The organism is Bartonella sp. AA23NXGY (assembly GCF_042197165.1).
Taxonomy (GTDB): Bacteria; Pseudomonadota; Alphaproteobacteria; order Rhizobiales; family Rhizobiaceae; genus Bartonella.
Genome location: NZ_JBHIRO010000007.1, coordinates 1 through 57,671, shown reverse-complemented (window position 1 = coordinate 57,671; position 57,671 = coordinate 1). Strand labels below are relative to the sequence as shown.

General features: G+C 37.4%; 49 protein-coding genes (1 of these 49 running past the window's edge). 14 read left to right on the top strand and 35 right to left on the bottom strand.

Annotation, left to right across the window (positions count from 1 at the left end):
* Both argJ and ACFINY_RS05195 read right to left on the bottom strand, forming a co-directional pair.
* Positions 1-1,166 carry the 5' portion of a bifunctional glutamate N-acetyltransferase/amino-acid acetyltransferase ArgJ gene (gene argJ / locus ACFINY_RS05200; RefSeq protein ID WP_375613298.1) on the bottom strand. It extends 67 nt beyond the left edge of the window, so the window shows 1,166 of its 1,233 coding nt (coding positions 1-1,166); it begins with the start codon at positions 1,164-1,166; the stop codon falls past the left edge of the window.
* A 129-nt stretch (positions 1,167-1,295) separates the two neighbouring features.
* Positions 1,296-2,249: a peptidylprolyl isomerase gene (locus ACFINY_RS05195; RefSeq protein WP_375611828.1), complete on the bottom strand. Its 954-nt coding sequence runs from the start codon at positions 2,247-2,249 to the stop codon at positions 1,296-1,298.
* Positions 2,250-2,684: 435 nt separating this feature from the next.
* On the opposite strand from ACFINY_RS05195, the gene secA reads away from it, so the two are divergent.
* From secA to prmC, 4 genes are all read left to right on the top strand, one after another.
* Positions 2,685-5,402: a preprotein translocase subunit SecA gene (gene secA / locus ACFINY_RS05190; protein ID WP_375700907.1), complete on the top strand. Its 2,718-nt coding sequence runs from the start codon at positions 2,685-2,687 to the stop codon at positions 5,400-5,402.
* The gene (locus ACFINY_RS05185) at positions 5,341-5,832 is read left to right on the top strand and encodes a Fur family transcriptional regulator (protein WP_375611830.1); all 492 of its coding nucleotides are present in this window, start codon (positions 5,341-5,343) and stop codon (positions 5,830-5,832) included. The genes secA and ACFINY_RS05185 overlap by 62 nt, the downstream gene beginning before the upstream one ends.
* 221 nt (positions 5,833-6,053) lie before the next feature.
* A complete protein-coding gene (prfA, locus tag ACFINY_RS05180) occupies positions 6,054-7,130 on the top strand; it encodes a peptide chain release factor 1 (protein WP_375700906.1) in 1,077 nt (358 codons plus the stop codon).
* A complete protein-coding gene (gene prmC, locus ACFINY_RS05175; protein WP_375611832.1) occupies positions 7,127-7,993 on the top strand; it encodes a peptide chain release factor N(5)-glutamine methyltransferase in 867 nt (288 codons plus the stop codon). Before prfA ends, prmC begins: the two co-directional genes overlap by 4 nt.
* Here the strand turns inward: prmC and nrdF are convergent.
* The 4 genes from nrdF to nrdH are packed head-to-tail and all read right to left on the bottom strand — an operon-like array spanning position 7,990 to position 11,730.
* The gene (nrdF, locus tag ACFINY_RS05170; protein WP_375611833.1) at positions 7,990-8,964 is read right to left on the bottom strand and encodes a class 1b ribonucleoside-diphosphate reductase subunit beta; all 975 of its coding nucleotides are present in this window, start codon (positions 8,962-8,964) and stop codon (positions 7,990-7,992) included. The two genes, prmC and nrdF, sit on opposite strands and share 4 nt — an antisense overlap.
* Positions 8,965-8,975: 11 nt before the next feature.
* A complete protein-coding gene (nrdE, locus tag ACFINY_RS05165; RefSeq protein ID WP_375611834.1) occupies positions 8,976-11,126 on the bottom strand; it encodes a class 1b ribonucleoside-diphosphate reductase subunit alpha in 2,151 nt (716 codons plus the stop codon).
* Entirely contained in the window at positions 11,108-11,506 is a 399-nt protein-coding gene (gene nrdI, locus ACFINY_RS05160) for a class Ib ribonucleoside-diphosphate reductase assembly flavoprotein NrdI (protein ID WP_375611835.1), read from the bottom strand. Before nrdI ends, nrdE begins: the two co-directional genes overlap by 19 nt.
* On the bottom strand, positions 11,506-11,730 hold the full coding sequence (nrdH, locus tag ACFINY_RS05155; protein WP_005774163.1) for a glutaredoxin-like protein NrdH: 225 nt from the start codon (positions 11,728-11,730) through the stop codon (positions 11,506-11,508). Before nrdH ends, nrdI begins: the two co-directional genes overlap by 1 nt.
* A 680-nt stretch (positions 11,731-12,410) precedes the next feature.
* On the opposite strand from nrdH, the gene ACFINY_RS05150 reads away from it, so the two are divergent.
* Genes ACFINY_RS05150 through ACFINY_RS05140 form a run of 3 tightly spaced genes read left to right on the top strand, consistent with a single transcriptional unit; the run spans position 12,411 to position 14,964 of the window.
* Entirely contained in the window at positions 12,411-13,163 is a 753-nt protein-coding gene (locus ACFINY_RS05150) for an ABC transporter ATP-binding protein (RefSeq protein WP_375611836.1), read from the top strand.
* Between the two features lie 3 nt (positions 13,164-13,166).
* Positions 13,167-14,036, top strand: coding sequence for a metal ABC transporter permease (locus ACFINY_RS05145; protein WP_375611837.1), 870 nt, complete (start codon positions 13,167-13,169; stop codon positions 14,034-14,036).
* Between the two features lie 10 nt (positions 14,037-14,046).
* The gene (locus ACFINY_RS05140; RefSeq protein WP_375611838.1) at positions 14,047-14,964 is read left to right on the top strand and encodes a metal ABC transporter solute-binding protein, Zn/Mn family; all 918 of its coding nucleotides are present in this window, start codon (positions 14,047-14,049) and stop codon (positions 14,962-14,964) included.
* A 607-nt stretch (positions 14,965-15,571) separates the two neighbouring features.
* Here the strand turns inward: ACFINY_RS05140 and ACFINY_RS05135 are convergent.
* From ACFINY_RS05135 to ACFINY_RS05105, 7 genes are all read right to left on the bottom strand, one after another.
* Positions 15,572-16,618, bottom strand: a complete 1,047-nt coding sequence (locus ACFINY_RS05135) for a sn-glycerol-3-phosphate import ATP-binding protein UgpC (protein ID WP_375611839.1) — start codon at positions 16,616-16,618, stop codon at positions 15,572-15,574.
* A 2-nt stretch (positions 16,619-16,620) separates the two neighbouring features.
* Positions 16,621-17,472, bottom strand: a complete 852-nt coding sequence (gene ugpE / locus ACFINY_RS05130) for a sn-glycerol-3-phosphate ABC transporter permease UgpE (protein ID WP_375611840.1) — start codon at positions 17,470-17,472, stop codon at positions 16,621-16,623.
* A 10-nt stretch (positions 17,473-17,482) separates the two neighbouring features.
* The gene (ugpA, locus tag ACFINY_RS05125) at positions 17,483-18,367 is read right to left on the bottom strand and encodes a sn-glycerol-3-phosphate ABC transporter permease UgpA (RefSeq protein WP_375611841.1); all 885 of its coding nucleotides are present in this window, start codon (positions 18,365-18,367) and stop codon (positions 17,483-17,485) included.
* A 95-nt stretch (positions 18,368-18,462) separates the two neighbouring features.
* The gene (gene ugpB / locus ACFINY_RS05120; RefSeq protein ID WP_375611842.1) at positions 18,463-19,797 is read right to left on the bottom strand and encodes a sn-glycerol-3-phosphate ABC transporter substrate-binding protein UgpB; all 1,335 of its coding nucleotides are present in this window, start codon (positions 19,795-19,797) and stop codon (positions 18,463-18,465) included.
* A gap of 965 nt (positions 19,798-20,762) precedes the next feature.
* Positions 20,763-21,485 carry a glycerophosphodiester phosphodiesterase gene (locus ACFINY_RS05115; protein WP_375611843.1) on the bottom strand — a complete coding sequence of 241 codons (723 nt, stop codon included), beginning with the start codon at positions 21,483-21,485 and terminating at the stop codon, positions 20,763-20,765.
* A gap of 169 nt (positions 21,486-21,654) precedes the next feature.
* Positions 21,655-23,211 (bottom strand): glutamine-hydrolyzing GMP synthase, encoded by a 1,557-nt coding sequence (gene guaA / locus ACFINY_RS05110; protein ID WP_375611844.1) that lies wholly within the window; start codon positions 23,209-23,211, stop codon positions 21,655-21,657.
* A 132-nt stretch (positions 23,212-23,343) separates the two neighbouring features.
* Positions 23,344-24,630 (bottom strand): RsmB/NOP family class I SAM-dependent RNA methyltransferase, encoded by a 1,287-nt coding sequence (locus ACFINY_RS05105; RefSeq protein ID WP_375611845.1) that lies wholly within the window; start codon positions 24,628-24,630, stop codon positions 23,344-23,346.
* A 467-nt stretch (positions 24,631-25,097) separates the two neighbouring features.
* Here ACFINY_RS05105 and ACFINY_RS05100 point away from each other — a divergent pair, with 467 nt between their 5' ends.
* A complete protein-coding gene (locus ACFINY_RS05100; RefSeq protein ID WP_375611873.1) occupies positions 25,098-25,244 on the top strand; it encodes a hypothetical protein in 147 nt (48 codons plus the stop codon).
* Positions 25,245-25,423: 179 nt separating this feature from the next.
* Here ACFINY_RS05100 and guaB read toward each other — a convergent pair whose 3' ends face one another.
* From guaB to ACFINY_RS05085, 3 genes are all read right to left on the bottom strand, one after another.
* Positions 25,424-26,923, bottom strand: coding sequence for an IMP dehydrogenase (guaB, locus tag ACFINY_RS05095; protein WP_375611846.1), 1,500 nt, complete (start codon positions 26,921-26,923; stop codon positions 25,424-25,426).
* Positions 26,924-27,073: 150 nt separating this feature from the next.
* Positions 27,074-28,645, bottom strand: coding sequence for a phospholipase D family protein (locus ACFINY_RS05090; protein ID WP_375629995.1), 1,572 nt, complete (start codon positions 28,643-28,645; stop codon positions 27,074-27,076).
* Positions 28,646-29,047: 402 nt separating this feature from the next.
* On the bottom strand, positions 29,048-30,433 hold the full coding sequence (locus ACFINY_RS05085) for a sigma-54-dependent transcriptional regulator (protein WP_375611848.1): 1,386 nt from the start codon (positions 30,431-30,433) through the stop codon (positions 29,048-29,050).
* 253 nt (positions 30,434-30,686) lie between these two features.
* Between ACFINY_RS05085 and ACFINY_RS05080 the strand changes: the two genes are divergently transcribed.
* On the top strand, positions 30,687-31,046 hold the full coding sequence (locus tag ACFINY_RS05080) for a hypothetical protein (protein WP_375611849.1): 360 nt from the start codon (positions 30,687-30,689) through the stop codon (positions 31,044-31,046).
* A gap of 277 nt (positions 31,047-31,323) precedes the next feature.
* Here ACFINY_RS05080 and ACFINY_RS05075 read toward each other — a convergent pair whose 3' ends face one another.
* Positions 31,324-32,316: an SIS domain-containing protein gene (locus ACFINY_RS05075; protein ID WP_375611850.1), complete on the bottom strand. Its 993-nt coding sequence runs from the start codon at positions 32,314-32,316 to the stop codon at positions 31,324-31,326.
* Between the two features lie 39 nt (positions 32,317-32,355).
* Complete coding sequence (locus ACFINY_RS05070) at positions 32,356-33,246, bottom strand: UTP--glucose-1-phosphate uridylyltransferase (protein WP_375611851.1); 891 nt, start codon at positions 33,244-33,246, stop codon at positions 32,356-32,358.
* Between the two features lie 265 nt (positions 33,247-33,511).
* On the opposite strand from ACFINY_RS05070, the gene ACFINY_RS05065 reads away from it, so the two are divergent.
* Positions 33,512-34,768: a lytic murein transglycosylase gene (locus ACFINY_RS05065; protein WP_375611852.1), complete on the top strand. Its 1,257-nt coding sequence runs from the start codon at positions 33,512-33,514 to the stop codon at positions 34,766-34,768.
* 14 nt (positions 34,769-34,782) lie between these two features.
* On the top strand, positions 34,783-35,859 hold the full coding sequence (locus tag ACFINY_RS05060; protein WP_375611853.1) for an SGNH family hydrolase: 1,077 nt from the start codon (positions 34,783-34,785) through the stop codon (positions 35,857-35,859).
* A gap of 162 nt (positions 35,860-36,021) precedes the next feature.
* Here ACFINY_RS05060 and ACFINY_RS05055 read toward each other — a convergent pair whose 3' ends face one another.
* A complete protein-coding gene (locus tag ACFINY_RS05055) occupies positions 36,022-38,046 on the bottom strand; it encodes a M3 family metallopeptidase (RefSeq protein ID WP_375611854.1) in 2,025 nt (674 codons plus the stop codon).
* A gap of 549 nt (positions 38,047-38,595) precedes the next feature.
* Here ACFINY_RS05055 and mgtE point away from each other — a divergent pair.
* From mgtE to ppa, 3 genes are all read left to right on the top strand, one after another.
* The gene (gene mgtE, locus ACFINY_RS05050; protein ID WP_375611855.1) at positions 38,596-39,972 is read left to right on the top strand and encodes a magnesium transporter; all 1,377 of its coding nucleotides are present in this window, start codon (positions 38,596-38,598) and stop codon (positions 39,970-39,972) included.
* A 1,259-nt stretch (positions 39,973-41,231) separates the two neighbouring features.
* Positions 41,232-43,058 (top strand): translational GTPase TypA, encoded by a 1,827-nt coding sequence (gene typA / locus ACFINY_RS05045; protein ID WP_375611856.1) that lies wholly within the window; start codon positions 41,232-41,234, stop codon positions 43,056-43,058.
* A gap of 68 nt (positions 43,059-43,126) precedes the next feature.
* Positions 43,127-43,657: an inorganic diphosphatase gene (gene ppa, locus ACFINY_RS05040; RefSeq protein ID WP_375611857.1), complete on the top strand. Its 531-nt coding sequence runs from the start codon at positions 43,127-43,129 to the stop codon at positions 43,655-43,657.
* 53 nt (positions 43,658-43,710) lie between these two features.
* On the opposite strand, the gene ACFINY_RS05035 is transcribed toward ppa, so the two are convergent.
* From ACFINY_RS05035 to ACFINY_RS04960, 16 genes are all read right to left on the bottom strand, one after another.
* Positions 43,711-44,025: a DUF167 domain-containing protein gene (locus ACFINY_RS05035; protein ID WP_375611858.1), complete on the bottom strand. Its 315-nt coding sequence runs from the start codon at positions 44,023-44,025 to the stop codon at positions 43,711-43,713.
* Between the two features lie 22 nt (positions 44,026-44,047).
* Entirely contained in the window at positions 44,048-44,341 is a 294-nt protein-coding gene (locus tag ACFINY_RS05030) for a YggT family protein (protein WP_375611859.1), read from the bottom strand.
* Between the two features lie 326 nt (positions 44,342-44,667).
* The gene (locus ACFINY_RS05025) at positions 44,668-45,228 is read right to left on the bottom strand and encodes an invasion associated locus B family protein (protein ID WP_273790632.1); all 561 of its coding nucleotides are present in this window, start codon (positions 45,226-45,228) and stop codon (positions 44,668-44,670) included.
* A 99-nt stretch (positions 45,229-45,327) separates the two neighbouring features.
* A complete protein-coding gene (locus ACFINY_RS05020; RefSeq protein WP_375611860.1) occupies positions 45,328-45,855 on the bottom strand; it encodes an RNA pyrophosphohydrolase in 528 nt (175 codons plus the stop codon).
* A gap of 39 nt (positions 45,856-45,894) precedes the next feature.
* Entirely contained in the window at positions 45,895-47,205 is a 1,311-nt protein-coding gene (locus ACFINY_RS05015) for a S41 family peptidase (RefSeq protein ID WP_273790634.1), read from the bottom strand.
* Positions 47,195-48,439 carry a murein hydrolase activator EnvC family protein gene (locus ACFINY_RS05010; RefSeq protein WP_375611872.1) on the bottom strand — a complete coding sequence of 415 codons (1,245 nt, stop codon included), beginning with the start codon at positions 48,437-48,439 and terminating at the stop codon, positions 47,195-47,197. The genes ACFINY_RS05015 and ACFINY_RS05010 overlap by 11 nt, the downstream gene beginning before the upstream one ends.
* Positions 48,440-48,572: 133 nt before the next feature.
* A complete protein-coding gene (gene rlmH / locus ACFINY_RS05005; RefSeq protein WP_375700905.1) occupies positions 48,573-49,055 on the bottom strand; it encodes a 23S rRNA (pseudouridine(1915)-N(3))-methyltransferase RlmH in 483 nt (160 codons plus the stop codon).
* Between the two features lies 1 nt (position 49,056).
* A complete protein-coding gene (gene rsfS / locus ACFINY_RS05000; RefSeq protein ID WP_375610572.1) occupies positions 49,057-49,443 on the bottom strand; it encodes a ribosome silencing factor in 387 nt (128 codons plus the stop codon).
* Between the two features lie 111 nt (positions 49,444-49,554).
* The gene (locus ACFINY_RS04995) at positions 49,555-50,148 is read right to left on the bottom strand and encodes a nicotinate-nucleotide adenylyltransferase (protein WP_375611862.1); all 594 of its coding nucleotides are present in this window, start codon (positions 50,146-50,148) and stop codon (positions 49,555-49,557) included.
* Positions 50,149-50,177: 29 nt separating this feature from the next.
* Entirely contained in the window at positions 50,178-51,434 is a 1,257-nt protein-coding gene (locus tag ACFINY_RS04990; protein WP_375611863.1) for a glutamate-5-semialdehyde dehydrogenase, read from the bottom strand.
* Between the two features lie 45 nt (positions 51,435-51,479).
* Positions 51,480-52,619 (bottom strand): glutamate 5-kinase, encoded by a 1,140-nt coding sequence (gene proB / locus ACFINY_RS04985; protein WP_375700904.1) that lies wholly within the window; start codon positions 52,617-52,619, stop codon positions 51,480-51,482.
* A 1-nt stretch (position 52,620) separates the two neighbouring features.
* Positions 52,621-53,646, bottom strand: coding sequence for a GTPase ObgE (gene obgE, locus ACFINY_RS04980; protein ID WP_375650917.1), 1,026 nt, complete (start codon positions 53,644-53,646; stop codon positions 52,621-52,623).
* Between the two features lie 173 nt (positions 53,647-53,819).
* Positions 53,820-54,548, bottom strand: coding sequence for an RlmE family RNA methyltransferase (locus ACFINY_RS04975; protein ID WP_375638350.1), 729 nt, complete (start codon positions 54,546-54,548; stop codon positions 53,820-53,822).
* Between the two features lie 29 nt (positions 54,549-54,577).
* Positions 54,578-55,888 (bottom strand): Ppx/GppA phosphatase family protein, encoded by a 1,311-nt coding sequence (locus ACFINY_RS04970; protein WP_375700903.1) that lies wholly within the window; start codon positions 55,886-55,888, stop codon positions 54,578-54,580.
* A gap of 905 nt (positions 55,889-56,793) precedes the next feature.
* The gene (locus ACFINY_RS04965; protein WP_375611868.1) at positions 56,794-57,399 is read right to left on the bottom strand and encodes an invasion associated locus B family protein; all 606 of its coding nucleotides are present in this window, start codon (positions 57,397-57,399) and stop codon (positions 56,794-56,796) included.
* On the bottom strand, positions 57,396-57,671 hold a 276-nt coding region (locus ACFINY_RS04960; protein ID WP_375606732.1), incomplete at its 5' end, for a YadA-like family protein. The genes ACFINY_RS04965 and ACFINY_RS04960, both read right to left, overlap by 4 nt.

Below are 57,671 nucleotides of genomic sequence, written 5' to 3'. Positions count from 1 at the left end.
GTACTCTTACCCAAACCGATATCAACACGAATCGTGATGTGTTTACCTTGCATATAAGTACCTATTGTCTCTTCACAATACTCAGGATCTCGTACGCCATTCACGGCCACACGATGCTCACCAAACCAAATCGTCAATAGATCACGATCGACTTCAACACCGGCCTTCCCAACTGCCATAACGACCCGCCCCCAATTCGCATCTTCACCGGCAATAGCCGTTTTTACGAGCGGTGAATTTGCAATTGATAAAGCAATAGTTTTAGCTGCATTATTTGTTGTAGCACCCACCACATTAACCTCAATTAAATGACGAGCACCTTCACCATCACAAACAACTTGTAGTGCAAGTTCATGCAGAAGTGCACTCAATTGTTTCACAAAAACCCCATAACGCGGATCAGATTTACTTGTAAGACATGGAAAATGTTCTTTTCCTGTCGCAAACAACATAAGCGTATCTGAAGTTGAGGTATCGCTATCAACAGTAATTGAATTGAAAGAACCCTCAACTGCCTCTGATAACATGGATTGGAGTGCATCCGAAGAAATGGTAGCATCACTAACCACAAATGACAGCATTGTCGCCATATCGGGTGCAATCATACCAGCACCTTTTGCAATTCCATTAATGGTAACACGCTCTCCCCCACAGTCAAAAGTGCGGGTCGCAAGTTTTGGAAATGTGTCCGTTGTCATTATGGCTTTTGCAGCTTCCAACCAATTTCCCTCTTCTGCTGTCTCTGTCATACTTGGTAAAAGATTGACAATACCCGATGCATCCATTGGCTCACCAATAACACCCGTAGAAGCTATAAAAATTTCATCTTCTCTAACCTTTAAAGCGTTCGCTGCTGCACAAATAATTGCATCGGTTGTGTGCTTTCCTTTGCTTCCTGTAAAAGCGTTTGCATTTCCAGAATTCACAACAACACCCCTCGCAACCCCATGAGGAAGCGATGCACGACAATGCTCTACAGGGGAAGATGGACATTTTGAACGGGTAAAAACACCGGCCACACTCACTGGCTTATCGAATATGATGAAAAGAAGATCTGTACGATCTTTATATTTAATCCCAGCTTCAGCTGTTGCTATCCGTACACCAGATAATGGAGAAAGCTCTTGGATCTTTTGAGGCGACAAAGGAGAGATTTTCAAAACCACAATATGCTTTCTATAAAAAAATGAAATGATTGCAGATCAATAACCTCTCATAGAAAACTGCTAGGCTTTTTGAACAAAACTAACCTAGAAAATTATCTATTAAAGAGGCTATCTACTTATTTTTACTAGCTATTCCGTATCTTCTTCATCAGATGTCTCATCGGGAAGTAGCGTCCCATTTTGATGAAGCGATTCCATGATTTTTGTAACATTAGGATCAGGGTATTTCACATCTATCTTGCTACGCAAATCAACAATCAGTTCTTGATAGCGCTTTTTTATCAGCTGTGTCCGCAACATCTCTTTAACATCATCAAATGCAGGCGGTTGTTTTACACGACGATCTTCTAATTTAATAATATGCCAACCAAAAGGACTTTCAACGGGTTGTTTTGTGTATTCGCCAACTTTCAAACCAAATGCGGCATCTTCAAAAGGCTTGACCATTTGACCATGGCTAAAATAACCAAGATCACCCCCAACGGCAGCAGAACCATCTGTTGAACTTTTCTTTGCAATCTCTTCAAAATTTTCGCCTTTATTTAAATGCTTAATGATAGCTTCTGCTTCTTTTCTCGTTTTGACCAAAATATGACGCGCTTTAACCTCATCCTCTTTAGGTAAAGCAGCAACTTCTTGCTTATAAAGAGCTTCCAAATCAGTATCCGATATTTTATCAACAATCGCCTGTTTAAAATAAAGCTGTTGAAGAACATTGTCACGCATGACTGCCATACGTTTATCGTAAGCTTCTGTCTTATCAAGACCTTTGCTTCTTGCTGCTTTTGCGAGGGCCTGCATATCTAAATAAGCTTTTAGAACCATCATACGGCGTTGTTCATCAGGAAAACGTGCTAAATTAGGATTTATTTCAAGCGCTAAATCATCCAATTGGCCTGCTGTAATATTTTTCCCATCAATAACCGCCATAACATGAGAAGGAGAAACGGCTTTTTCAGAAGCTTTCTCTAAAGTCTTTAAATCACTCGACGATGAATTCAAACCTTCTTGAGCACTCACCCCTAAACTTGTACTTGCCAATAAAGTTGATGCTAAAAAAAGCGTGATAAAGTTAAATTTCATAAATATACTCCTTAAAAATGAAGGCAGGTTCAAGATTCCAATTTTCTTTACCATAACACTTTAATCTTTAAACATAGAGAAATAAATTAGTAATTTTATTTAAAAAAAGTATAAAATTATCCTTTTATCTCAGTTTCTCCAATCCTATCTAATGCAGATGAAAAACATGATAATAGAGAAAAATGACATATTGTATCTTAAATTACTTTGTATTGTATCAGTTAAATAGCATACTTAAAGTTGACATAAAGCGCTTAGCCTCTTATCTCTACTTTACAATTAGAGTGAAAAATTGCACACCAGCAAGTATAATGGTACCATCTGCATTTCATGATGTCACTAATGATATCAGATAATTTGAAGAAAATGTAGAGTATGGGGAGAGCGTATGAATTACCCAACAAGAGTGACAACAATTAAAAGAAAGGGCCAGAGATGGTCAGTTTAGGTGTTTTTGCCCGTAAGTTTTTTGGTTCAGCTCATGAGCGACATCTCAAAGCACTCCGCCAAAAAGTTGCACAAATTAATGCTTTGGAAGAACAATTCGTAAAATTAAGTGATGAGCAGCTTTGCCAAAAAACAGATGCCTTTCGTAAACGTCTTAGTGAAGGTGAGAGTGTTGATTTGCTCTTACCAGAAGCTTTCGCGACTGTTCGTGAAGCCGCAAAACGTGTTTATGACATGCGTCCTTTTGACGTGCAACTTATTGGTGGAATGGTCCTTCACGACTGCGGCATAGCTGAAATGCGTACTGGTGAAGGTAAAACATTAATGGCAACTCTACCAATTTATCTCAATGCATTGGAAGGTAAAGGCGTTCATGTTGTGACAGTAAACGATTATCTCGCCAGTCGTGATGCTGAAACAATGGGGAAAATTTTTAGTTTTCTAGGGCTTACAACAGGCGTGATTCTTCATGATCTTGATAGTGATGCCCGCCGAGAGGCCTATGCATGCGACATCACCTATGCCACAAATAATGAACTAGGTTTTGATTATTTGCGTGATAATATGGCCTTCGATCATAGTCAAATGGTCCAACGTGGACATCATTACGCAATTGTTGATGAAGTTGATTCGATTCTTATTGATGAAGCCCGTACCCCCCTTATTATTTCTGGTCCTCTAGAAGATCGTACTGACTTCTATAACCTTATTGATACATTTATTCCTGCCTTAACTCCAGAAGACTATGAAATAGACGAAAAACAAAAAACAACGACCTTTACCGAAGTTGGTACTGAAAAAATTGAAAAAATGCTCGAACAAGCTGGACATCTTAAAGGTGAGAGTCTTTATGACATAGAAAATGTCGCTATCGTTCATCATGTCAATAATGCTCTAAAAGCTCATAAACTGTTTGCTCGCGATAAAGATTATATTGTTCGCAATGATGAAATCGTTATTATTGACGAATTTACAGGGCGAATGATGCCTGGGCGGCGTTATTCTGAAGGACTTCATCAAGCGTTAGAAGCTAAAGAGCATGTTGCTATTCAACCAGAAAACCAGACACTTGCTTCCATCACTTTCCAAAATTACTTCCGTATGTATAGAAAATTATCTGGCATGACTGGAACTGCAACAACAGAAGCCGAAGAATTCAGAAATATTTATGGTCTTGACGTTGTCGAAGTCCCTACAAATTTGCCAATACAACGTATTGATGAAGATGATGAGATTTATCGAACAGCAGAAGAGAAATATCGGGCAATTGTGCGTGATATCCGTCAAGCTCATGAAAAAGAACAGCCTATTCTTGTTGGAACAACCTCTATTGAAAAGTCAGAACAATTGGCAGAGCGTTTGCGAAAAGAAGGCATTACCGATTTTAGAGTCTTAAATGCTCGCTATCACGAACAAGAAGCATATATCATTGCGCAAGCAGGAGTTCCTAGAGCTCTCACCATTGCAACCAACATGGCAGGACGCGGTACGGATATACAGCTTGGTGGTAATGTTGAAATGCGCATCCGACAAGAGTTACAGGATATCCCGGAAGATCCAGAGCGGACAGCTAAAATTGAAGAAATAAAAAGAGATGTTCAGAAGCTTAAAGAAAAAGCTTTAGCGGCTGGAGGGCTTTACGTTATCGCTACTGAACGTCATGAAAGCCGTCGTATTGATAACCAGCTTCGTGGACGTTCTGGTCGCCAAGGCGATCCTGGTCGCTCAAAATTCTTTCTCTCTCTTCAAGATGATCTTATGCGTATCTTTGGCTCTAACCGTATGGATGGTATGCTGCAAAAACTTGGATTGAAAGAAAATGAAGCTATTATCCATCCATGGATTAATAAAGCCCTTGAAAAAGCACAAAAAAAGGTTGAAGCACGAAACTTTGAAATTCGTAAAAATCTGCTAAAATATGATGATGTCATGAATGATCAACGCAAGGTTATTTTTGAACAGCGTATGGAGGTCATGAACGCAGATGATTTATCAGAAATGATCCTTGAAATGCGCAATGAAGTCGTAGAGGATCTCGTAGAGGCTTATATTCCATCAGGGACATATTCTGAAAAATGGGATGCAAAAACTCTTGAAGAAGAGCTTCAACAACTCTTTAATCTTGAGCTTCCAGTGGAAGAATGGGCAAAAGAAGATGGAATTGCCGAGGAGCAAATTCTAGAGCGTGTATCAGATGCTGTTACAAAACTTGAAAATGAGCGTACTGAACGATATTCTCCAGAAGTTATGGCTTATTTTCACAAAGCAGTATTGCTCGAAACTATTGATACGTTATGGCGTGAACATCTGGTGAGTTTAGACCATTTGCGTTCTGTTGTTGGTTTTCGTGGTTATGCGCAGCGGGATCCGCTCAATGAATATAAGACAGAATCATTTGAACTCTTTCAAAGTATGTTGAGAAATTTGCGCCGAATTGTCACTTCTAAGCTTATGCGCTTTGAAATCATTCAACACCCCACAGAACCGGCCATGCCTGAGCAAACTGATGCTGCTTCTTCTGTCTTTAATGATCAAAGTCAAGAAAATGCTCCCACCTTATGGGCACGATCACAAGAAAATAGATTTGTTAATCCACAAGATCGTGACCCTAACGATATAACCACATGGGGAAAAGTTGGACGTAATGAGCGTTGTCCTTGCGGTTCAGAGAAAAAATACAAACACTGTCATGGAGCCTTTGTTTGAAAAGCAAACTATGCAAATGAATAAAAAGCGAAATTATGAGCAAGAATTGCGCACAGCTGGTTTAAGAGTAACACGTCAACGACGAGTTATTCTTGATATTTTGACTGATACAAATGATCATCCTAATGCATTTGAAATTTTTCAGCGTGCAAACAAAATAGATTCGAATATTTCACTCTCAACTGTTTATCGAACCATGAAAATATTAGAAGGAAATGGAACAATTCATCGCCATAGCTTTAGTGGTGGTCCATCTCGTTTTGAGCAAGCAGATGGGCAACATCATGATCATCTCATTGATATAGAAACAGGACAAGTTATCGAGTTTCATTCTGATGTTATTGAAAAGCTGCAAGAGGAAATTGCAAAATCTCTTGGCTATGATATTATTCATCACCGCCTTGAACTTTACGGAAAAAAAAACTCTTAAAAAAGTAATCATATATCATTAGATAAAATACCTTAGGCAAATCAAATTTTATAAAAATTTACCTTTAAAATATAATAGTTTTCATTGGCAAAAAAAAGAATTGCTTTATTACCCCTCTTTGTATGATGCTATACAGTAATTCATTGCCAATATTATAACAAAAAATCATTGCAACAAAATATTATAAAAATTGTATTATGAAAAATTAGGCCAATATTATCATGGTTTCTTTGCCACAAGATCGTATGAGACAGCTTGAAAAGCGCTTTGAAATAATTGAAAGCCAAATGACGACGAATCCAAATGCTGAAACATATGTCAAATTAGCTTCTGAATATGCAGAACTACAACCCGTTATTACCTCTATACGCGCATTAAATGCTCTTTACGAAGAGATTACAGAATTAGAAACGATTATTAACGATAAACAAACAGATATAGAGATGCGTAATCTTGCCCAGGAAGAGCTACCATCGTTATATAAAAAAGTAGAGCAATTTGAAAAAGAACTCCAGATTCTGCTTTTGCCTAAAGATGTTGCTGATGAAAAAAACGCTATTGTTGAAATTCGAGCAGGAACGGGTGGCTCAGAAGCAGCACTTTTTTCCGGTGATCTTTTCCGCATGTATGAACGTTATGCCCATGCTCACAATTGGAAAGTAGAAGTTATTTCACTCAGTGAGGGGGAAGTTGGCGGATATAAAGAGATTATTGCTACCATTTCAGGAAAAGGTGTCTTTTCTAAATTGAAATATGAATCAGGGGTTCATCGTGTGCAACGCATCCCTGAAACAGAGACAGGTGGACGTATCCATACATCTGCTGCTACCGTTGCTGTGCTTCCAGAAGCTGAAGATATTGATATTGATATTCGTCCTGAAGATATTCGTATCGACACAATGCGTGCATCTGGAGCAGGAGGACAGCATGTTAATACAACGGATTCAGCTGTTCGTATCACGCATATTCCAACAGGAATTATGGTCGTACAAGCAGAAAAATCACAACATCAAAACCGAGCACGAGCCCTTCAAATTTTACGGGCACGCTTATTCGATATCGAACGACAAAAAGCGGAAAGTGAACGTTCAGCTTCTCGTAAAAGCCAAGTTGGTTCTGGTGATCGCTCAGAACGTATTCGTACCTATAATTTTCCACAAGGACGCGTCACGGATCACCGTATTAATCTAACCTTGTATAAGCTTGATCGCATTCTAGAGGGAGATCTTGATGAGCTTCTTCATGCACTCATCTCAGATCACCAAACAGCACTCCTGATGGAAATGGACAATAATTGAACAAATATTCTTTCAAAAATGTCATCCAACAAACTCAAGAAAAATTGCGCACGAAAGGAATTGCTGAAGCCAATCTCGATGCGAAAATACTCATTGAATGGATAACAGGAATAAATGCTGCTGAAAGAATTTCTCAACCAGATATACCTCTATCTTCTGAGCACATTACACAAATAGAACAGGCTGTCCAACGGCGGATTGCAGGTGAACCCGTCTACCGTATTATAGGAGAACGAGAATTTTATGGCATATCCTTCGCTTTATCTCAAGAGACGTTAGAACCCCGTCCTGATACAGAAACGTTGATAGATCTTGTTCTCCCTTTCCTCAAAAAATATGTCGAAAATTCGAGAAAAATAACACTCCTTGATATGGGGACAGGAAGTGGCGCCATTGCCATTGCCATTCTTAAACAAATTCCACAATCCTATGCAGTCGCTGTCGATATTTCTGAAGATGCCCTTAAAACAGCGACAAAAAATGCAAAAAATGCTGAAGTAATACATCGCTTCACACCTCTTCTTAGCGATTGGTTTGATTCTGTCACAGATCGCTTTGATTTTATTGTTTCCAATCCACCTTATATTCCCGCAAAAGATATCAAAAAACTTGCAAAAGAAGTGCGCTTACATGACCCATTGCGCGCTCTTATCGGTGGAAAAGATGGTCTTGATTTTTATCGAAAACTCGCCCATGAAGCAGCCAACTACTTAAAAGAAAACGGCACTATCGCTGTTGAAATTGGTTACTCTCAAGAAAAAGAAGTTTGCAATTTGTTTGAAACAAATGGCTTCCAATGTTTAGAAATGCGCAAAGACCTCAGTGGAATACCCCGCGCACTTCTATTTGCATGCAAACATTAAAATTCCCAATCATCATCCGTGGTAGCAACCGCCTTGCCAATGACATAAGAAGAACCTGCCCCTGAAAAAAAGTCATGATTTTCGTCAGAGTTTGGTGATAAAGCTGCCAAAATAGCGGGATTAACACGACAAACCTCAGGGGGGAAAAGAGCTTCAAAACCTAAATTCATTAAAGCCTTGTTAGCGTTATAATGAAGAAAAATTTTAACATCTTCTGTCAATCCAAGCGCATCATAAAGATCTTCAGTATATTTGCACTCGATGTTATAAAGATCAAAGAGCAGGTTAAAAGCAAAATTTTTAATTTCTTGTCTTTTGGCTTCATCAAGCTTTGCAAAGCCCAATTGGAATTTATAACCTATATAATAACCATGGACCGCTTCATCACGAATGATCAGTCGAATGAGATCTGCTGTATTGGTTAACTTAGCGCGACTGGCCCAATACATGGGCAAATAAAAACCAGAATAAAATAAAAAGCTTTCCAGCAAAGTCGAAGCAATTTTTTTCTTAAGTGGATCATTTGCTTCATAACGCTCAAGTACTAATCTAGCCTTTTTCTGCAAATGAATATTTTCTTCTGACCATCTAAACGCATCATCAACTTCTACCGTCGAACAAAGGGTTGAAAAAATAGAGGAATAAGAACGTGCATGAACCGCTTCCATGAAGGCAATATTCGTCAAAACTGCCTCCTCATGCTCTGTTATCGCATCAGCCAGAAGCGAAATGGCTCCTACAGTGTTTTGAATTGTATCAAGAAGCGTTAGTCCTGTAAAAACACGAATCGTTAGCTTGCGTTCTTCATCCGTTAAGCTTGACCATGAGGGAATGTCATTGGAAAGTGGAACCTTCTCAGGTAACCAAAAATTCCCAGTTAAGCGGTTCCATACTTCAAGATCTTTCTCATCATGTAATCTATTCCAATTAACAGCGCACACAACAGGATTTTTGGTTGTAATCTTTGTCATATGATGATCTCCTATAAACTGCACGAAACACAGCCATCAACTTCTGTTCCACTTAATGCTACTTGCCGTAATCGTACATAGTAAATACTTTTGATACCCTTTTTCCAAGCATAAATTTGTGCGCGGTTAATATCACGTGTGGTCGCTGTATCAGGAAAAAATAATGTTAATGAAAGACCTTGATCAACATGCTGTGTTGCCGCAGCATAGGTATCTATAATTTTTTCAGGGCCAATCTCATAAGCATCTTGGTAAAAATTCAAATTCGTATTATCCATATAAGGAGCAGGATAATAAACGCGCCCAATTTTTCCCTCTTTGCGAATTTCGATTTTTGAAGCAATTGGATGAATGGAGGAAGTGGCATGATTAATATAGGAAATAGATCCCGTAGGTGGAACTGCCTGTAGATTGCGATTATAAAGCCCGTACTCAATAACTAATTTTTTGAGTTCCTGCCAATCCTTTTGATCTGGAATAACAATATTATTCCGTGCAAAAAGCTCTTGCACAAGCGCAAATTGCGGTTTCCATTCTTTTTCAATATATTTCTCGAAAAAACGTCCATCTGCATAAGCTGATTTTTCAAACCCTGCAAACATTTCTTGACGTTCGTGCGCAATTAAATTGGAAGCACGTATGGCGTGATATGTCACAATATAAAAATAGATATTGGTAAAATCAATCGCTTCTGGAGACCCATAATAGATCTGCTCACGCGCTAGAAACCCATGCAAATTCATTTGTCCCAAACCAATCGCATGACTTTCAGCATTGCCTTTCGCAATGGAAGGCACACAATCAATATTGCTCATATCCGAAACAGCAGTCAGAGCGCGAACAGCAGATTCCACGGTCTGTCCAAAATCAGGACTTTCCATTGCTTTGGCAATATTCATGGATCCAAGATTACAGGATATATCACTTCCAATCGTGCGATAAGTTAAATCTGTCTCCAGTTCACTCGCCTCACTCACCTGCAAAATTTCTGAACATAAATTGCTCATACTTATGCGCCCAGCTATCGGATTCGATCGATTAGCAGTATCCTCAAATAAAATATAGGGATAACCCGACTCAAATTGAATTTCCGCTAATGTCTGGAAAAAAACGCGTGCACTTATTTTCTTTTTACGAATCTTTGCATTATCAACAAAAGAACGATAATGCTCCGTTAAAGAAATATCGCTAAAGGGCTTACCTGTCACACGCTCGATGTCATACGATGAGAAGAGATACATATCCTCATTATTCCGTGCAAGCTCAAAAGTAATATCAGGAATAACGACACCAAGCGAAAGCGTTTTAATTCTAACTTTTTCATCAGCATTTTCACGCTTTGTATCCAAAAACTTCATAATATCTAAATGATGAGCATGCAAATAAACAGCTCCAGCCCCCTGTCGTGCCCCAAGCTGATTGGCGTAAGAAAAAGAATCTTCTAAGAGTTTCATCACCGGTAAAACACCTGAGGACTGATTTTCTATTTGCTTAATTGGCGCCCCTGCTTCCCGCAAATTCGTTAAACAAAGCGCTACACCTCCACCACGTTTTGAAAGCTGCAAGGCCGAATTAACCGAACGACCTATCGATTCCATATTATCTTCAACACGTAGCAAAAAACACGAAACCAATTCACCTCGTTGTTTTTTCCCAGCATTTAAAAATGTCGGTGTTGCCGGTTGAAACCGTCCTGTAATAATTTCATCCACAAAACTTTCAGCAAGAGCTTTATTCCCTTGTGCCAAATATAAAGCTACAAGACAGACGCGATCTTCATACCGTTCAAGATAACGTTTCCCATCAAAAGTCTTCAGTGTATAGCTGGTATAATACTTAAATGCGCCTAAAAAGGTAGGAAAACGAAACTTAAATGCATAAGCACGTTTAAAAAGCTTTTTAATAAAAGAAAAATCATAAAGCTCAAATAAAGCTTTTTCATAATAACCTTCTTCTATTAAGTAATCTATTTTTTCCTTCAGGTTATGAAAAAAAACTGTATTTTGATTAACATGCTGAAGAAAATATTGCCGCGCAGCAAGCCGATCCATATCAAATTGAATATGACCATTTTCATCATAAAGATTAAGCATCGCATTCAACGCATGATAATCAGTAATCTGATCCGATTTCTGCGATTGTCCTATACCAATTGTTTCCAAAATCTTTCCAATCCCTTTTTTACATAAATAACGTCTTCATCAGTTCCACGCAGCTCAAAACGATAAAGGCAAGGTACACAACATTTTTCAGCAATAATTTTACTTGCTAGATTATAATAGCGACCAAAATTACGATTCCCACCGCCAATAACACCACGAATTAATTTGCGGTTCTCAGCTTCATTAAGAAACTGGACAACGGCTTTCGGCACGGCCCCTCTTCCTTCACCATCTGCATATGTAGGAACAACCAATACATAAGGTTCACCAACCAATGCAGAAGGCTTTCTTTTATCAATTTTGAAGAGTCGTTGCCCAAGCTGCGAGACAAAATGTTCTGTATTACCCGTTGCACTCGAATAATAAACAATAAGCCCCATTAAGCACAAAGACCACTAATCATATCTGGTCTAAAACCAGACCAATGATTTTCACCACAAACAACGACAGGAACCTGACGATACCCCAGAGATTGAACAAAACTGTATGCTTGTTCATCACAAGAAATATCAACAACACGATAATGAATGCCTTTTGCATCAAAAGCGCGGCGTGTAGCATCACATTGGACACAAGATGGTTTGCTATAAATAGTGATCGACATTTTCTTCAACTTTCACAATTCCAAACAATCAACCCTGAAAGGTCAATCTAATAATTTTATAGGTACTCAAGAATAACAAAAAATAGAAATTGTACGCAAAACATGTGGTTATTTTCAAATAATACACAGCTTCCTGAACATAACAGAGTTCCTCATCAAATAACTTCAAAAACTATGATGAGAATAAGCGATTATTCTACAACTTAAATGGCAAAGCCCCCTAGTTATAAAACAATCTTTTGCTTGCATTACAATTCCCTCCTGCTGTCTAAAAAACTAATGTTCTAAACTACCGTTTTTCAAGAGCTCTGTTTGCTCTTTTACGGCAAAAATCAATTACAAAAACGAAAGGAAATCCTTCCAAAAGAGACCCTTCAGTAAAAATACTGCTATACCTTTGGCCAATAAACTCTTTACAATAATGGAAATAACTTAGATACCAAACGAAACACACTAACACCCTCTCTTGTGCTTATTTAGAATCACCAATCATTTTGATACTATATATAGTATATACTCTCTTTCTTTCGTCAAGGTGAATTCAATTATTATTTTTAATTTTCCACGATCTTCCCACTAAAATTTTCAGTACTTAAAACTATGTAATAATATAACATTTTGTTGACAAACGTTATATTATTACATAGTTTCCAAAATAATAAGCAACGATGGTAAAAAATATGGATCTGCACTTCAATAAGACAACATTAGGCTATAGGAATAGAATAGCAATAAAGAACTTTTCAGCAAAGTTAAAAGCTGGTTCATTGGTTGCAATAACAGGTGATAATGGCGCTGGAAAATCGACACTGCTAAAAGCCATCGCCGGATTGATTAAACCTCTTAAAGGAAAAATTACAAAACCAAAAAAAAGCCGCATTGCTTATCTTGCTCAGCAATGTGATGTGGATAAAACATTTCCAATTGATGTGAAAACGCTTGTAAAAACAGGACTGTGGTCTTTTTGTGGATTATGGAAGAATCAGCGCCCTTATGATTCTAAGATTCAAAATGCTCTTAAAATGGTTGGGCTTACAGAACTCGCACCCCGTTCGCTTGAAACATTATCAGGCGGGCAATTACAACGCGCTCTTTTTGCACGTATCATTGTACAAGATGCCAATATTATTTTACTTGATGAACCTTTCAATGGTGTAGATCATAATACCCAAAAAGACCTCCTTGCTCTGATCACATACTGGCAACAGCAAGGACGCACAATTCTCACAGCACTCCATAACCCTCTCATCGTGCAAGAATTTTTCCCCCAAATGATTCAAATTGATCAACAAAACGCCTTTTATGGAGAAACAACACAGTTTTTAAACAACACCCTTCATCACGTTATGCCACCTCTCACATCCAATTCTTTTCCTATTAGCGCACAAAAACAAAATCTTCTCATCAATGATCCTCTCTTTCTTAGGTTATAAGACGTGTATACATTTTTTCTTGCCCCCTTTGTTGATTTCCAATTTATGCAAAACGCCCTTATCGGTTCTATTTTTCTGTCTATTAGCGCTTGTCCTGTTGGTGTATTTTTGATGCTCCGTGGAATGAGCTTGACAGGAGATGCTATCTCTCATGCCATTCTTCCTGGTGTTGCAATTGCTTTTCTGATTTGTGGTTTTTCCCTCATATCTATGACACTTGGTGGTATCTTCGCTGGTCTTATTGTTGCTTTAGCAACCATTTTGATTTCACGAAACAGCTTTCAGAAAGAAGATGCATCCATGACCGTCTTTTATCTTATTGCACTCGCGGCAGGTGTTATTATTATCTCACTGAAAGACTCAACAATTGAGCTGCTTCATCTCTTATTCGGATCGGTTCTTGCACTTGATGCACAAGCCCTTTGGTTAATCACTACTATAATGCTGATTACACTCTGCAGCCTTTGTATTTTTTGGCGTGCACTCGTTTTAGAAAGCTTTGACCCCCTCTTTTTTAAATCACTCTCTCCATTGAGTAAATATATTCATATTTCATTGCTTGGACTTGTGGTGCTGAATCTGGTTGGAGGCTTTCAATCACTAGGAACATTACTTTCCGTTGGTATTATGATGATTCCAGCCATTACAGCCCGTTTTTGGTTTTCACGGCTAGGCCCTATTTGCGCGCTTTCCACTCTTTTTGGAATCATTTCTAGCGTATGTGGTCTCCTGCTTTCTTTTCATCTTTCACTTCCCTCCGGCCCTGCTATCATCATTGCCGCAGGATTTATTTATCTTGTTTCCTGTTTGATAAGTCCACGTGGCTTTATTGTAACATGGTTTCCCCACCTCTTTTATACCTCCTCACTTTAAGGAAAAAAATGTGCCTAAGTTTGCTCAAAAATTTGTTCTTCTTGGAGCTTTATTGCTTGCCCTTTCTCCATTTTCTGCTTCTGCACACAATAAAATCAAAGTTGTTGCGAGCTTTTCTATTCTTGCAGATCTCGTAAAAAATGTAGGAGACAACCATATCTCTATGACCACTTTTGTAGGTCCCAATGCGAATACCCACACTTATGAACCTACCCCCCATGATGCTCAGGCTCTTAGAAATGCTCAAATTATTTTCATCAACGGGCTTCATTTAGAAGGATTTATTGATCGCCTCATTACAGCAAGTGGTACAAAAGCACTTCTTGTCGAAGTTAGCGCTAACATTCCCTCCCTCAAAATGAAAAATCAAGAACATAATGCCCATCACCACCACAGCGTTATTGATCCACACGCTTGGCAAACAATTCCCAATGTCAAAATCTATGTGAAGAATATCGCTGCTGCTTTTTGTAAAATCGATCCACAATCCTGTACCAGCTACAAAAAAAATGCCGAAACCTACATCCAAAAACTTAAAATAGCACAAGATACCCTGAAAACAAAAATTGCTACCATTCCTAAAGATAAACGTATCATTATCACATCTCATGATGCCTTTGGCTATTTTGCCAAGGAATATGGTTTTACTATCCTTGCCCCTCAAAGTGCTTCAACAGAAACTGAAGCAACCGCAGCCGATGTTGCTAAACTTATAAAACAAATTAAAGCGAATAAAGCAACTGCCCTATTCGTTGAAAACATCTCTAATCCCCGTCTCATAAAACAGATTGCAAAAGAAACAGGTTTAACAATTGGTGGAACACTTTATTCTGATGCATTGTCAAACAAAAATGGCCCTGCAGCAACTTATCTCGATATGATGGAACATAATGTAAATACCATCATTGATGCTATCACGAAACCTTAAAAAATCTTCTACGAAAGAGAGAAGAAAAAATTCATAAAATCATAGATCTATGATTATGTTACCAATGATACTCAATCCTCATGATTGGTGACAATGATATAAAACAAAGTTGATTTTACAGAAAAAATTTATACCCTATAGATGCTAAAATGGATCAAAGTTAAGATATAAGGTGCATAGTGCCATCATCTATGAATAATTTTCTCTCTCTATTTTTCTTATTCATTCTTTATAAGATACATAAATTATTACATCAGGAAATAGATAATAATAGATTGTTTTTTATTGATAAAGTACCTTTCTAAATGAGAAGAAATATGGTTAATAAATGGTTATTATCTCTTGATGTTTTTCTACAATGAAAAGAACTTTATTATGTTTGATGTTTGAAAATTATATTCTTCTTATATACCATAAAAGTGCAAGATTTCATTATATGAGTGTTTCGAATATTCTCAACATCATGTGACAATGGGCCTTTACCATTTAAAATTTTATTTTTAATCTCATCAATTATACTCTGATTTTGTGAATGTAATCGAGAAAGTCAAAACACACCATTATCATGACGCAGCATAAAAGAGAGTCGTATCACATCAATTAATGCTTACTTATTATTTGTGCGCTTTCCTGTGTTTTTATTAAAAGTATGAAAATTCTGATGAGCAACAGTGAAACTTAGTTTTTGACCATAGTCGTGTGTCAAGCGTTCTTTTATTTCAATCGTAAAGATGATACCATTCCAACGCGTTAAAACATGGCAACCTGTTCCAATAAGCTTGATAAGCTCAATTTTTGTGTGAAAGACAGGCCCTTTATCTGGATGTTCGCCCAATAAGATTATTTCAGGTCTGAATGCTAAAAGATCAGTTTCTTCACCATAAGAAAATGAATGCCCTAAATGTTGTTCTAAGACATAGCGATCAAGAAAATTCATAGGAGGAGAACCAATAAAATCAGCAACAAATGTTGTTGCTGGAGTATCGTAAATTTCCATTGGTGTTCCAATTTGCTCGATAGCTCCTTTATTCAAAACGACTATTCTATCAGCTAATGTCATAGCTTCTAGTTGATCATGGGTAACATAGAGGCTCGTTGTTCCTAATGAACGCTGTAGTGTTTTTATTTCAATACACATTTGCGCCCGTAATTTTGCATCAAGATTTGAAAGAGGTTCATCAAAGAGAAAAACACGGGGTTGACGTACAATCACACGCCCCATTGCAACACGCTGACGTTGTCCTCCTGATAATTGTCGTGGTTTACGATCAAGAAATGGTTCTATCTCCAAAAGCTTTGCAGCATGTGCGATACGTTTTTTAATTTCTTCTTTAGGAGTTTTACGATTTTTAAGACCATATTCTAAATTTCCACGAACTGTCATATGGGGATAAAGGGCATAATTTTGAAAAACCATAGCGATATCACGATCAGCTGGTTCACGATCATTGATACATTCGTTATCAATGCATAATTCACCTGAGGTAACTTGTTCAAGTCCTGCTATAATACGTAATAAGGTCGATTTTCCGCACCCTGAAGGACCGACAAGAACAAGAAGTTCTTTATCGGCAACAGTTAAGTTTAAATCATCAATGACCAGAATGCCGTTGTCATACTGTTTTCTTATATTTGATAACTGGATTATGGCCACAATTACTTCTCCGTTTCAATAAGGCCTTTGATAAAAAGCCGCTGCATGAAGATAACAACAAGAACAGGAGGAACCATGGCAACAACCGATACTGCCATGAGTATATTCCATTGAGGATCATGTTGAAGTGATTCGACAATAAGCTGTTTTAAAATAATAAGGATCGTTCGATGATTTTGATCCGTTGTGATGATAAGAGGCCAGAGATATTGTATCCATCCATAAATGAACATAATGATAAATAAAGCAGCGATATTGCTTTTACTAAGAGGAAGAAGAATATCCTTAAAAAATTTAACTGGACCTGCACCATCAACACGTGCCGCCTCTAAGAGTTCATCTGGAACAGTCAAAAAAAACTGGCGAAATAAAAATGTAGCGGTTGCAGATGCAATAAGTGGAATAATCATTCCACTATAGGTGTTAACCATCCCCAATTTTGCAACAATCTCATAGGTTGGAAGAATACGAACTTCGACAGGGAGCATCAATGTAACAAAAATAAGAACAAAAGCAGTTTTTCGGAAGGGAAAGCGCATGTAAATAATTGCATAAGCAGACAAAAGTGAAATAATAATTTTTCCAACGCTAATCCCAAGAGCCATAATGAATGAATTCATTAAGAGTGGCCAGAGGTTGGGCAAACCCAGCTGTGCAAGGCCATCACCAAAGATTGTTTTATAATTTTCCAGAGCATATTTCCCAGGCAAAAGAGGAAGTGTTCCTGAGTTAAATGCTGCTGAACTATGAGTTGATGCAATGATAGCAACATAAACTGGAAAGCAAATAATGATAATACCAACAATGAGAATAATATGGGTTAGAAATTTCAAAACAGGGCGATTTTCAACCATAATTTGTTTCCTAATATTGTACACGGCGCTCAATCCAGCGAAACTGGATAAACGTTAAGACAATAACCATCAACATCAATATTGTTGATTGTGCTGCTGATGCACCGATTATTTGATTTCTAAAGCCATCGTCATATACTTTATAGACGAGGATGCTCGTTGCACGCGCAGGACCTCCAGAAGTTGTATTATCAATAATACCAAAAGTATCAAACATAACATAATTGACATTGACAATAAGAAGGAAAAACGTCGTTGGTGAAATTTGCGGGAAAACCACTGTCCAAAATCGTTTAAAGGGACCAGCACCATCAATGGCGGCTGCTTCTATTTGAGAACGCGGAACAGACTGAAGACCTGTAAGAAAAAAGAGAAAATTGTAAGAAATTTGTTTCCAACTAGCCGCAATGACAATAAGAATCATTGCTTGAGTGCCATTAATACGATAATTCCATAGCACCCCTATTTTCTCGAGAAGAAAAGGGATAATTCCGATGGTGGGATGAAAGATAAACAGCCACAATATACCTGCCAATACTGGAGCAACAGCATAGGGCCAGAGCAAAAGCATTGTATAAGCCTTTTTTGCACGTATGACACGATCAACACAGACAGCTAAGAGAAGTGATATTGTCATTGAAGCGACAGTAACTGAGATGGAAAATACTGCGGTTGTAAGAAGCGATTGCCGATAAGTAGGATCAGAAAGAACAGTTAGATAATTCTCAAAACCAATAAAGGTTGTTGTAAAGCCAAAAGGGTCTTCACGCTCAAAAGATGATTTTATTGCTTGGGCAGCAGGCCAAAAGAAAAACAAAAAAGTCACAAGAAGCTGAGGAAAAAGCAGTCCGTAAGAAAGTAGACTATTTTTAAAATATGCATGTTTTTCTTGCATTCGTAGGGCTCTTTAAATGTAGAGACTTTAAAAAAGTAAACAAAAAGGACTCAACCGTTTTTGTTGAGTCTTTAATGTTTAACAATAAAACGAAATTAATGATTAGATCTTTCAAATTCACGCAAGAGTTTATTTCCACGTTCAACGGTCTCATCTAAACCATCTTTCGGCGTTTTTGAACCACTAAGAACAGCTTCCAACTCTTGATCAAGAATGGCACGAATTTGTGGTAAATTACCAAATCTTATCCCTTTTGAGTTAACTGTTGGTGGATTAAGATTAATCTGTTTGATAGCTATATCCGCACCTGGTGTTTTTTCATAGAAATGTTGTTTTTTGCTCAATTCATAAGTCGCTTTTGTGGTTGGGAGATAACCTGTTTCCTGATGCCATTTTGCTTGATTTTCTGTTTTTGAAAGAAATTTAAGAAAAGCGGCTGCCCCTGCATATTCCTTTGGAGTATGTCCCTTAAACGCCCAAATAGAAGCTCCCCCAATAACTGAATTTTGTGGTGCTCCTTCTGTATCCTTATAGTACGGTAGCATTCCAACCCCCACATTAAACTGCGCTTCAGAAACAATCCCAGCATGTGATCCTGAAGATTGCATAAAAATTGCACAATTTTGTGCCATAAACATTGGTGTTGAATCTAATGCACCTGCTGGACCACCGTAACGGAAAATACCTTGATCAGACCACTTTTTTAGGTCAGTCCACATACGCACTTGTAAAGGTCCATTAAATGCAAGTTCTGAATCAAGTCCTTTGAAGCCATTTTCCTTCGTTCCAAAAGGAACATTATGCAACGCTGAAAAATTTTCTATACCAATCCATTGAGCGGCATAAGCCATTGTAAAACCACAAGTTGCCGCTTTAGTCTCAAGAATTTTCTTGGAAAAGTTTTCTATATCTTGCCATGTTCTAGGAGGCTGTTCTGGATCAAGCCCTGCTTTTTTAAAGATATCTTTGTTATAATAAAGGATGGGTGTTGAAATATTAAATGGCATAGAGACGATACGTCCCTGTTCATCGGAGTAATAACCACTAATAGCAGGGAAATAATCTGTAGGATCAAATTCTTGTTTTGTATCAGCCATAAGTTGATAAAATGGGTAGATTGCGCCTTTTGCAGCCATCATAGTTCCAGTACCAACGTCATAAATTTGAGCGAGCACTGGCTGTTTCTTTCCACGAAATGCTGCAATGAGTGAAATCAAACCCTCTTCATACTCACCGCGATATGAAGAAATAACTTTATATTCAGACTGACTCGCATTAAAATCGTTAATAAGACTTTCAGTTTGCTTTCCTAATTCACCACTCATAGAATGCCAAAAGCTGATTTTTGTCTGTGCAAAACTTGCTGTCACCCCCGCTGTAGACATTATGATAGCAACCGTGGCCGCTATGGAAAGATAAAAACGACTCATGGTTCACCCTTTCTGAAGTGATGGAATACAAACTACCCCTAAATTTATAGTATTACACATGAACATGCTATGACAGTTTTATTTCAGAAACATATTCTCTCATTTAAACAGGAACCACCAAAAGGTCAAATGAATTTGTTTAAATTTATTCATTTTCTTTTATAAGCATTCTTATGTATTAACGAAATACGTGTTTGTAACTATCTGAAAAAAGTGAGATGGCTTAAATAAGAAAAGTCACTTGGTAAAAAGATATAGATCGTAAATATCATTTCAATGACTATTTTAATATCTGGATTTACTTTTTTAAAAAGAATTGTTTATTCTTTTATTATTTGTCTTATAACTTTCGGCTTATAACTTTAACACGATGTTGCTACTGAATTTAAAGAAGAGACAAATAGAATTTTTTTAAAATTAAGAAAATCATTTTGAAGCGCTTAATAGTCTCTTTCCCTGTAACAAGATCACACCCCTCACGCAAAACAAAATGACACTGTATAACCAATTTCCATGCTGTTAAAAAATCTTTCAATACATCTACATTTCATGATAGCACCTATAAAATAAGCCCTAAAGCCTCTCCATTAAAGTATATAAGACTTTTTGTATGCCATCATTTTTACACTTCATAAAAGTGCAAAACGACATCATCATGTGCGATCCTAATGCTTCAACAAATCTTGCATTTAAAATACGTTAAATGAATATTTTTATTCTTTTCTCAATCATTTTTTATCCACACACCAACCCTGCTTGTAATGTGCAAACGAATGATTTTGATTGATTCATTGTAAAAATATTTGAAATAAGAGAATCTTACGTATTAAGGTCTCTTACTCACATGAATAAAATATTAATTATGATTATAAATCAATGTATTATTGTCGTATATTAGATAATTTTTCTTCTTTCATTACGCTAACTTTATGAAGATATATAGTTCCTTTTGTGTTGATGTATTTTTACCTTTGTGCACACAATTGCAATGCGAGATCAGGTTGATCTGTCGTAATATAATGTACAGGCATATCAAGCCAATATGATAACCGAGCTTTTCCATTAATTGTCCATACCCCTACAGTAAAACCAGCCTCAAGAGCTGATTCAATAAAGTTCTGTGAAACAATAGAGCCATCTAAACTTAGATCAGAATAACCTAATTGCTTCCATTCAGAAAAATGACGGTACATATCACCTTCGAAATTATCAACACATGGACCAGATGGTATTCCTGCTTCAATAAAAGGACGAAGGATAAAAGGATCAAAACTAATAGCAGAAACCCGTTCTGATAAATTTCGGCTTTTTATTAGCGCAAGCGCTTTTTGGGATAATATTGTTTCGCGCTCCACTTCACCGCATGTCTTGATTTCAAGATGCAATGCAACATTCGTTGGTGCTAAAAGATCAAGCACTTCTTCTAATAAGGGAGGTGCTTCTTGGCTTCCTTTTACGCAGAGTTGTTTGCGTGTTTCATTATCAATGTCGTGAATATACCCCTTTTTTCCAACCAATTGGTCTAGACGGAAGTCGTGAAAGACAACCACTTCACCGCTTTTTAGCAAATGAACGTCGCATTCAACTTCATCAACACCTAACGCTATAGCATTATTAAATGCCGAAAGGGTATTTTCAGGATAAAGATGAGCTCCTCCACGGTGTGCAACAATTTTTTTCTCAGACATGCAAAATCCCACACTTCTCAATTTTAAACGATATTGACGTACAGATTGCCAGATAAAAGCTTATATCATATGAAAATACACAATCATTTTTAAATGATTTTTTCTACACTTTTCGAATATCAAACCCTCAGTCATATTTTATTCTTAAAAGACTTATCCTTCATTTTAATTATTCCCATTCAATAGTACTAGGAGGCTTTGAGGTTACATCATATACAACACGATTAATCCCTCTAACTTCGTTAATAATACGTGCTGCTGTCTTACTTAAAAACGCCATATCATAAGGATAAAAATCAGCAGTCATTCCATCTACAGATGTGACGGCGCGAAGAGCACAAACAAATTCATAAGTGCGACCATCCCCCATAACACCAACAGTTTGAACTGGAAGAAGAACAGCAAAAGCTTGCCAAATTTCATCATAAAGACCGGCCTTACGGATTTCCTCAAGATAAATAGCATCTGCTTCGCGTAAAATTTCTAATTTTTCACGTGTTACAGCACCTGGACACCGAATTGCAAGGCCGGGACCTGGAAAAGGATGGCGACCAATAAACTGCTCCGGTAGCCCTAACTCTCGTCCTAGCGAGCGAACCTCATCCTTAAAGAGCTCACGTAACGGTTCTACAAGTTTCATCTTCATCTGTTCTGGTAGCCCACCCACATTATGATGGCTTTTAATGGTTACCGTTTCACCAATAGCAGACACACTCTCAATAACATCTGGATAAAGTGTTCCTTGTGCTAAAAACTCTGCACCTCCTATTTTTTTCGTTTCTTCTTCAAAAACTTCAATAAAAAGGCGACCAATTGTTTTGCGTTTTTTTTCTGGATCTGTCTCACCTTTTAAAGCATTAAGAAACACATCAGCAGCATTAACGTGAATAAGCTCTATATTATAATGATCACGAAAGAGCGTGAGAACTTCTTCAGCTTCATTCTTGCGCATCAGCCCATGGTCTACCAAAATACATGTCAGTTGATCTCCTATAGCTTCATGAAGGAGTACCGCTACAACAGATGAATCCACTCCCCCTGAAAGACCACAAATCACACGACTTTTCCCAACTTTTTGTCGTATCGTAGCAATTGCCTGCTCACGATAAGAAGCCATTGACCAATTGCCTTTAATAGCAGAGATCTTATGAACAAAATTTTGCAAAAGTTTTGTACCATCCGGTGTATGGATAACTTCAGGATGAAACTGTACCGCATAAAAATGTCTTTTTTCATCCGCAATAGCCGCATAGGGAGCTCCTTTTGAGGTTCCTATGACACGAAAACCTTCTGGTAAAGCTGCCACACGGTCACCATGGCTCATCCATACTTGATAACGAGAACCTTTTTCCCACACTCCATCAAAAAGGGCACTCTCTTCTTGAACTTCCAAAAAAGCACGCCCAAATTCACGCTCATGTCCAGCTTCAACCTTTCCTCCAAGCTGAACACACATGACTTGTTCACCATAGCAAATACCCAAAATCGGAACACCCGCCTCAAAAATTTCCATTGGTGCACGCGGAGAGCCCTCATCAATAACGGAATAAGGACTCCCTGATAAAATAATAGCTTTAGGATTTATGCGGCGCACAGCTTCTAAAGCCAATTGAAAAGGAGCAATTTCACAATATACCCCCATTGCTCGTACCCGTCGTGCAATAAGTTGTGTAACTTGTGAACCAAAGTCAATAATAAGAACAGTGTCTGGATGTGATATGCTCATAGAAAACCAATCAACAATTGTAAAAGAAAACTCATGAGAGTTATGATTTAATCTTTCTCTTTTCACAAGCCTATTTTCTTACGAAAAAGATTATTCTCGTAAAGTTTATGATAAAAAGTGCAAAAATATGGATCAATGTTTTTTTTGCAACACAGATAAAAAGAACCCATCTGTTTGTGTTGTGGCTGGCGACAAAGTAAGTCCATAATTTGAAAAAACTGGTTGCACAGGAGAAAAACTAAAATGTTTCTGCCAAAGCGCTGGCATATCTATTGGAGAAAAATGAGAATGTTGTTGAAGGAAATGGGAAATTTGTTCCTCATTTTCATCTGTAAAAAGAGAACAGGTAATATAGATTAAGCGCCCATTTGGCTTAAGATAAGCTATCGCTTCATTCAAAATATCCCTCTGTTCTGTTTGGCGTTGTTTCACTTGTTCTAATGTTAAACGCCATTTCGCATCTGGACGACGACGCCATGTTCCTGTCCCACTACATGGTGCATCTAGTAGAACTCTATCCATCTGGCCTATTAATGGCTTCAATTCTTCTTTTTGTGCTCGTGTTTGTACATTACGAACACCAGCGCGTCGAAGACGATCAAAAATAGGAGCTAGGCGCACTTTATCAAAATCATAAGCATAAATTTGCCCACGATTGTTCATATCGGAAGCTAAAGCTAATGTTTTGCCACCAGCACCTGCACAATAATCTAATACCTGCATGCTCTCTTGCGCTTCCACAAGGTGAGCAACAATTTGAGATCCTAAATCCTGTATTTCAAAGTGTCCTTTTTGAAAAGCTGGTTCCACTTGAACATTGGGATGACGATTAAACTTTTCAATCGGTGCAATTCTTAAAGCTTGCCCAAACCATGGAAAAGATTTAAGTTTGGTTTTTGCTAATTCTTTCAGCACCTTTTCTGGTGTTGCCTTTAGGTTATTTACCCGTAGGTCTAAAGAAGGACGCGTTGCTAACGCAGCCGCTTCAGTGATCCAATTATCACCAAATAAAGGACGCAGATGCGCTTGACACCATTGCGGAATATCACCACGAATATAGTCTGGAGCATCCACTAATTGCTGACCTTGCCACGATTTACGCTGTTTAGCCCCTAATAACTGCGGTGCAAACCGATCTTCTGCCAACTCACCGTCAATTTGCTCCAGCGTCATTTTTCCAGAATCTAATAAGGCACCAAAAACGATATCTCGGATATCATCACTCTCCATACGCCATTGTAAAGAATAACGTCGTCTTAAAACATCATAAACGATTGTACCAATAGCTGCACGATCACCTGCTCCAGCAAAGCGATGAGAAAGACCCCAATCCTTTAAAGCTTCTCCTACTGGGCGATGCTTCATTTCTATCTCTGTGAGAACATCTATTGCTGCTTGCAAACGCCCACCTAATCGCATTCATTTCTCCCATTAAAATAATAAAATTTTAAATCATCTAAAAAAATAATATTATCGCCTTCTTGCCAATGAAACCTTCTCAACGCCATAAAAAATTTACATTCAATATTAAAATGATCTGATCATACTTTTTTATAAGATCCAATTTAGAGTATCTAAATTTTTCCTTTCATCTTCTGCCCATTCGTTTTTTATCCTTCTACCTCTTATACTAAAAGATACGTAGCCATCCATAAAAAACTTATTTCCGCCATGCATTACGAAAAAAACAAACTCTTTAATTTATTTGCGTAAAATAAAGTTTACGAGGATTGTCTGAACAATAGAAAAAATCTTCTCATAAAATTAAACAAGCTCATCTTACGTTCAACAAAAAATTAACTTTTTAGAAAATGCTTGGAACCACTATTTGGCATGACCGTTTTTACTCTAATGGCAACTGCCAGACAATTTTAAAGGAGAAAATAATGACTTATAATAATGGAAAAACAACTTCGTCTAAAAGCCGTCATAATACAACGCCCTCAAACAACGGAAAGAAATCCGTCCAAAGTGATCAGACAAACACTCGCCAACGTGCGTCAAAGACTGGACGGAAGACAACAAAAAGTTAATTCTAATTTTATATAACTTATTTCATATAGTCTTAACAGAAAGAATTAGAATTTTAACCTCTAATTCTTTCCTTTTTGGGATTATTACACCAAATTACAAACAGAAAAAAGCGCAGTCTCTCTTTCTTGTTCTCGGAAAATTTTATATTTATGCAATATGATATTAGGCTCTTGTATCTTTAAACTGGCCCACGATAATTTGGACTCTCTCGTGTGATAGAAACATCATGCGTATGACTTTCATGGAGTCCCGCATTCGTAATACGTACAAACGTTGCTTTTTCACGAAACTCTACGAGATCTTTTGCTCCAACATACCCCATCGAAGCACGAAGTCCACCAGCAAGCTGATGTAGAACTGATGCTATAGGACCTTTATAAGCCACCTGCCCCTCCACACCTTCAGGAACCAACTTAAGTTCATCACGAACATCATCTTGAAAATAGCGATCTGCCGATCCTCGTGCCATAGCACCAACAGATCCCATGCCGCGATAAGCTTTAAAGGATCGTCCTTGATAAAGATAGACTTCGCCAGGACTTTCTTCTGTACCCGCTAAAAGAGAGCCAATCATAGCAGCACAAGCCCCACCTGCTAAGGCTTTAGCAAAATCACCCGAAGCTTTTATCCCCCCATCAGCAATAACGGGAATGCCCGCTTTTTCAGCAACTTCTGCAGCATTCATAATGGCTGCAAGCTGAGGAACACCAACACCTGCAACAATTCGCGTTGTGCAAATAGAACCAGGACCAATCCCAACTTTTATAGCATCCGCACCACTGTCAATCAAAGCCTGTGTTGCTTGAGCAGTCGCCACATTACCAGCAATAATAGCTGGAGAAAACATCATTTTTTTAATACGCTCAACAGTGTCTAATACACGCTGAGAATGTCCATGTGCAGTATCAATTACTAGAATATCAACGCCTGCATCAATTAATCGTTCAGCCCGCTCAAACCCATCGTTCCCTACACTACTTGCAGCTGCAACACGCAAGCGACCTTGTGAATCTTTGGCAGCGTTTGGATTTAATTTTGCTTTTTCAATATCCTTAACTGTTATCAGTCCGACACAACGATTCTGTTCATCCACAACTAATAATTTTTCAATACGATGATGATGTAAAAGATACTTCGCTTCACTGAGTTGAACATTTTCACGCACTGTGATTAAATTTTCATGCGTCATTAATTCATAAATTTTTTGTTTAGGATCCGATGCAAAACGCACATCCCTATTTGTCAAAATGCCAACAAGCCGTCCAGCAGTTTCACCTTTAGCACCATTTTCAACAACCGGAATACCGGAAATACCATGAGAGCGCATCAAAGATTTTGCTTCTTCAAGTGTTGCATCTGGTCCAATGGTGACTGGATTAACAACCATACCAGATTCAAACTTTTTTACTTGGCGAACTTCTTCTGCCTGCTCTGCAGGAGACATATTACGATGAATAACCCCAAGACCACCAGCTTGAGCCATAGCAATTGCCAAACGCGATTCTGTTACCGTATCCATTGCCGCAGAAAGCAATGGCAAATTGAGCTTAATATCCGCTGCAATGCGCGTACTGAGATCCACTTGACTAGGCATAACAAGAGAATGACCGGGTTGTAAAAGTACATCATCAAAAGTCAGTGCCAATGCACCTGTCCCCGTTTCAACAATCTTTGCCATATCAAAATTCCTTTTATAATAAAACACCGCAAGAAGCTTTAAAATACAACTGCGGTTCTCATACATGGTAGATTGGCAAAAAATTATGCCATGCTACAAACAAAATGAAAAGAAAAATAAATATTTTTTTTAAGTGTGGTTTATAAAAATTTACAATTGTGATTCAATAGGTAACCAACTTATTATTTTTGCAAATGCGCGACGCCAAAAATTGCTTTCTGGCTCATAGTCAATGCTATATTTTTTTTCATTTTCAATAAAATCCCAATAAATACGATTATTATCACCAAGACGCAGATGATAGCTCATTTCCCCTGTGGTTTCTTCAGAAAACAACAAATCTAATCTTGCTGTAATGGGAGCACATTCAAAAAGAATGCCCATTTCTGTATTTAATGATGCTGATCTTGGATCAAAATTTAAAGATCCAATAAAAGCTGTTTTACGATCAATTAAAAAAGCTTTGGCATGTAAACTTGCCTTACTCGATCGAAACAATCGTAACCCATGAGTATTGCCTTCCGCTTTTAATTCATAAAGATTAACACCACTTTTCAACAATGCCTTACGATAAGGTACATAACCACCATGCACTAATGCTACATCAGTAGCAGCTAAAGAATTTGTCAGAATTTTGACATCAACACCCTTTGAAACCAAATTACTAAAATTCTGCGTGCCAACCTTACCAGGAACAAAATAAGGTGACGTAATCTGAACCGTTTTTTGGGCATTTCCAATAACCTTTGAAAGTGCCTTCATAAGCCAATTGCTTGCTTTTTTACGCAATGCTTTTTCTGGAGGATCAGAAAGAACAACAACTTTGTCTGCTAAAAATAACCGCTTTCCTGTTTGGATAAAACAATTAAAGTTAATGTGCTCTTTGACATAATCTAAATAAACTTTTGCAACCTTGGAATCACGAAACTTTCGTAATTTATCTTTCCAATAGCTAAGATCACTTGCGCTTTTAGGAACAACCAAAGTATGAATTGGCAAAACAACAGCACTATTCCAAAAATCATCAAAGATACTTTCTACCTTTTTAACAGAAGGACCGATTAACATCAAATCTAAATCTCGAAAATGGGATTCTTTACCAGCATCAAAATAAGAATCTGCAAGATTACGTCCTCCTACAAAAGCGACCCTGCCATCAACAATAAAAGCTTTATTATGCATTCTACGTGTTACAGTAATTGCCCGTAATATAATTTCTAAACCACGGCGTAAACCACCTTTACGCGATCGCCCTGGATTAAACATTCTCACCTCAATATAAGGATGTTTATCTAGTGCAATATAAGCTGGATCACGTGCCTGAGCATTAATATCATCCAAAAGAAGCCGTACCCGAACCCCTCGATCAGCTGCCTCAACTATTTCACTTAATAATAGGCGCCCCGTTAAATCATCATCCCAAATATAATACATCAGATCAAGGCTACGTCCAGCCTCTGCAGCTCCTATTGCCCGAACACAAAACGCATCCAAATTGCTGATAATGAGGGAAAGGGCATCTTTATCAATCCCCAATCCATTTTCTTTCTCAGCTAATTGACTGACGATACGATCAAGCTTAGTTTCATCTTTCTGAAGAGGTAACGCATAAGAACATTTTCCCCTAGCATTTTTCACAAAACGCCCATAGGTGTAGATTGCCAACATAGATGCAATAAAAAAAAAGAGGACAAAACCAATAACAATCTGTAAAAGAGTCAAAGAGGGCAAACTTTCTATTTTAAACTATCACATCATCAGTAATGCAAACGATAACACTAATCACTTTATCTTAATCGTATAGCAGGTAAAATGCCACTTCTTGCTTAAGAGAGTATAAATTTAATATTGATGATACAAAAATTTTAGCGGTAGTATTTAAAAGTTTTTAAAAATGCTTCTCTGTTTTAATAAATGTAAACTTAACTAAAATTGTATAAATTGAAACAAACGATTAAAATAGTCACATAAAATTTATATTTGATTTAAATCAACAAAATCATCCACTATAGATAAATTTTACAATAAATGATTGTTTTCTTCAGCTTTCCCCCACGGACTTTATCAAAATTCACTCTATTTTTTGAAACGCTTGCTTGTCATGAAGAGAAATTTGTTATGAATTTACTTTCGTTCTTGATTTCTTATTGCTCTCAATTCTTCCATTTTTCTATAAAGTGTAGAGCGACCAATATGAAGGCGACGCGCAATCTCACTCATATGTCCTTTATAATGTTTAATCGCTTTCTCTATAATATCATGCTCCATTTCTGCAAAAGTACGTACATGCCCATCAGTATTCAAAAATTTTATCGATTCTTGCTCATTATCTTCTTGCATATTACCCTCAATGATATTGGGAACATTCATTAATGAATTTCCCATTAATTGCGGAAAATCTCGAACAGTTAATAACGGTCCTTCACTGAGTAAAATCGCACGAAATAAAAAGGTTTCAAGCTCATTTCTATTGCCAGGCCAATCATACTGCATAAGCAAGGAAAGAGCAGAGCCTGCTAAACCATGGACATGTGATCGCCCTGTTTCTGTGATAATGCGATCAATCAAACGTTGTGTGATCTCTGGAAAATCATCCCTTAATTCTCGTAAAGCAGGAACGCTAATAGACAAGTGAGAAAATTGTTCAAACAAACTATGCAAAAAAAAGTTCTCATTAACCAAGTCCTTTAAACGCGATGTTGAAATAGCGATGATCCGAAAAGGAAAAAAATCTCCTTTTGTATCCCTTTCCCTTTCTTTAAGGTAATGAGCAAACCGTTTTTGCTGTATGGGCTCAAGTCGATCAATATCACAAAGGCAAAGTGTCCCTTTTTCAAGAGAAGAAACCAATGGTAGGAATTCTTTAAACCACTGCTGATTTTCTTCTTCTGGATCAACGATGGCTGAACATTGAAAGCGAACAAAAACACCCTCCGAAAATAATCCCTCATGATGAATAATCCGAGCTAATGTCTCACGTCCTGTTCCAGCTTCTCCCTCTATCAAAAGATTCTGTAAAGAAGTTGCTGCTTGTCTCGATTGTTCTAATACTATCTGCATAGCTCTACTTTTTACGCAAAGATCAGAAAACCGTAAATGATTCTCTTTTTTTCGCCGAATATCTCGAACCTCATGCTCCAAGGCAGAAATAAGAGCAAGGATATCCAAAGTAACTCTTACACGTAATAATGTTACTGGATGGATCCAATAATCAATAGCTCCAGCTGTTAAAGCTTTCTGGAGTAAATGCTGATTCTCTTGTTGTGCTATAACGACAATAGGAACAGAAACACCAGCAACTCTAATCATTTTAATCAAATCGCTCACACTCAAATCACTCATAACGACATCAAGGAGTGCAAGCACAATGTTTTTACGCCTGTGTAAAAGATCAATCGTACGGAGACCATTTTCTGCTTCAATGACACGATAACCAAAACCTCGCAGCATAGAAGAAAGTTCTATACGTCTTCCATAATCTTCACTCGCAACAAGAATGGGACCAACCATAATGTCAATAATCTCCTTTGAGACTACTTAGCAGCTTAATATAAAAATTGTTGTAAACCATAAGAAATATTTTACCTCTTGTGTTTCACTTACGAAATTCATCAAGCTGTCAATTAAATACAACATTAAGGCATTTTTTTCCATTTTTTTGCTTTTTCATTGATTTTTATCAAATTTTTCATATTGACTCATGGGGTAATTTAATAATGTTATAGAAACTAGAGAGCAAAATAATCTAAATAGAGTGCAATAAATGAAACATACCTATCATATTTTATGTCTTACAATTACCGCCTTGCTGTTAAGTGCCTGTAACTTTTCGCGATATTATAACTCAAATATGCCAACTGGAATTGATGGAAAATGGGTTGATGAGAATGGTATTATTTCTTCTTTCCACAATGGTGTTTTTGAAACGCATGCAGCAGATACAGAAGAAAAACTATCAGAAGGAGCATATAATTATCTCAATGCCCAAAATATAGAAATTGAAATACGCTCTATTCTCCGTGGAACAATTTCTAGAGTCAATTGTACAATGTCATATGACGCCACACAACTTCTCTGCACCTCACATACAGGAGCACAGTTTTTCCTTAAGCGGAAATCTTAACAAAGTACAAGGGAAACCTCTCTTAAGAACAGAGGGAGCACACACATTAAGCAGGAGGCGATATCCTTTCTCCTCCTGATAGAAAATCCTCTCTAAAATACGCAAAGAGGCTAGTATAATCTTTACCCTGAAAATTTTCTAAACATTATGAAATGCGTAAAATAATCATTTTCTTCCACAAAATATCAGTAAAGCCACCTCACAATAAAATTGTAACTTTGTATCATTCAATCTATTTCAACCTAAAATAACATTTTATTTGATAGGGAAGCTTAATCTAAGCAGCGCCAATGCGCAAAAGATCATGAAAATGAACAATTCCTATCGGTTTTTTATCTTCAACCACAAAAAATGCACCAATCTGATGATCATTAATAAAAGCTGTTGCTGCACCAACAAGTGTATTTGGCTTTACAACTTTAGGAGCTTTGGTCATCACCTCGTCAACATTAAATTTTGATAAATTAAAATGAATGTTACGTGCAAGATCGCCATCAGTTACAATTCCGATTAGTTCACCTTCTTGATTCACAACACCAACACAACCAAAATGTTTTTCCACCAAAACATTCATCGCTTCAGTCATAGCTGTTCCCTGCATAACCAAAGGAATATTATCACCCTCATGCATAATATCACACACGTATTTAAGGCTTGCACCAAGAGAACCACCAGGATGATATATTTTGAAATCCGTTGCGGTAAAACCACGCATTTCTAAAAGAGAAACCGCTAATGCATCTCCCATTGCCAATTGCATAATTGTTGAAGTTGTAGGGGCTAAACCATGGGGGCAAGCCTCTTCTATCTTTGGTAATAATAGTACAATATCAGCTTGTCGTCCTAACACAGAGTGCTTACTTGATGTCATCGCAATAAGGGGGATACGAAAACGCGCCGCATAACTCATAATACCACTTAACTCTTGAGTTTCACCAGACCATGATAAAGCAAGAATAACGTCATCAGAGCCAATCATACCAAGATCACCATGATTGGCTTCTGCAGCGTGAACAAAAAAGGCAGGTGTTCCAGTTGAGGCTAAGGTTGCTGCAATTTTTGTCCCTATATGACCACTTTTTCCAAGACCAGTAATAACCACATGTCCACGAGCATTTCTAATAGTTTGAACAGCCGCTTCAAAAGAAGAAGAAAGACTTTCCAGAAGAGCTTTTTCAAGAGCTTCAAGCCCCTGCTTTTCACTAGCAAGTGTTTTAAGCGCTGATGCTACTGCACCTTGCAAAGCCATATGAGGAGACGGTATTGTCATAATCAAATTCGATCAATAAAATTAAGTGAGGGATCTATATCACTTTTCAACATTAATGGTTTCCAGTAAATTTTTCAATGAAGCAGAAACGTGGCTGTGCATATCAGCGCGTGCCAAAGAAAATGCAACGTTGGCTTCAATAAAACCAGCTTTAGAACCGCAATCAAAAGTGCGCCCTTTTACTTGCAAACCCCAAAAATCTTGCTCATTTGAAAGCCGCATCATAGCATCTGTTAATTGAATTTCATTTCCTGTTCCCCGTTCTTGAGTGGAAAGAATATTAAAAATTTCTGGCTGCAAAATATAACGTCCATTGATGTACAAATTTGATGGTGCCGTTCCTTGTGCCGGTTTCTCTACCATTTTTGTGATTTCAAAACCATTTGCAATCTGTTTGCCTTTCCCAACAATACCATATTTATGTGTTTCTCTAGGATCGCATTCCTGAACTGCTATAATATTCCCCCCACCCACCTTTTCATAAAGGCTCATCATTTCAGAAAGACAGCCCTTTTTCGCCTGTATCAACATATCGGGTAATAATAAAGCAAAAGGTTCCCCTGCAACTAATTCACGCGCACACCAAAGAGCATGCCCTAATCCCAAAGGTTGTTGTTGCCGAGTGAAAGAAGTTGACCCTGGTAATGGCTGTAAACGGTATAAGTGTGCAAGATCTTCTTTCTTTCCACATTCAGCAAGTGTCGTGTATAATTCAACTTGCGCATCAAAATAATCCTCAATGACTGCTTTGTTACGTCCAGTCACAAAAATAAAATGCTCAATACCAGCTTCCCTCGCCTCATCCACAACATATTGAATAACAGGTTTATCAACAACTGTTAGCATTTCTTTAGGAATCGTTTTTGTCGCAGGAAGGAAACGCGTACCAAGACCTGCTACTGGGAATACTGCTTTCCGGATTTTACGCACACTCACCCTCCTCAATGAATTCATATAACTTTTTTGTTTTATTTATCATATGTTTTTACGAAATGGTAAAAAAGATATCTTATTGTTTTGATTATCATTATAATGGGCAATCAAAATGTAAAAAGAGTCTGAGAATTTATTGAAAGGATTAAAATGAGTTATTTATTTCAGTTTTTTCCTCTTCTTGATCATATTATCGATTAAACTAAATACAAAATAAAGTTATTGCACATCTAATGAATTGAATATTAATGGGGATTTCAAAATGCAAAAAACAGAATTGAAGACTTTCTCTTTTTTAGAGAAGTCAATAGCTTGGAGAACTCTTTTCACTGTCTCTGCCGTTATTTTTTCTGCTTTTTTTATGTTTTTTATATCCCTTTCATATGCTGATAGCGGATTTAAACACTGGATTAAAGAATTTAAAAAAATAGCTATTGCTCACAATATTACCCCTTCTACGTTTCATATGGCGTTTAAAGGTGTTAATGCCATTGATCCTGAAGTTCTAAAAAGCGCCGCATACCAACCGGAATTTGTTGCTCCTTCCTGGAACTATTTCGATAATCGTGTCCATGATATCGCAATTGTGGAAGGACGGCGCCAAGCAAAAAAATGGAACAAATGGCTTCTTCAAATTGAAGAACGTTTTGGTGTTGACCGTAATATTCTGCTTGCTATTTGGTCAATGGAAAGCAATTATGGGAAAATTTTAGCCAATAAAAGTGTAATGCGTGATGCCATTCGCTCACTTGCAACCCTAGCCTATGCCGATAAAAAACGCGAAAAATACGCATATACACAGCTGATTGCTGCTATGAAAATTCTACAAAGTGGTGAAATTAAACGCTCTCAACTCACTGGATCTTGGGCCGGAGCATTGGGACATACACAATTTATTCCAAGCAGTTATCTCGCCTATGCTGTTGATATAAATCAAGATGGACGGCGTGATATCTGGAACTTTGTTCCAGATGCTCTGGCTACTGCTGCTAACCTTCTCCACAAAAATGGCTGGCAACCTAATCTTATTTGGGGAGTAGAGGTAAAAGTGCCGCAGGGGAAAAACCTTCCTGAAGGCTGGTATTCCTTTGAACAATGGAAAAAATTAGGTGTAAAACACGCAAATGGGCACCCTCTTCCTACATCAGCTGAACAAGCAATATTAAAATATCCAGATGGAGCAAAAGGACCTATATTTTTAGTCACAAAAAATTTCTTTGTTCTGAAACATTATAATAATGCAGATCGTTATGCGTTTGCTGTTTCCCTTCTTGCTGATCGTATTGCTGGACATCTTGGATTAGTGCATGATTGGCAAAGACCTTTTCAGCCTATTACCTTCCAAGAGTGCAAAGAACTGCAATCTCGCTTAAGTGCATTGGGATATTATAAAGGAGATATTGATGGACAAATCGGAACAGCCTCTCGCAAAGCAATCAAAGCTTTTCAGCTGCATTACGGTCTAAAAGAAAATGGATATCCATCATCTCAAGTGCTTTTTCTCCTTCGCAAACAATAATGGAGACTAAGGTTTTGTCTTCTTTTCGCCTGATATATTTGACATTATTGCTGTTTTCACTTTCTATTGTGGGGATCTTACAGCCATCCCCAAGTAAAGCAACGAACTTCTTCAAATGGTTATCACAACAAAACAAACAGACACAGCAGCCACCGCAAATTATAGAACAAAAAATAGACAAGCCGCAAAAAAAGATCGTAACACAAAAAAACATACAAAAGCTAAAAAATGAGAATGCAAAACGCATTCTTGTTGTAGGGGATTTTGCAGCCTCCGCTGTTGCCGATGCACTTAAAAAGTTTTTTATAAATAATAGCGATATCGTTATCATGAACAACACAATACCAGCTTCCGGCTTAGTTCGAACGGATTATTATTCTTGGCAAAGCAATATTTCTAAACTCATTGACCAAAATAGCCCCGATGTTATTATCATGATGATCGGTGCAAATGATAATCAACCCATCACAGACTCTCATAACATGATTAACACAGATCAGTCAGAATGGATACGCATCTACAAACAAAGAATTATCGAAATTACTGAAAGTCTTCACGCCTCTGGAAAATCATGGATATGGATAGGTCAACCTTCTTTTGGAAATGACCTTTTGACACAAAAAATGAAAATTTTTAATGCGCTCTATAAACAAGAAACAGAAACAGCAGGAGGGTATTTTCTCGATATCTGGAGCGGCTTTAGTGATGAAGAAGGAATTTTTTCTTTTTCAGGCTATGATATTAATGGAAAAACAACCAAATTACGCACCAATAATGGCATGCATTTCACCCCTGAAGGAAAGAAAAAAATTGCCTCTTATTTAGAAAAACCATTGAAAAATATTTTAAATTTTCACGCCTTTTCTCATGAAAATTCATACTCAACCGATAAAGCTATTCAAAAACTTATACAAGAATCAGAGAATCAAGAGCGGAGTAAAATTATGCGTCAGCTTCCAATGAACCTCGATGATATGGTACAAAAAAACACTCACCTTTTAGGCAAAAGAAAGTCAAGTTTTATAAAAAAATCATGGTTTCCACCAAATGGGCATCAAAAAGATCGAGCTGATAATTTTTCTTTCCCATAATGTCTATTTAAAATACAAAATCTATTTTCCTCTATAAACAAAAAGCGAATAAGATAAAAAACTCTGTTTACAGAGCTATAATGAAGAGAAAATTTGCATAAATCGCAACTGTACCTTTCGAATAATATGAAAACGGCATGGTGTTAACCATACCGTTATATCTTATAGTCCACGTTTGTTAATCATTGCCTCTGGTAAAGGCATTCGTCCCCGAAAAGCTTTATAAAGCTCCTCTGGATCACGACTTCCTCCAGCGGAGTAAATAAAACGTTTCAACTTATCAGCAAGCTCTGAATTAAAAACATCTCCCGTTTCTTCAAAAGCTTGAAAAGCATCAGCATCAAGCACTTCCGACCACATATAAGAATAGTAACCAGATGCATAACCATCTCCCGCAAACACGTGCATAAAATGTGGGGGACGATGACGCATAATAATTGTATCAGGCATTTGCAGCTTTTCTAATTCTTGGCGTTCAAACACTGTTGGATCAGTGACTGTTTCGCCTTGATGAAAAGCCATATCCACTAAAGCTGATGAGATAAATTCAACGGCAGAAAATCCTGCATTAAATGTCTGTGCTACTAAGACTTTATCTATCAACTCTTGTGGCATAGGATGACCTGTTTTTGTATGTATAGCATAAGATTTTAATATCTCTGGTACTGTTAACCAATGTTCGTAAAGTTGAGAAGGTAGCTCAACAAAATCACGTGAAACAGATGTTCCCGACACAGATGGCCATGTGACATCAGAAAGCAAACCATGCAATGCATGTCCAAATTCGTGGAAAAGCGTACGTGCATCATCAAGTGATAAAAGAGCAACTTCCCCTTTAGGTGGTTTAGCAAAATTACAAACATTGTAGATAATAGGCTTTTGTCCGCCATCCAATTTATGTTGTGATTGCAAACTACTCATCCACGCACCGGAGCGTTTTGAAGAACGCGCAAAATAATCACCAATAAAATGCCCAAGTAGACTTCCATCAGACTTTTTTACTTCCCACAAACGTGCATCAGGATGCCAAAGTGTAACAGCGTTTTTTTCTTCAAATGTAATGCTAAAGAGTTTTTCGGCTACCCCAAAAGCCGCTTTAATCATAAGATCAAGCTGAAAATAATATTTAATCTCAGCGCTATCGAAAGAAAGTTTTTCAGTGCGAAGTCTTTCAGCATAATAACGCCAATCCCAAGCAGCTAAAGATTCATTGCTGCCCTGATTGTTGGCAAAATTTTGTAAGTCAATTTGCTCAGTAGAAGCTTTCGCTCTTGCGCGCTCCCATACAGGCATAAGCAAATCCATAACGGAATCAACACTTTTAGCCATAGTATTATCGAGCTTCAAATCTGCGAAAGATTTATATCCCAATAATTTAGCCTGCTCATCTCGAAGCGCAACAATCTCTACAATAATTGTTTTATTATCATTCTTGTTATTATTTTCACCACGTTTAGCCCAAGCTTGGAATGCAACCTCACGCAAATCACGACGATCAGAGAATTTTAAAAAAGGTTCAACAATCGAACGTGCTAGTGTTAATGCATACGCTTCTTCATTGCCTCTTTCACACGCAATTTCCTTCATTGAAGCAATGAGATCTTGCGGTAAACCAGATAAGTCTGTTTGTTTTAAAAACAGAATCCATTCAGCTTCATCATTTAAGACATTTTGTCCAAAAGTAGCATTTAAAAAAGCAAGTCTTTCATTAATTTCCAAAAGCCGTTTCTTAGCTTTTTCATCGAGTTTTGCCCCATGACAAACAAACTTTTTCCACCATAATTCAAGAACACGTGTTGTTTCACTCTCAAATGTGCCCAGCTGCGACTGTTTATAAAGTACATCTATTTTCGCAAATATCCGCGCATCCATCATCATTTTTGAAGAATAACGAGAAAGTTTTACAACGAACTCTTGCTCTAGCTGTTGAATTAATACATTCGTATGAGCACTGGTGCGTAAGAAAAATATTGAACAGACACGATCAAGCGCTTTGCCGCAAAGCTCAAAAGGCTGCAAAAAATTCTCAAGCGTTGGTGGTTCTTGCACCATCGCAATTGCCTCTAGTTCTTCTTCTGCTTCTTGAAGTGCCTGTTCAAAAGCGGGTTTAAAATCTTCGTCACTTATAGAAGAAAAATCAGGAAGACCTGAAAATCCCTTCCAGTCCAGCACTGCTGCTTTTGTCATAATACTTTATGTCTCCATTATAAATTTAAACTGTAACAATTATCTTTACGACACAAATTGATAACATACTAAAACTATTTCGTGAGTTTCAAAACTACCTTTCAAAACCCTATTGAATAAAAAAACCTGAAAATCGTAAAGTTCTTTCATTCAAACCATATTATATTGAAGCAATAAAGATTATTCGCTCGCACATCACAATAGAATTGCATATTAACAAAAACACTTGGAGAAAAGCATAATCTCCACTCTTTATAAAATATTGCTTTAGATTCTTTTGAAAATCGCAAACTACATTAAAGAAATGATGGTAAAATCAGAACTGATTTTTACATTTACGTTTTTATATTATCCTCAAATTAAGCTGTATTCTCGTTTTAGTGATTCAGAAACTTGTTTATAACTTATAATTTATCCTTGACTTTACTTCAAATATTAACAATTGGGAATATAGCTGGGGAGTTTTTTTAAATCTTCCATAAACTTTTGTTTTTATCTCATCTATTATCTAGATTTACAACTCTCCAACTCTTCAGGAGGTACTTTATCATGACTGAAATCAAAACGGCCTTCGACTTCAAAAAATTTTCTCCTGAAGCTCTCGCTGAAAAGTTAAAGAACCAGCATTTTGCAGACTCTATTGATATCATCAATGACCTCGATATCATGGAACGTGTAACTATTCTTAGTCTTCTGCCTCTTGATTATGTTATCGAACTTTTTGATAAACCAGAGCTTGAGCAACCTGCTGCCATCCTAGAACTTCTCCCTATAAATCGTGCTGTTGAAATTCTTGATGGCATGTCTGCCGATGCTGCTGCAGACGTCTTTCAAGAAATGGATAAGGAAACCCGTACACGACTTTATGCCTTGCTTAACCCCTTAACGCGCGCTGAACTTAAAAAACTCACCAGTTATCCTGATCATACAGCAGGAGCACTGATGACAACAGAGTTTATAGCCGTTCCTTCAAACTGGACCATACAAAAAACTTTGGATCACATTCGTGAGGTCGAGCGAACACGTGAAACAGTTTATACCAGCTATGTAATTGACCCCAAAACAGGTACTCTTCTCAAAGCTGTTTCCCTGCGTAACCTTATTCTTGCCTCACCTGATGAACAAATTCTTAATGTCCCTACCCATGACTCGCCCATTACAATATCACCTTTCACACATCATGAAGATATCGCACGCCTTTTCCAGCGCCATGATCTTCTCTCTGTGCCTGTAGTTGATGAAAGTAACCATGTCATTGGCATTGTAACCGTTGATGACGTGCTTGATACTATGGTCGATGAAATGAATGAAGATGCCTATAAATTTGGGGGTATGGAAGCACTTAATAAGCCCTATATGCAAATTAAGTTTCCTGAAATGATGAAAAAACGCGGAGGCTGGCTCGCTTTACTCTTTATCGGTGAAATGCTGACAGCAAGCGCTATGCAACATTTCGAAACAGAACTCGAAAAAGCGATTATTCTTACACTGTTCATACCTCTCATTATGAGCTCAGGAGGAAATTCCGGCTCACAGGCTACATCCCTTATTATACGTGCATTGGCTTTACGTGAACTCACGTTGAAAGACTGGTGGAAAGTGATCATTCGTGAAATTCCAACAGGACTATCCCTTGGTCTCTTACTAGGAATTATTGGTGTTACGCGCATTGCTCTTTGGCAAAAACTGGGTATCTACGACTATGGCCAACATTGGATTGCTATTTCGACAACAGTGGGTACAGCTTTAGTTGGAATCGTTACCTTTGGTTCTCTTTCTGGATCTATGTTGCCTTTTATTCTTAAAGGTTTAAAATTTGATCCAGCAAGTGCTTCTGCTCCTTTTGTGGCAACTTTAGTAGATGTCATGGGCATTATAATCTATTTTTCTGTAGCTTCTCTCATTTTGTCAGGAACTCTTCTTTAAACATGTAAAGTAAAAACTCTTACTTATGGAAAAATCTTGTCATGTAACCTAAGATTCTTTCCATAAGAGAATAAGCTTTATTATTTATTTTCTAGCGCACCGCTCTATAGATAATTTATTATTTTTTTGAATAACAGCTCCGAATAACGTAATTTTACCTCATCATAAAGCTTCTCATATTAAATCGATTAAAGTCATCTTCTTGCCAGTCACAAACGAGATCGGTGTATGTCTAAAAACTATTCAAGAAAAAATAAAATACTTCTTATATCCTCTCTCTCTCGTATCAAAAACTGGCGCAATATTGACAGCTGAGAAAGAATAATCATGATGATACTCAACAGGCTTTATATTTCTTCACAAAGGCGTTAATAGTATACTATTCGCGTATATTATATCATTTATGAGCTCTATCATGGAATGGATGTAGTGTACGTTAAGCAATCTCTCTTAAGTACATGAATATGCAACAAAAAGTATATGCTGTTTAAAGTGTTCTGTTTGGCATGAAAAGCATACTCCTATTAGAGAGTGCAATTAACAAAAGTAAGGCAATGCACTATCTCCATGGTTTAAAAGATATTACTTTAGATGCTTTTGAAATTATAAATTGGATTAACAGCAAAGATGGGAATTTTCTTTGGATGCCTTCATATTCTTTCTAAATAAGACTGTATGCCGAGTTCATAAATAAATCAAACAGATATAACTCTTGCCCAATCTGGCATACAAAAGCTAGAGCTTCTTATAAAATTCTTAATCATCTCAATATTTACCTCAAATACACGGTTGCATTAGATCTGGATTTTGATTGACAAGTTATAGAATAAGAAAAAGCTTTATTTAGAATAAAAATGTTGTACAGTTGTCAATAAATTGGCTATGGATTGAGAGATATTCCGGATTTTTATTAATCTCTTTGCAAAACAACAACAATAATATGGCTAGCTTTATACTTACTCTTACAAGAGCTCATATAAATTCCTTGTGTCATATTGATAAAAATCAAGTTGACGGTGATTTTTTGGATAATTCTTAGCTCGAGAATAGAACATACGTACTATAAAAACTTTTACGAAGCTTCAGAAATTGAAGCTCAATAGAGCCTTAAAGACTTGGATAAATAGTTTTGCCATAAAAATATTGCCTCCATCTTCCAAAATTATAAAAAAACATGTAAAAGGTTTTCTAATAGTCAGGCAAAGAATGTAAAGACTTTACCTCAAATGAAATTTCATTAAACGAAAAGAAGAAAATTTATGCAATTGCGTAACATTGCCATCATTGCCCACGTTGACCATGGGAAAACAACGCTTGTAGACGGGCTTCTCAAGCAATCAGGAAACTTCCGTGATAATCAGCGTACAAGCGAACGTATGATGGATTCAAACGATATTGAGAAAGAACGCGGAATTACAATCCTAGCGAAAGTGACATCTGTTGTTTGGAAAGATACTCGAATTAATATTGTTGATACACCAGGACACGCTGACTTTGGTGGAGAAGTTGAACGCATCCTCAATATGGTTGATGGAGCCATTGTACTTGTTGATGCTGCTGAAGGACCAATGCCACAAACAAAATTTGTCGTTGGCAAAGCATTGAAAGTAGGATTGCGCCCTATTGTTGCTATTAATAAAATTGACCGACCGGATGCACGCGTTGATGAAGTCATTAATGAGGTTTTTGACCTTTTCGCTGCTCTTGACGCAACCGATGAACAGCTTGATTTTCCTATTCTTTATGGATCTGGACGCGATGGATGGATGGCTGAAGCCCCAGAGGGACCAAAAGATCAGGGATTAGGTCCTTTATTTGATCTTGTGACGCAGCATGTCCCTTCTCCTAGTGTAGCAGAAGGACCGTTTCGCATGATTGGAACTATTCTTGAAGCGGATCCGTTTTTGGGACGAATTATTACAGGACGGATTCATTCTGGCTCTCTAAAACCCAATCAAAATGTCAAGGTTCTTGGACAAGATGGAAAACTTTTAGAAACTGGGCGTATTTCAAAAATTTTAGCATTTCGTGGCTTAGAACGGCAACCTATTGAAGAAGGAAGTGCTGGTGATATTGTTGCGATTGCAGGTCTGCAAAAAGGTACCGTTGCTGATACTTTCTGTGATCCTACTGTCAATGAACCCCTTACTGCCCAACCAATTGATCCTCCTACTGTTACTATGAGTTTTCTCGTCAACGATAGTCCCCTTGCTGGAACTGAAGGCGATAAAGTAACAAGTCGTGTCATTCGTGACCGATTGTTAAAAGAAGCAGAAGGCAATGTCGCTCTTAAAATTGAAGAATCAGCCGATAAAGATTCTTTCTACGTTTCAGGACGAGGAGAATTACAGCTTGCAGTTCTCATTGAAAATATGCGCCGTGAAGGATTTGAACTTAGTGTTTCACGCCCACGTGTTGTTATGCAAAAAGATGAAAATGGAATAACTCTTGAGCCAATCGAAGAAGTTGTTATCGATGTTGATGAAGAATATTCCGGTACTGTTGTACAAAAAATGTCTGAACGTAAAGGCGAAATGGTGGAGTTACGTCCTTCTGGAGGTAATCGTGTCCGCCTTGTCTTTTATGCCCCAACCCGAGGACTCATTGGTTATCAATCTGAACTTTTAACGGACACACGTGGTACAGCAATTATGAATCGCCTTTTCCATGCTTATGAACCTTATAAAGGAGACATTGCTGGTCGTGTTAATGGTGTTATGATTTCAAATGACAACGGTGAATCTGTCGCTTATGCTCTTTTTAATCTTGAAGATCGTGGACCTATGATCATCGATGCGGGTGTGAAAGTCTATCAAGGTATGATTATTGGCATCCACTCACGAGATAATGACTTAGAAGTTAATGTGTTAAAAGGAAAAAAACTCACCAATATGCGCGCTTCTGGAAAAGATGAGGCCGTAAAGTTAACGCCTCCCATTAAAATGACATTAGAACGCGCCTTATCGTGGATACAAGATGATGAGCTTGTAGAGGTAACCCCTAAAAATATTCGTCTCCGCAAGCTCTATCTTGATCCTAATGAACGTAAACGTTTTGAAAAAACACGTGCATCAATTTCAAATTAATTTCATAATCTCTTTGGTAAAATATTTAATTGTATTGAGCCTCACTATATTCCAGAAAGGATGTCTCTATGAATATTAAGGAAATACCCGTAGGCAAAAATCCACCAGAAGATATTAACGTTATTGTGGAAGTCTCCCTTGGTGGGCAGCCAATAAAATATGAGATGGATAAAAAGTCGGGTGCATTATTTGTTGACCGTTTTCTTCATACATCAATGGTTTATCCTGGAAATTACGGTTTTGTCCCTCATACGCTTTCAGATGATGGTGATCCTATTGATGTCCTTATCTGTAATACCCGTCCACTTATGCCTGGTTGTGTTATTAATGTTCGCCCCATCGGAGCTCTAATGATGGAAGATGATGGTGGTAAAGATGAAAAAATTATTGCCATTCCCACTACAAAATTAACAAAACGCTATATCAATATTCATGACTATACAGACCTGCCCGAGATTACACTCAAACAAATTGAACATTTCTTCAAGCATTACAAAGATCTGGAACCTGGAAAATGGGCTAAAATTGAAGGATGGCGTGATAAAAACTTTGCTCATGAATTAATTAGGCAAGCTGTTGAGCGCAATAAAAAAGTATAACGATTTTAATAAAATAAAGCCTATAAAAAAATAGGCTTTGTTATTTATTTTTTCTACGAGATGTAATCTCTAAAGGATTGCCATATCTGTTTTAGCTCTTCTAAATGTGTTGAAAAGTAAAGTTGTTTGTAGCGAGATATTGCACCGTTTTTCAGAGAAATAGAAGAAGATGGGATTCTCCACTGCTTCGCAAGAAATTTAATGAGAGCTTTATTCGCTTTTCCATCTTCAGGAACAGCACGAAGGCGTATAACCAGATATTGTTTTTCACCATCCCTACATTCAACCCCTATTATTTTGTCAACAGATGATTTTGGAATGAGATATACAAACAAAATCAAGTTATTTTTATCAACTTGATAAAACATGTATTCGCCTCAAGTAATATTTCTATACATACATGTTTGCGTAAACGCGCCACATAAAAGTACGAATAAAATAAATAATAATGAACACTACAATAGGTGAAATATCAATCGTTCCAAAATTTGGTAAAATTTGCCGGATACGGCTTAGAACGGGATTTGTAAGACGATATAGAAAGCTTCCTATCAAAACAACAAAGCGATTGCGTGAATTTATGATATTAAAGACATAAAGCCAAGAAAAAATGACACTAGCGATTAAAATATCAATATAAATCTCAAAAATCAAATCAATCGTTCGAAGCAATGCATAAATCATGCGTCATCCCTTTCAATCAAGGAAACAGAAGAGCGTATAGAAAACCTTCATTAAAGCAGGTCTGTGTATCAAAAAATGGTTTTATATTTCAATACTCTTTTTTCTTGAATAAAAACCAGACATCTAAATTCTTCATCTCTCTATTTAATGACGATGCAGTTAGAAAACAAATATCAAAATTAAAAATAGCACATAAAATAGAAGAAACGGCAAAAAATCTGAATATCCCTTATAGGATTAATCTTAAATCTCATCGTTTTAATTATTAATTATAAAAAACAAACAAACTAAAAACGGCCTTTTAAAGGCCGCTTTTAGTTTTAAAATTATTTCTGCAAAGCAGTCAAACGATTAAGAGCACTGCTAAAACCATCTAGCTGAACAAATAAATCATTCAAAGCTGGTTCACCTGCAGCAGCAATTGTCATCGCCAACTTTAACTGTTTTCCAGAACGTAAAGCTGCTACGTGATTTTTGTCAAAAACGACAGGAACCACACAACCTGCTGGTACACAAGTCCGGATACCGGTTTCGATAACAGCTTTTCCCTCATCAACTTGTAAACGAACAGGTTTAGAAACCAAAATGCCAAAAGGAACTGTTAAATTACCAGATACAACACCCTCAGCATCGAGAGTAAGGCCCATAGCCACAACAACACGCCCCTGCTCATTTACTTCTTGACGGTGCATAAAACAAATTCTTTTCCCTTCTTGTATACCACAGTTAATAGTCCACAAACCGTAGGTTTCAGTCAAAGAAGAAGCTCCATTTGGCAATGTCGCTGCCGCATCTTTTGATGCAGGAGGCTTTGAACTTGTTGCAAATGCAACAGATGAAATACTCAAGAGAGTAAAAACTATAAGTAAATTAAATAACTTTTTCATTTTATATTCCTGTTCTTTACATAAAAGATAAACATGTTTATTATTTATTATAATATAAAGCATCTTAATAAAAAAAGCTTTCTCATAATCATATAGCTTTTATAATGGTCTAAGGCTACCTCGAAATTCGCTGACAACTTTCGTATAAACGTGCTTTTTAAAAGAAACAGCAATCAACGGAAGGGTTTCTAGATCAATCCATTTCCATTGATCGAATTCCGCTTTATTGCCATCTGGTGGCGGATTAATCGCAATTTCAGAAAGCTTTCCTGTAAACTGGAAAGCAAACCATTTTTGTATTTGCCCACGATATTTATTTGTTAATGTGCACCCAATAAGTTCTTGTGGAAAATCATAATGGAACCAATTTTGTGCTTCTTTAATCAACTTTACAGATCGAATACCCGTTTCTTCATAAAGTTCACGATATGCCGCATCTAATGGTTTTTCATCTTCATCAATCCCTCCTTGAGGAAGCTGCCAACGATGAGATATGTCAATATCTGCATCTGCATGAATGGGCATCATTAAACGACGCCCAACCCACACTTTCCCCTCATGATTAAAGACAACAATCCCAACACATTTGCGATATGGAAGAATCTTCAAATTAATATCTGCATCCATTTAATATTCCTCAAAATCGCAAGCTATAGATATCAATTCTCACTTTAACACATCCTTATTGGGATCTGGTGGAAATGCTGCATTTGCCATTTCACCTCGTAACAGTTTATAAGCCTCATTCAATTGAATATCATCTTTAGGGTCTTTGGGAACAAAAGCAGCTGAACCAGATCCTTTATTACTCTCTCGTTTTCCTTTGATATGTCCTTTTAATGCAGACTCACCAACTTTTACATCATAACCTTTATATTTTTCAGGGAGTGGTTGCTCTACAATAATATCTGGTGTGATCCCTGTTCCTTGAATAGAAGTGCCTGATGGCGTGTAATAAAGTGCTGTTGTTAAGCGTAAAGCCCCATTTTCACCCAAAGGAATAATTGTTTGAACAGATCCTTTACCAAAAGACTGCGTCCCTAAAATTGTTGCACGACGATGATCTTGCAGTGCACCCGCAACAATTTCAGAAGCACTTGCTGAACCACCATTAATAAGAACAATGAGCGGTTTTCCATTAATGACATCACCTGGCTTCGCATCAAATCTTGTCACATCACTCTTTTTGCGCCCACGAGTCGACACAATTTCACCTTTATTGAGAAAAGCACTCGAAACATTAACAGCTTGATCTAAAAGCCCACCGGGATTAAGCCGCAAATCAAGGACGTAACCTTTTAGCTTATCTTCAGGAATTTTAGATTGGATATCTTTAATTGCCGCTAGAAGATTATTTAATGTCTGTTCAGAAAACTGGATAACTCTTAAATATCCAATATCACCTTCAACCCGATATTTCACCGCTTTTACTTTGATAATATCACGAACAATCTTCACTTCAAATGGCTTATCAACGCCAGAACGAATAATTGTTAAGGTAATTGGTGTTCCAGGAGCACCTCGCATCTTATTAACAGCTTCATTCAATGTTTGACCATTCGTTTGTACATCATCAATTTTTGAAATAAGGTCTCCTGCTAGAATACCTGCTTTTGAAGCAGGAGTATCATCCATTGGTGAAACAACTTTAATTAAGTTTTTTTCCATAGTGACCTCAATACCAAGACCTCCGAACTCTCCTTTCGTAGAATCCCGCATATCCTTGGCTTCTTCAGCATTCAAATAAGATGAATGAGGGTCCAGTGATGTGAGCATGCCATTGATAGCATTTTCAATAAGCTTTTTATCATCTGGAACTGTAACGTATTGCATACGCACACGCTCAAAAACATCGCCAAATATAGCTAGCTTTTTATATGCATTATCTTCATTATTCGCAGCAACAGACTGCACCATAATCATTGAACAGGCGCCGAGCAATACCCCAGCGACCAAAAGAATAACTTTACGAATCATTTTGGCTCCTTCTTATTTTTTCAGTCTGCCACCAAGGAGTTGGATTTACAGGTTTTCCCTGCTTTCTAAACTCAATGTAAAGCATTGGAGAAGTTTTTCCTATATCCAATGCAACACTGTTTGAAATAAATTGCATTTCCATTATACCCAGAGGCTCACCTGAAAGAACAAACTGCCCCTGTTTTACATTAATTCTCGACATTCCAGTAAGAATGATATGATAACCATTTCCAACATTGAGAATGATTAAATGTCCGTAAGAACGAAATGGCCCAGCAAAAGCAACAAAAGCATCCACAGGTGATATAACAACAGCTCCTGACTCTGTTTCTATCGTTTCACCAAAGCGCGTAATCTGCGAACTTTTGTTAGAGTGATGTATTCTTTTTCCTGAAACAGGAAAAAGTAAAGAACCTTTTCGGCTTTCAAAATTGGACTGTTCTAACAATTGCAAACTTTTCCGTACCTGTACTGATGCATCAGAGCTAAGTTTTGACTGACGGTCGAGCTCTAAAATCAATTCTTCTAAAGACTGCGCTTTTTTAGCAAGAGCAATATTTTTTTGTTGCTGTTCTGTAAGTTCTTTTTCTGATTTTTTTTGTAGTTTGTTTTTTTGGTCTAATAAAAGCTCTAGACGTTTTCGCTGCTCTGCTTGATTTTGCAGCTTTGTCTTTAATGCCTTATATTCCGTAGTAATGGAATTACTCAAATTGGTCAACTCCTTGAGTTTTTCTGTTAAATCTCGTGTTTTCTCTTGCATCTGAGGAATAACGGTACCTAATAAAACAGAACTACGTATAGAAGCCAACGCGTCCTCTGGCTGTATCATAAGAGCAGGAGGCGGATTCAATCCCATACGCTCCAAAATTGCAAGAACTTCCGCAAATTCAGCACGACGATTTTTTAAACGTTGATAGACTTGTACCCGCTTTTCTATCATTTTTTTAAGCTTTTCTTCCCTTTTAGCAATATCATCTGCTACTATACGTTCTTCTTTAGCCGCCTTTATGAGTGCATCACTCAAAACACGTTGATCTTTTTTTAAATGCTCAACTTGATGCATAAGAAAAGCAACACGCTCACGCGAAAGTGAAATATTTTGGCGAATTTCTCCTAATTCTTTATGGACTTCCGTACTCCTCATTGTATCTTCCGCATGCGATACAGAAAAGCAAAAAAATATACTCAAGAGCAGAATGACAAATATGACGCACTCCTCATATAAATATAGCATCTTTCTATGAAGAAGCTTTTTCATTTGCAAAAACCATGACACCTCATCGTATACATTAGAGATGCTTTAAATGGTGTCAGCTAAAACAATATTAATAAACATATAAATAAGTGCTAAAAATTGAACAAAAATATTAAAAACGATGATACGGATGATTATTTTCAATTGTTACAGCGCGGTAAAGTTGTTCTGTAAGAAGAATACGTGCAATTTGATGTGGCCACGTCATCAAACCAAAAGATAAAAGAAAATCAGCACGCTTCCTTATTTGTTCATTATGCCCATCAGGTCCTCCCAAAGCAATGACGACATCTCGAATGCCCTCATCACGATAACGCCTCAATTTTTCAGAAAAAGAAATTGACGAAATCGATTCTCCACGCTCATCTAACACAATTAATCGACATTTTTCAGGTAAAAATTCAATAAGTTTTCTCCCCTCTTCCTCCATACGCTGACACGCTGTTTGAGCACGACTTTCTGGTATCTCTTGTAACTTTTTTAAATGAAAGCCTACATCTCCAGAAATTTTAGAAAAACGATCCAAATAATGCTGAACTAATTTTTGCTCCGCCCCACTTTTCATACGACCAACCGCAAAAATAGAAATTTGCATTTTAATGATCTCCGAAGAGAAGCAAAGCCGTATCGTTTAAATCCGGCGTCATCCATATTTTTTCTAAATTATAAAAAAGACGAATTTCTGGACGAAAAAGATGAATGATAATATCACCTGTATCAATCAATACCCAGTCACCTCCAGCAAGCCCTTCTACACGCGCAAGCCCCTGCCCACTATCTTTCCAAGTATGTAATAAATGATCAGCAACAGACGATACATGACGCTGCGAATTTGCTGAAGCTATGACCATATAATCAGCCAAAGATGACTTCCCTCGAATATCAATAGCAACAATATCTTCTGCTTTTGTATCTTCTAAACTCTTGAGAATAACTTCAAGACTCTCACTAACAGAAAAAACTTTTTTTTCTTTTGAAGGCATAATATCGTAAGAGTGTTTGTGTGCAATGTTTTTCAGATCAATATCCTTTCTTATCGTTGTGGAATCTAAAAAAGAGACTTCTCTAAAGAGAAACAGAATCTTATGAAATGTTCAAGAAAAATCATTCTTCTTCAAACGAAGGTTTGTTGAAGATTGAAAAGATAAAGGTCCATGCAAATAAGTCCAAACTGGTGGCTTGATAAAAGGTAATCGCTTACTTTCTCTCTCATCCAAACGAAAACGGCGATAAATATGTGCCATAGGAGAGGAAAGTGCTGACCGATTGCCTAAAGGACGATCAATAATCGCAATAGGAAGCATAGAGACGATATCATGCCATCGATACCAATGATGTATCGTCGCAAAACTATCTGCCCCCATAATCCATACAAAATTTACGCCACTGTAATGAGTAAGAATATGAAAAATCGTATCTACCGATACTTTGCTCCCTATAGCTTTTTCAAAACCTGTCAAGCGAATTTTCGGATGGTCAATAAGTTTAAAACTTAATCGCATTCTCTCCTCTAAAGGGAGCAACTGTGTACAATCCTTTAAAGGATTTCCTGGAGTGATCATCCACCATAACTGATCAAGATGCAAACGCCGAATGGCAATTTTTGCAACAAGAAGATGCCCCGCATGCGGTGGATTAAAGGAACCACCAAAAAGACCCACAACATTAGATCTTTCAACATGTGGCATACAATTTTTCCATGGAAAAAATGGTGTTCTCAAGCTCTAACCTGACCATTTCCTTTAACGTGATATTGAAATGATGTTAGCTGTCCAACACCTATGGGACCACGTGCATGCATTTTTCCTGTTGCGATACCAATTTCCATTCCAAAACCAAATTCACCTCCATCAGCAAATTGTGTAGATGCATTGTGTAATAAAATAGCTGAATCTAAATGATTAAAAAAATTCTTCACCACTTCCAAATCCTCAGCAATAATCGATTCCGTATGTCCTGATGAATAACGCTTGATATGAGCAATGGCTCCCTCAACACCCTCAACCGTTTTAACAGAAAGAATAGCATCAAGATATTCATGCGACCAATCTTCTTCAGAAGCTAATTTGACATCTGGCATAAGAAAAACAATATCTTCTGTGGCACGAATTTCACACCCCTTTTCCTGTAAAGCAGTTAAAACAGGAAGAAATTTTTTTAATGCTTGGCTGTCAATGAGAACTGTCTCAACAGCACCGCATATCCCTGTTCGCCGCAGCTTTGCATTTAAAACAATATTGCGTGCCATATCTAAATCTGCCGATTTATCAATATAAATATGACAAAGTCCCTCCAAATGAGCAAAAATTGGAACACGTGCATCAGACTGAACGCGGGCAACAAGGCTCTTTCCACCACGTGGTACGATCACATCAATCGCTCCATCCAATCCTTTGAGCATTTCCCCAACGGCAGCACGATCTGTCGTTCCAACCATTTGGATAGCATCTTTGGGTAAACCAGAGCGCTCTAAACCTTGTACCAAAGCTAAATGAAGAGCATGAGAAGAATGAAAGCTATCCGAACCACCGCGCAAAATCGCAGCATTACCTGCTTTTAAGCACAAAGAACTCGCATCAACTGTAACATTGGGACGACTTTCATAAATAATGCCAATCACACCAAGAGGTGTTCGTACACGACTTATATGAAGCCCATTTGGACGCGTCCATTCATCCATCACTTGTCCAACAGGATCAGATAAACGAGCAACTTGGCGAACACTGTCTATCATTGCACGTAAACGCAAATCATCTAATTTTAGCCGATCAATCATTGCAGCTTTCAAATTATTCTGAGCAGCATTCTCTAAATCTTGACAATTCGCCCGTAAAATTTCATCTGACTGAGCCTCTAGACTTAAAGCGATCATTTCTAATGCATTGTTCTTTTGCTCAGAAGAAGCAATAGCCAATGCTGCAGCGGCATAGCGTGCTTTTTGTCCCATATCTTTCATTTTTTCTTCTAAAGTCATCGTAACATCCACTCTGCCAAAACAATAAAAACAAAAGTAACTTTTTTAAACAGTATTGGTCAAGCAACGTACAATCATATCATTACGATGCACCATAGCAGAGCGCGCCTCATACCCAAGAATAGCTTCGATTTCTTCACTTTTATGTCCTATAATGCGTACAGCCTCATCTTTGTCATAGCTTACAAGTCCACGCGCAATCTCAACTCCATCTGTACCAACAATTGCAACCGTATCCCCACGCTGGAAATTTCCCTCAACGCCAATAACCCCTGCAGCTAATAATGATTTTCCTGATTCAAGAGCCCTAATGGCTCCTTGATCAATCGTCAAAACACCAGATGGATCTAAATGACCAGAAATCCATGTTTTCCAAGCATTGACAGATTTCTTACTTGCCGCAAAAAAACTCTTGCGTTCACCTTTGTCAATTGCAGCAAGAGGATTCATACGCTTGCCTGAGGTGATAATCATCGCCGTTCCAGCAGCATTAGCTATTTTTCCGGCTTCAAGCTTAGTCTTCATTCCTCCCCGTGAAAACTCTGAAGCAGCAACATCTGCCATTTTTTCGATATCATGCGTAATGGATGCAACAAAAGGTATAAATTCAGCCGTAGGATCACTATGGGGAGACTTTGTATAAAGACCATCAATATCGGATAAAAGTATTAAAAGATCTGCCCTCACCATTGTTGCCACACGTGCAGCTAAACGATCATTATCACCATAACGAATTTCAGTTGTTGCAACAGTATCATTCTCATTAATAACAGGCACAGCTCCCAAATATAAAAGCGTCTCAATCGTTGCACGTGCATTGAGATAACGCCTTCGCTCCTCCGTATCAAATAAAGTGAGCAAAATTTGGCCTGTTTTGAGCCCATGTTGAGCAAGCGCATCACCATAGGTTTTTGCTAACTCAATTTGCCCCAAAGCAGCACATGCCTGACTTTCTTCCAATTTCAAAGTCCCCTTAGGAAGCTGTAGCAATGTCCTTCCTAAAGCAATAGCGCCTGAAGACACCAATAATATCTCTACGCCTTTTTTATGCAATTCAACAACATCATTGATCAAGCTTTTAAGCCACTCAACCCGTAAACCTGCCTGAGGATCAACCAAAAGGGCAGATCCAATCTTGACCACAATACGTTTATAGTGTGTAAGTTTTTGCGATCCAACAGCCATCTCAATCAACCTTGCTATCCCCACTGATCTCCTCTTTGCGTGACATTTCAATAATATGTGCACCAGCACGCAGCACATTTTCTAAACCTTCGCGGCTAACCGCAGAAAACATCATAACAGGTTGATCCGTTACTTTTTGCAAAGCTTCCCGTTTAGCTTCACGCTCTTCAATCGTTAGCGTATCTATCTGGCTTAAAGCAACAATTTCAGTTTTATCACTTAGATTATTTCCATATGCCTCAAGTTCATGACGCACAATTTGATATGCTTTTGCAACATCTTCTTCTTGAGAAGAAATTAGATGAAGCAGTACGCGACAACGTTCCACATGTCCTAAAAAACGATCTCCAATTCCCACACCTTCATGCGCTCCTTCAATTAATCCTGGAATATCAGCCAAAACAAATTCACGACCATCAATACGTACAACACCAAGATGAGGATGTAGAGTGGTAAAAGGATAATCTGCAACTTTTGGTTTTGCAGCCGTTACAGAAGCTAAAAAAGTTGATTTTCCGGCATTTGGTAAACCAACAAGCCCCGCATCAGCAATCAACTTCAAACGAAGCCATATTGCACGCTCTTCTCCAGCCAAACCTGGATTTGCACGACGCGGTGCCCGATTTGTCGATGTTGTAAAGTGAAGATTGCCAAAACCGCCATTCCCTCCTTTTGCAAGGCGATAGCGCTGTCCCACTTCCGTTAAATCACATATTAACGTTGTATTATCTTCTTCAAAAATTTGAGTCCCAACCGGAACTTTAAGGATGACATCATCACCCTTCTCACCCGTCATATTACGCCCCTTGCCATGTCCCCCTGTTTTTGCTTTAAAATGCTGTTGGTACCGATAATCAATCAGCGTGTTAAGTCCATCAACAACAAGAGCCCAGACATCACCACCCCGTCCTCCATTCCCTCCATCAGGCCCCCCAAATTCTATGAATTTTTCACGGCGAAATGATACTGCTCCAGAACCTCCATTACCAGAACGAATATAAACTTTAGCTTGATCAAGAAATTTCATTGGAAACACTCACTGAGGAATCAATCTCTCTACCTCTATAGGCAATACATTAATTTTACCAGTTTTTCATCATTGATAACAGAAAAACTGTCACTATCGCTGATAACTCTTTGAGAAAAAAATCATCGCATTTAAATAGGTTAAGTAAAGTTAAGTCTTCTTAAAAGAAGGTGCTATTCTTGTATTTTTGTTTTTCCCTTAAATTCAAGCGCTAGAAGATAAAGCTCTACTGATTCTGATCGGCTTGCGGGTGGTTTAACATGGTAGACTTTTTTAAAATGCTGTTTTAATCTTGCAAGAAGAGTGTTTTCTGCTCCCCCTTGAAAAGCCTTTGCTAAAAAATATCCCCCAGGCTTGAGAACCGAAAGAGCAAAATCAGCCGCAACTTCACATAAATAAATCGTTCTTAAATGATCCGTCTGACGATGACCTGTTGTTGGCGCTGCCATATCAGAAAGAACCACATCCGGTTTTGTCCCTAAAGTTTCAATTAATTTCTGCGGTGCATCTGTATGCAAAAAATCCATTTCCAACATGGCAACTCTAGGTAATGGATCAACATGTAAATAATCAATACCAACAACGCTAGGATCCTCATCACTTGACCCTACTATACGCTCAACCACCTGACACCAGCCCCCAGGTGCTGCTCCTAGATCAATAACCTTTTGACCTTTTTTCAAAAACCTATAGCGCTCATTAATTTCAATGAGTTTATAAGCCGCACGCGAACGATACCCATCTACTTTTGATTGATGGACATAAGGATCATTCAGATGCCTCTCTAACCATCGTCGTGATGAAGCTTTAATGGTTCCTGCTTTCTTTTTTACGCGCTGATATAATTCATGTGACCCTGAACCTCCATAGCCACCTCTCGGTGTTTTTGTTGTTTTTTTCATCGTTATTCATTGTCTCCATATTTAATTCTCTAACACTTGAAATCTCTGCTCTTTCTACGACGACACCATACCCCATCGCGTAACATTAGCTCTATCAAAATTCCTTCCCTTAATCCACGATCAGCAACTCTTAAACGCTGACTTGGCCAAACTTCCCGAATAACATCTAAAATTGCACAACCAGCTAAAACTAAATCTGCTCTCTCGCGCCCAATAAAAGGACTTATGACACGTTTTTCTATATCCCATGATAATAGACGTTGTGTCATAAGTGTAATGTCTGCATCCTTCATCCAAATGCCATCCACTTTTTTCCTATCATAACGCTCTAAATTAAGATACATTCCTGCTAAAGTCGTAACCGTACCGGAGGTTCCCAAAAGATGAAACTTTGAACCTTGTGCTAACTCTCCTAATTTATGACGATCTGAAAAATTATTTAATAACCCTCGCACATAACTTTTCATTTTTTCAAAATCGTCTAAGCTAATATCATTCCCTCCAAAACGTTCAGCAAGCGTAACAACACCAACAGGAAGAGAAGTCCAAGCGATAATTTGTCGAGCTAAACGAAAAGAACGCTTTTGAGAAACATCAAGTAGCACAATTTCTGATGATCCTCCTCCAATATCAAAAAGCACAATTGCGTCAGTATTTGGTTCAACAAGTGTACTACACCCTGTAACAGCAAAACGCGCTTCTGTTTGCCGATCAACAATTTCCAATTCAAGACCTGTCTCCTCCAAAACACGCTGAATAAAATGTCTACCATTTTCTGCAGAACGACAAGCTTCCGTTGCAATCAAGCGATAACGCTTAATATGCCTTTGTTTTAGCTTTAAATGACAAATCTTTAATGCTTCAATCGCACGATCCATAGCTTGTGTATTAAGAAAACCGTTATTTATTAAACCTTCTCCCAATCGTACAATACGAGAAAAAGCATCAACAACACGAAAATATCCAGGTTTACTGGGAGATGCGATAAGAAGACGACAATTATTTGTTCCGAGATCAAGTGCCGCATAAAGAGGTGGAGATTTTACTGGATGGAACCGTCGAAGAAAAGGTGCTTTGAGTTTTTTTGTTTTTTGAGTACCTATCATTATCTGATTATGAAACTCAAAAGCTGTCTCAGATTGAACAAAAACCTGTTTCTGTTCATAATGTTTTTTTCTCTGTTGTCTCTTTATATCAACAAGGACAGAGTATACCTCTGTTCGTGACAATGCAGAAAGATTATTTGTACTACTACCGCACTGATCATACAACTGATCTGCTTTGGTATCGTATATTTCTCCTCGCTTCAACTCTTTTGAACCATAATTTAACGGGGTCATTTCCCTTATCCCTTGAGCGTTCCCCCCAATAAATAAACGCGAAAATTCTTCTGCTCATTCCTAAATAAAGCAATAATGCAGCATCAAATGATAAATATAAGAAATCACTCTTTCTTTTCCTATCATTAAAATTTTCTACACTAGCATCATTCAGATTTTTGTATAATCTTTCGGTTGTTTCCGTGAAATCATGCTTCTCTTTATCAACTTAAAACTATAAATTAATCGTTTACGTTCACATCAATTTTTATAAATTATGCTCTTTTCTTTATACCATTTACACGGAGCACACCTCTATTGTAACAAACCTACACTATCATACTATTTCCTGAATCTTAAGGTTACAACAACCTATACATTAGTACGGTTTATAAGAAAAAATTTTTTTAATCTCGTTATCTACACACGAGCTTCGTTTGTTATATGCAATGAAATGGCTTTGATTATGCTGGAATAAAAGTTCTATAGTACTACAAAATGCAATTACAATAGCTGTTATTTTGTGAATACCAATAAAAACTATCGTTCAAAAAAATCTCTAGAATTATAACTTTATCTGAAAAATATTAATGCATAATCAGACCGCTTTAAAAATCCATTTGAAGCTTAAAAAAGAATTTAGTCTACTCATTATTGTAAGGAATAAATCGAGTATTTCTAATCTTTTTTACTTTTAATAACTAACGAAATCATTCTTTAAGCATTATGGAAAACACTAACTTGATTTTCTATTACATATAAAGAACTTACTGTAACTTTATATTCAACTCTCACTCTTTCCAACAAATCACCTCGATATCATATTATATAAAACTTCTTACTTATTTGATCTTATAATTTACACTCAGAAATATAATACAACAATTTATGGAAAAATGACTCTTGTTAAAAATACTCGATGAATTCTAAGGACGGAAAGAATTAAGTGCTGCATTTAACCCTTTAAATGGTACAGTAAAAGAAAATACCTTACCTTCTTTAGTTTTATAGGAAATACGTACCTTATTGTTCTGCTCTATTTGTTTAGTCAAAACCGGCCCTACAGGTGATTGTGCCAAACAAACCGTTTCATTACATTGCGTATAATTAATAAGAACAGGTTTTTTAACACCTTTTACAAACATTTGAATCGGAACATTTATATCAGAATTTGGCAATGTTCGAAAAAGCATCACTGCTTGACCACTTGTCGTAGAAACAAGAGACCAACTAAAAATGGTATTTCCTTCTTGATCATGAACCGTCTGTGTCACATTACATATACCTTGCTTATGTTTAAGCTTTTGTTTTTCGTCACAAATCAAAGTCCAATCATAAAACTGCATAATAATTCGACGTGTTTCGCCAGGTTCTCCCTTAGGTATCGATAAGTGCGGTGGATGCACTGTATAAATATTATTGTTCTCGTTGGCAAAGCTTTCGCTCTTGCCTATTAAGGCAAGAGCAAACAGCAGAACCTTTACTAACATACTTCTCGTTTTTACAATAACAGCCATTTTTTCTATTATCATCTCAACCTCAGAGTAATTCCAGCACCTATTCCCCAATGACCTCCAGCACTTGTCACAGATACATTCGAGCGAATATTTCCATCTTCAGATGTATAACCAGCACCAATAGCAAGTGCAGATTGACTGCGCCATAAACCACTCCCAAATGAAACACTTAAAGATCCTGGTATATCATAGTAACGTAAGTTGGACACCGCTAGACCAATAGCAGCAGCTTGTCTTGCTTCTTTCCGAACATCCTGAATAGCATAATTCAATGTCTCAAACTTCAT

Coding starts and splice junctions, on each gene's coding strand:
- ACFINY_RS05195 (WP_375611828.1), bottom strand. CDS start 2,249: ATGAAATTTAACTTTATCACGCTTTTTTTAGCATCAACTTTATTGGCA.
- secA (WP_375700907.1), top strand. CDS start 2,685: ATGGTCAGTTTAGGTGTTTTTGCCCGTAAGTTTTTTGGTTCAGCTCAT.
- ACFINY_RS05185 (WP_375611830.1), top strand. CDS start 5,341: ATGAGCGTTGTCCTTGCGGTTCAGAGAAAAAATACAAACACTGTCATG.
- prfA (WP_375700906.1), top strand. CDS start 6,054: ATGGTTTCTTTGCCACAAGATCGTATGAGACAGCTTGAAAAGCGCTTT.
- nrdF (WP_375611833.1), bottom strand. CDS start 8,964: ATGACAAAGATTACAACCAAAAATCCTGTTGTGTGCGCTGTTAATTGG.
- nrdI (WP_375611835.1), bottom strand. CDS start 11,506: ATGGGGCTTATTGTTTATTATTCGAGTGCAACGGGTAATACAGAACAT.
- nrdH (WP_005774163.1), bottom strand. CDS start 11,730: ATGTCGATCACTATTTATAGCAAACCATCTTGTGTCCAATGTGATGCT.
- ACFINY_RS05150 (WP_375611836.1), top strand. CDS start 12,411: ATGGATCTGCACTTCAATAAGACAACATTAGGCTATAGGAATAGAATA.
- ugpE (WP_375611840.1), bottom strand. CDS start 17,472: ATGGTTGAAAATCGCCCTGTTTTGAAATTTCTAACCCATATTATTCTC.
- ugpA (WP_375611841.1), bottom strand. CDS start 18,367: ATGCAAGAAAAACATGCATATTTTAAAAATAGTCTACTTTCTTACGGA.
- ugpB (WP_375611842.1), bottom strand. CDS start 19,797: ATGAGTCGTTTTTATCTTTCCATAGCGGCCACGGTTGCTATCATAATG.
- ACFINY_RS05115 (WP_375611843.1), bottom strand. CDS start 21,485: ATGTCTGAGAAAAAAATTGTTGCACACCGTGGAGGAGCTCATCTTTAT.
- guaA (WP_375611844.1), bottom strand. CDS start 23,211: ATGAGCATATCACATCCAGACACTGTTCTTATTATTGACTTTGGTTCA.
- ACFINY_RS05105 (WP_375611845.1), bottom strand. CDS start 24,630: ATGCGATTAGGTGGGCGTTTGCAAGCAGCAATAGATGTTCTCACAGAG.
- ACFINY_RS05100 (WP_375611873.1), top strand. CDS start 25,098: ATGACTTATAATAATGGAAAAACAACTTCGTCTAAAAGCCGTCATAAT.
- guaB (WP_375611846.1), bottom strand. CDS start 26,923: ATGGCAAAGATTGTTGAAACGGGGACAGGTGCATTGGCACTGACTTTT.
- ACFINY_RS05085 (WP_375611848.1), bottom strand. CDS start 30,433: ATGGTTGGTCCCATTCTTGTTGCGAGTGAAGATTATGGAAGACGTATA.
- ACFINY_RS05080 (WP_375611849.1), top strand. CDS start 30,687: ATGAAACATACCTATCATATTTTATGTCTTACAATTACCGCCTTGCTG.
- ACFINY_RS05075 (WP_375611850.1), bottom strand. CDS start 32,316: ATGACAATACCGTCTCCTCATATGGCTTTGCAAGGTGCAGTAGCATCA.
- ACFINY_RS05065 (WP_375611852.1), top strand. CDS start 33,512: ATGCAAAAAACAGAATTGAAGACTTTCTCTTTTTTAGAGAAGTCAATA.
- ACFINY_RS05055 (WP_375611854.1), bottom strand. CDS start 38,046: ATGACAAAAGCAGCAGTGCTGGACTGGAAGGGATTTTCAGGTCTTCCT.
- mgtE (WP_375611855.1), top strand. CDS start 38,596: ATGACTGAAATCAAAACGGCCTTCGACTTCAAAAAATTTTCTCCTGAA.
- typA (WP_375611856.1), top strand. CDS start 41,232: ATGCAATTGCGTAACATTGCCATCATTGCCCACGTTGACCATGGGAAA.
- ppa (WP_375611857.1), top strand. CDS start 43,127: ATGAATATTAAGGAAATACCCGTAGGCAAAAATCCACCAGAAGATATT.
- ACFINY_RS05035 (WP_375611858.1), bottom strand. CDS start 44,025: ATGTTTTATCAAGTTGATAAAAATAACTTGATTTTGTTTGTATATCTC.
- ACFINY_RS05030 (WP_375611859.1), bottom strand. CDS start 44,341: ATGATTTATGCATTGCTTCGAACGATTGATTTGATTTTTGAGATTTAT.
- ACFINY_RS05025 (WP_273790632.1), bottom strand. CDS start 45,228: ATGAAAAAGTTATTTAATTTACTTATAGTTTTTACTCTCTTGAGTATT.
- ACFINY_RS05020 (WP_375611860.1), bottom strand. CDS start 45,855: ATGGATGCAGATATTAATTTGAAGATTCTTCCATATCGCAAATGTGTT.
- ACFINY_RS05015 (WP_273790634.1), bottom strand. CDS start 47,205: ATGATTCGTAAAGTTATTCTTTTGGTCGCTGGGGTATTGCTCGGCGCC.
- ACFINY_RS05010 (WP_375611872.1), bottom strand. CDS start 48,439: ATGCTATATTTATATGAGGAGTGCGTCATATTTGTCATTCTGCTCTTG.
- rlmH (WP_375700905.1), bottom strand. CDS start 49,055: ATGCAAATTTCTATTTTTGCGGTTGGTCGTATGAAAAGTGGGGCGGAG.
- rsfS (WP_375610572.1), bottom strand. CDS start 49,443: ATGCCTTCAAAAGAAAAAAAAGTTTTTTCTGTTAGTGAGAGTCTTGAA.
- ACFINY_RS04995 (WP_375611862.1), bottom strand. CDS start 50,148: ATGCCACATGTTGAAAGATCTAATGTTGTGGGTCTTTTTGGTGGTTCC.
- ACFINY_RS04990 (WP_375611863.1), bottom strand. CDS start 51,434: ATGACTTTAGAAGAAAAAATGAAAGATATGGGACAAAAAGCACGCTAT.
- proB (WP_375700904.1), bottom strand. CDS start 52,619: ATGGCTGTTGGATCGCAAAAACTTACACACTATAAACGTATTGTGGTC.
- obgE (WP_375650917.1), bottom strand. CDS start 53,646: ATGAAATTTCTTGATCAAGCTAAAGTTTATATTCGTTCTGGTAATGGA.
- ACFINY_RS04975 (WP_375638350.1), bottom strand. CDS start 54,548: ATGAAAAAAACAACAAAAACACCGAGAGGTGGCTATGGAGGTTCAGGG.
- ACFINY_RS04970 (WP_375700903.1), bottom strand. CDS start 55,888: ATGACCCCGTTAAATTATGGTTCAAAAGAGTTGAAGCGAGGAGAAATA.
- ACFINY_RS04965 (WP_375611868.1), bottom strand. CDS start 57,399: ATGATAATAGAAAAAATGGCTGTTATTGTAAAAACGAGAAGTATGTTA.